At 64.9% G+C, this 55,690-nt stretch carries 53 protein-coding genes (2 of these 53 running past the window's edge); 20 read left to right on the top strand and 33 right to left on the bottom strand.

The genetic code is table 11. The features are described from left to right. The 5 genes from EPL01_RS15705 to EPL01_RS15685 all read right to left on the bottom strand — a co-directional run. A protein-coding gene (locus EPL01_RS15705) for a rhodanese-like domain-containing protein (protein WP_135826223.1) crosses the window boundary here: on the bottom strand, positions 1 to 298 show its 5' end (the start). 473 nt of this gene lie to the left of the window's left edge; the window shows 298 of its 771 coding nt (coding positions 1-298); the start codon lies at positions 296 to 298; the stop codon falls past the left edge of the window. A gap of 118 nt (positions 299 to 416) precedes the next feature. Further along, the gene (locus EPL01_RS15700) at positions 417 to 947 is read right to left on the bottom strand and encodes a DUF7504 family protein (RefSeq protein WP_135826222.1); all 531 of its coding nucleotides are present in this window, start codon (positions 945 to 947) and stop codon (positions 417 to 419) included. Next, on the bottom strand, positions 931 to 1,287 hold the full coding sequence (locus tag EPL01_RS15695; protein ID WP_135826221.1) for a hypothetical protein: 357 nt from the start codon (positions 1,285 to 1,287) through the stop codon (positions 931 to 933). The genes EPL01_RS15700 and EPL01_RS15695 overlap by 17 nt, the downstream gene beginning before the upstream one ends. Then, entirely contained in the window at positions 1,284 to 1,568 is a 285-nt protein-coding gene (locus EPL01_RS15690) for a hypothetical protein (RefSeq protein ID WP_135826220.1), read from the bottom strand. Before EPL01_RS15690 ends, EPL01_RS15695 begins: the two co-directional genes overlap by 4 nt. A gap of 133 nt (positions 1,569 to 1,701) precedes the next feature. Further along, a complete protein-coding gene (locus EPL01_RS15685; protein WP_135826219.1) occupies positions 1,702 to 2,229 on the bottom strand; it encodes a GNAT family N-acetyltransferase in 528 nt (175 codons plus the stop codon). A gap of 551 nt (positions 2,230 to 2,780) precedes the next feature. Here EPL01_RS15685 and EPL01_RS15680 point away from each other — a divergent pair. After that, complete coding sequence (locus tag EPL01_RS15680; protein ID WP_135826218.1) at positions 2,781 to 3,812, top strand: NAD(P)-dependent alcohol dehydrogenase; 1,032 nt, start codon at positions 2,781 to 2,783, stop codon at positions 3,810 to 3,812. Positions 3,813 to 3,828: 16 nt separating this feature from the next. Here the strand turns inward: EPL01_RS15680 and EPL01_RS15675 are convergent, their stop codons facing one another. The 3 genes from EPL01_RS15675 to acs all read right to left on the bottom strand — a co-directional run bounded on the left by EPL01_RS15675 (position 3,829) and on the right by acs (position 7,724). Next, positions 3,829 to 4,323 carry a hypothetical protein gene (locus tag EPL01_RS15675; protein WP_135826217.1) on the bottom strand — a complete coding sequence of 165 codons (495 nt, stop codon included), beginning with the start codon at positions 4,321 to 4,323 and terminating at the stop codon, positions 3,829 to 3,831. 165 nt (positions 4,324 to 4,488) lie between these two features. Further along, complete coding sequence (locus EPL01_RS15670; protein WP_135826216.1) at positions 4,489 to 5,616, bottom strand: phosphotransacetylase family protein; 1,128 nt, start codon at positions 5,614 to 5,616, stop codon at positions 4,489 to 4,491. Next, complete coding sequence (gene acs, locus EPL01_RS15665) at positions 5,613 to 7,724, bottom strand: acetate--CoA ligase alpha subunit (RefSeq protein WP_135826215.1); 2,112 nt, start codon at positions 7,722 to 7,724, stop codon at positions 5,613 to 5,615. The genes EPL01_RS15670 and acs overlap by 4 nt, the downstream gene beginning before the upstream one ends. Positions 7,725 to 8,013: 289 nt before the next feature. Here acs and EPL01_RS15660 point away from each other — a divergent pair, with 289 nt between their 5' ends. Continuing rightward, positions 8,014 to 9,552 carry a phosphoenolpyruvate carboxykinase (ATP) gene (locus EPL01_RS15660; RefSeq protein WP_135826214.1) on the top strand — a complete coding sequence of 513 codons (1,539 nt, stop codon included), beginning with the start codon at positions 8,014 to 8,016 and terminating at the stop codon, positions 9,550 to 9,552. A gap of 50 nt (positions 9,553 to 9,602) precedes the next feature. On the opposite strand, the gene EPL01_RS15655 is transcribed toward EPL01_RS15660, so the two are convergent. From EPL01_RS15655 to EPL01_RS15645, 3 genes are all read right to left on the bottom strand, one after another. After that, positions 9,603 to 9,821 carry a YgaP family membrane protein gene (locus EPL01_RS15655; protein ID WP_135826213.1) on the bottom strand — a complete coding sequence of 73 codons (219 nt, stop codon included), beginning with the start codon at positions 9,819 to 9,821 and terminating at the stop codon, positions 9,603 to 9,605. A gap of 433 nt (positions 9,822 to 10,254) precedes the next feature. Beyond that, positions 10,255 to 10,674 (bottom strand): GIY-YIG nuclease family protein, encoded by a 420-nt coding sequence (locus tag EPL01_RS15650; protein WP_135826212.1) that lies wholly within the window; start codon positions 10,672 to 10,674, stop codon positions 10,255 to 10,257. 33 nt (positions 10,675 to 10,707) lie between these two features. Continuing rightward, a complete protein-coding gene (locus EPL01_RS15645; protein WP_135826211.1) occupies positions 10,708 to 11,133 on the bottom strand; it encodes a DUF4149 domain-containing protein in 426 nt (141 codons plus the stop codon). Between the two features lie 160 nt (positions 11,134 to 11,293). On the opposite strand from EPL01_RS15645, the gene EPL01_RS15640 reads away from it, so the two are divergent. Next, the gene (locus EPL01_RS15640) at positions 11,294 to 11,917 is read left to right on the top strand and encodes a trimeric intracellular cation channel family protein (RefSeq protein ID WP_210424173.1); all 624 of its coding nucleotides are present in this window, start codon (positions 11,294 to 11,296) and stop codon (positions 11,915 to 11,917) included. A 43-nt stretch (positions 11,918 to 11,960) separates the two neighbouring features. Here EPL01_RS15640 and EPL01_RS15635 read toward each other — a convergent pair whose 3' ends face one another. From EPL01_RS15635 to EPL01_RS15620, 4 genes are all read right to left on the bottom strand, one after another. Then, positions 11,961 to 12,437 carry a YbaK/EbsC family protein gene (locus EPL01_RS15635; protein ID WP_135826324.1) on the bottom strand — a complete coding sequence of 159 codons (477 nt, stop codon included), beginning with the start codon at positions 12,435 to 12,437 and terminating at the stop codon, positions 11,961 to 11,963. A 271-nt stretch (positions 12,438 to 12,708) separates the two neighbouring features. Further along, the gene (locus EPL01_RS15630; RefSeq protein ID WP_135826209.1) at positions 12,709 to 14,301 is read right to left on the bottom strand and encodes an alpha,alpha-trehalose-phosphate synthase (UDP-forming); all 1,593 of its coding nucleotides are present in this window, start codon (positions 14,299 to 14,301) and stop codon (positions 12,709 to 12,711) included. A 123-nt stretch (positions 14,302 to 14,424) separates the two neighbouring features. Continuing rightward, positions 14,425 to 15,444: a carbohydrate kinase family protein gene (locus EPL01_RS15625; protein WP_135826208.1), complete on the bottom strand. Its 1,020-nt coding sequence runs from the start codon at positions 15,442 to 15,444 to the stop codon at positions 14,425 to 14,427. A gap of 564 nt (positions 15,445 to 16,008) precedes the next feature. After that, positions 16,009 to 16,791, bottom strand: a complete 783-nt coding sequence (locus EPL01_RS15620) for a sugar phosphate isomerase/epimerase family protein (RefSeq protein ID WP_135826207.1) — start codon at positions 16,789 to 16,791, stop codon at positions 16,009 to 16,011. Between the two features lie 202 nt (positions 16,792 to 16,993). Between EPL01_RS15620 and EPL01_RS15615 the strand changes: the two genes are divergently transcribed. The 3 genes from EPL01_RS15615 (at position 16,994) to EPL01_RS15605 (ending at position 24,116) form a co-directional block, all read left to right on the top strand. Next, positions 16,994 to 17,683, top strand: a complete 690-nt coding sequence (locus EPL01_RS15615) for a cupredoxin domain-containing protein (protein ID WP_135826206.1) — start codon at positions 16,994 to 16,996, stop codon at positions 17,681 to 17,683. Between the two features lie 80 nt (positions 17,684 to 17,763). Further along, positions 17,764 to 20,439, top strand: coding sequence for a COG1361 S-layer family protein (locus tag EPL01_RS15610; protein ID WP_135826205.1), 2,676 nt, complete (start codon positions 17,764 to 17,766; stop codon positions 20,437 to 20,439). Positions 20,440 to 21,164: 725 nt separating this feature from the next. Next, entirely contained in the window at positions 21,165 to 24,116 is a 2,952-nt protein-coding gene (locus tag EPL01_RS15605; RefSeq protein WP_135826204.1) for a hypothetical protein, read from the top strand. 40 nt (positions 24,117 to 24,156) lie between these two features. Here the strand turns inward: EPL01_RS15605 and EPL01_RS15600 are convergent, their stop codons facing one another. Further along, positions 24,157 to 26,685 (bottom strand): efflux RND transporter permease subunit, encoded by a 2,529-nt coding sequence (locus EPL01_RS15600; protein ID WP_135826203.1) that lies wholly within the window; start codon positions 26,683 to 26,685, stop codon positions 24,157 to 24,159. 543 nt (positions 26,686 to 27,228) lie between these two features. Further along, the gene (locus tag EPL01_RS15595) at positions 27,229 to 28,443 is read right to left on the bottom strand and encodes a Cdc6/Cdc18 family protein (protein ID WP_135826202.1); all 1,215 of its coding nucleotides are present in this window, start codon (positions 28,441 to 28,443) and stop codon (positions 27,229 to 27,231) included. Positions 28,444 to 29,088: 645 nt separating this feature from the next. On the opposite strand from EPL01_RS15595, the gene EPL01_RS15590 reads away from it, so the two are divergent. Further along, entirely contained in the window at positions 29,089 to 30,381 is a 1,293-nt protein-coding gene (locus EPL01_RS15590) for a glycoside hydrolase 5 family protein (RefSeq protein WP_135826201.1), read from the top strand. A gap of 28 nt (positions 30,382 to 30,409) precedes the next feature. Here EPL01_RS15590 and EPL01_RS15585 read toward each other — a convergent pair whose 3' ends face one another. Beyond that, positions 30,410 to 31,840, bottom strand: coding sequence for an aldehyde dehydrogenase family protein (locus EPL01_RS15585; RefSeq protein WP_135826200.1), 1,431 nt, complete (start codon positions 31,838 to 31,840; stop codon positions 30,410 to 30,412). A 201-nt stretch (positions 31,841 to 32,041) separates the two neighbouring features. On the opposite strand from EPL01_RS15585, the gene EPL01_RS15580 reads away from it, so the two are divergent. The 3 genes from EPL01_RS15580 (at position 32,042) to EPL01_RS15570 (ending at position 34,777) form a co-directional block, all read left to right on the top strand. Further along, on the top strand, positions 32,042 to 32,899 hold the full coding sequence (locus tag EPL01_RS15580) for a carbon-nitrogen hydrolase family protein (RefSeq protein WP_135826199.1): 858 nt from the start codon (positions 32,042 to 32,044) through the stop codon (positions 32,897 to 32,899). 500 nt (positions 32,900 to 33,399) lie between these two features. Continuing rightward, positions 33,400 to 33,933, top strand: coding sequence for a DNA starvation/stationary phase protection protein DpsA (gene dpsA / locus EPL01_RS15575; protein ID WP_135826198.1), 534 nt, complete (start codon positions 33,400 to 33,402; stop codon positions 33,931 to 33,933). 94 nt (positions 33,934 to 34,027) lie between these two features. Then, on the top strand, positions 34,028 to 34,777 hold the full coding sequence (locus tag EPL01_RS15570; protein ID WP_135826197.1) for a hypothetical protein: 750 nt from the start codon (positions 34,028 to 34,030) through the stop codon (positions 34,775 to 34,777). A gap of 8 nt (positions 34,778 to 34,785) precedes the next feature. Here the strand turns inward: EPL01_RS15570 and EPL01_RS15565 are convergent, their stop codons facing one another. Next, entirely contained in the window at positions 34,786 to 35,508 is a 723-nt protein-coding gene (locus tag EPL01_RS15565; RefSeq protein ID WP_135826196.1) for a DUF7504 family protein, read from the bottom strand. Between the two features lie 183 nt (positions 35,509 to 35,691). Between EPL01_RS15565 and EPL01_RS15560 the strand changes: the two genes are divergently transcribed. Next, entirely contained in the window at positions 35,692 to 36,789 is a 1,098-nt protein-coding gene (locus tag EPL01_RS15560; protein WP_135826195.1) for an NADH:flavin oxidoreductase/NADH oxidase, read from the top strand. Here the strand turns inward: EPL01_RS15560 and EPL01_RS15555 are convergent. Beyond that, positions 36,786 to 37,076: a hypothetical protein gene (locus tag EPL01_RS15555; protein ID WP_135826194.1), complete on the bottom strand. Its 291-nt coding sequence runs from the start codon at positions 37,074 to 37,076 to the stop codon at positions 36,786 to 36,788. The two genes, EPL01_RS15560 and EPL01_RS15555, sit on opposite strands and share 4 nt — an antisense overlap. Positions 37,077 to 37,180: 104 nt before the next feature. Here EPL01_RS15555 and EPL01_RS15550 point away from each other — a divergent pair, with 104 nt between their 5' ends. Then, a complete protein-coding gene (locus tag EPL01_RS15550; protein ID WP_135826193.1) occupies positions 37,181 to 38,413 on the top strand; it encodes a GNAT family N-acetyltransferase in 1,233 nt (410 codons plus the stop codon). A gap of 444 nt (positions 38,414 to 38,857) precedes the next feature. Beyond that, positions 38,858 to 39,793, top strand: coding sequence for a DUF7547 family protein (locus EPL01_RS15545; RefSeq protein WP_210424168.1), 936 nt, complete (start codon positions 38,858 to 38,860; stop codon positions 39,791 to 39,793). Here EPL01_RS15545 and EPL01_RS15540 read toward each other — a convergent pair whose 3' ends face one another. Then, positions 39,794 to 40,360 (bottom strand): metal-dependent hydrolase, encoded by a 567-nt coding sequence (locus tag EPL01_RS15540; protein WP_135826192.1) that lies wholly within the window; start codon positions 40,358 to 40,360, stop codon positions 39,794 to 39,796. Between the two features lie 104 nt (positions 40,361 to 40,464). Here EPL01_RS15540 and EPL01_RS15535 point away from each other — a divergent pair, with 104 nt between their 5' ends. From EPL01_RS15535 to EPL01_RS15525, 3 genes are all read left to right on the top strand, one after another. Further along, positions 40,465 to 40,689 carry a Sec-independent protein translocase subunit TatA/TatB gene (locus EPL01_RS15535; RefSeq protein WP_210424167.1) on the top strand — a complete coding sequence of 75 codons (225 nt, stop codon included), beginning with the start codon at positions 40,465 to 40,467 and terminating at the stop codon, positions 40,687 to 40,689. 224 nt (positions 40,690 to 40,913) lie between these two features. Continuing rightward, positions 40,914 to 41,678 (top strand): hypothetical protein, encoded by a 765-nt coding sequence (locus EPL01_RS15530; protein ID WP_135826190.1) that lies wholly within the window; start codon positions 40,914 to 40,916, stop codon positions 41,676 to 41,678. Positions 41,679 to 41,710: 32 nt separating this feature from the next. Continuing rightward, a complete protein-coding gene (locus EPL01_RS15525) occupies positions 41,711 to 42,124 on the top strand; it encodes a hypothetical protein (protein ID WP_135826189.1) in 414 nt (137 codons plus the stop codon). Positions 42,125 to 42,163: 39 nt separating this feature from the next. On the opposite strand, the gene EPL01_RS15520 is transcribed toward EPL01_RS15525, so the two are convergent. Genes EPL01_RS15520 through EPL01_RS15510 form a run of 3 tightly spaced genes read right to left on the bottom strand, consistent with a single transcriptional unit; the run spans position 42,164 to position 44,121 of the window. Beyond that, a complete protein-coding gene (locus EPL01_RS15520) occupies positions 42,164 to 42,544 on the bottom strand; it encodes an FAS1-like dehydratase domain-containing protein (RefSeq protein WP_135826188.1) in 381 nt (126 codons plus the stop codon). 52 nt (positions 42,545 to 42,596) lie between these two features. After that, positions 42,597 to 42,962, bottom strand: coding sequence for a Zn-ribbon domain-containing OB-fold protein (locus EPL01_RS15515; RefSeq protein WP_135826187.1), 366 nt, complete (start codon positions 42,960 to 42,962; stop codon positions 42,597 to 42,599). Between the two features lies 1 nt (position 42,963). Then, positions 42,964 to 44,121 carry a thiolase family protein gene (locus EPL01_RS15510; protein WP_135826186.1) on the bottom strand — a complete coding sequence of 386 codons (1,158 nt, stop codon included), beginning with the start codon at positions 44,119 to 44,121 and terminating at the stop codon, positions 42,964 to 42,966. A 715-nt stretch (positions 44,122 to 44,836) separates the two neighbouring features. Here EPL01_RS15510 and EPL01_RS15505 point away from each other — a divergent pair. Continuing rightward, entirely contained in the window at positions 44,837 to 45,211 is a 375-nt protein-coding gene (locus tag EPL01_RS15505; protein ID WP_210424166.1) for a ubiquitin-like small modifier protein 1, read from the top strand. Here EPL01_RS15505 and EPL01_RS15500 read toward each other — a convergent pair. Together EPL01_RS15500 and EPL01_RS15495 are read right to left on the bottom strand one after the other, a co-directional pair. Continuing rightward, positions 45,174 to 46,274: a sodium:calcium antiporter gene (locus EPL01_RS15500; RefSeq protein ID WP_135826185.1), complete on the bottom strand. Its 1,101-nt coding sequence runs from the start codon at positions 46,272 to 46,274 to the stop codon at positions 45,174 to 45,176. The two genes, EPL01_RS15505 and EPL01_RS15500, sit on opposite strands and share 38 nt — an antisense overlap. A 54-nt stretch (positions 46,275 to 46,328) precedes the next feature. Then, positions 46,329 to 47,999 carry an aldehyde ferredoxin oxidoreductase family protein gene (locus EPL01_RS15495; RefSeq protein ID WP_135826322.1) on the bottom strand — a complete coding sequence of 557 codons (1,671 nt, stop codon included), beginning with the start codon at positions 47,997 to 47,999 and terminating at the stop codon, positions 46,329 to 46,331. A 128-nt stretch (positions 48,000 to 48,127) separates the two neighbouring features. Here EPL01_RS15495 and yciH point away from each other — a divergent pair, with 128 nt between their 5' ends. Then, on the top strand, positions 48,128 to 48,433 hold the full coding sequence (gene yciH / locus EPL01_RS15490; protein WP_135826184.1) for a stress response translation initiation inhibitor YciH: 306 nt from the start codon (positions 48,128 to 48,130) through the stop codon (positions 48,431 to 48,433). Here the strand turns inward: yciH and EPL01_RS15485 are convergent. Further along, entirely contained in the window at positions 48,365 to 48,955 is a 591-nt protein-coding gene (locus EPL01_RS15485) for a hypothetical protein (protein ID WP_135826183.1), read from the bottom strand. The genes yciH and EPL01_RS15485 overlap by 69 nt on opposite strands. 160 nt (positions 48,956 to 49,115) lie before the next feature. Between EPL01_RS15485 and EPL01_RS15480 the strand changes: the two genes are divergently transcribed. Together EPL01_RS15480 and EPL01_RS15475 are read left to right on the top strand one after the other, a co-directional pair. Then, the gene (locus EPL01_RS15480; RefSeq protein WP_135826182.1) at positions 49,116 to 50,117 is read left to right on the top strand and encodes an asparaginase; all 1,002 of its coding nucleotides are present in this window, start codon (positions 49,116 to 49,118) and stop codon (positions 50,115 to 50,117) included. A gap of 340 nt (positions 50,118 to 50,457) precedes the next feature. Then, a complete protein-coding gene (locus EPL01_RS15475) occupies positions 50,458 to 51,090 on the top strand; it encodes a GNAT family N-acetyltransferase (RefSeq protein WP_135826181.1) in 633 nt (210 codons plus the stop codon). A gap of 19 nt (positions 51,091 to 51,109) precedes the next feature. Here EPL01_RS15475 and EPL01_RS15470 read toward each other — a convergent pair whose 3' ends face one another. The 6 genes from EPL01_RS15470 to EPL01_RS15445 form a co-directional block, all read right to left on the bottom strand. Beyond that, positions 51,110 to 52,762: an acetate--CoA ligase gene (locus EPL01_RS15470; protein WP_135826180.1), complete on the bottom strand. Its 1,653-nt coding sequence runs from the start codon at positions 52,760 to 52,762 to the stop codon at positions 51,110 to 51,112. A gap of 77 nt (positions 52,763 to 52,839) precedes the next feature. Continuing rightward, a complete protein-coding gene (locus EPL01_RS15465; protein ID WP_135826179.1) occupies positions 52,840 to 53,019 on the bottom strand; it encodes a hypothetical protein in 180 nt (59 codons plus the stop codon). Positions 53,020 to 53,091: 72 nt separating this feature from the next. Next, entirely contained in the window at positions 53,092 to 53,883 is a 792-nt protein-coding gene (locus EPL01_RS15460) for a 2-oxo acid dehydrogenase subunit E2 (protein ID WP_135826178.1), read from the bottom strand. A 167-nt stretch (positions 53,884 to 54,050) separates the two neighbouring features. Beyond that, entirely contained in the window at positions 54,051 to 54,275 is a 225-nt protein-coding gene (locus tag EPL01_RS15455; RefSeq protein ID WP_135826177.1) for a DUF8178 family membrane protein, read from the bottom strand. A gap of 108 nt (positions 54,276 to 54,383) precedes the next feature. Continuing rightward, positions 54,384 to 55,259, bottom strand: coding sequence for a hypothetical protein (locus tag EPL01_RS15450; protein ID WP_135826176.1), 876 nt, complete (start codon positions 55,257 to 55,259; stop codon positions 54,384 to 54,386). Between the two features lie 290 nt (positions 55,260 to 55,549). Continuing rightward, positions 55,550 to 55,690 carry the 3' end of a S8/S53 family peptidase gene (locus EPL01_RS15445; protein ID WP_135826175.1) on the bottom strand. 1,404 nt of this gene lie beyond the right edge of the window, so only the last 141 of its 1,545 coding nucleotides appear in the window; the start codon falls outside the window, past its right edge — the gene reads right to left on this strand; it ends in the stop codon at positions 55,550 to 55,552.

Here is a 55,690-nt window from a genome sequence, read left to right as displayed (position 1 = left end):
AGATGTGGGAGGTCTTGTACTGTTTCTTGCCGCGGGCGTCGGCCATCCGGGCCTCGCCGCGCTTGTACCAGTAGTGAGCCACGTCGATGGGTGCCAGCGGCACCTGCACGCCGTTCTCCTTGACCGTTCCGAACGAGGAGGTGTCGATGTCGCGCTTCTCGGGTTTGTCGTCGAACTCTGGGGGGTAGCCGTCGGTATTGCCGTCGCTCGGCGTGGGGACGCTTCCGCCGCCTCCGAGACACCCGGCTACGGCCGAGAGCGAAACCGCGCTACTCGCCAGAAAGGCTCGTCGTTTCATCTACGAGTAGCCTTATCAAATGACGGAGTATTAATTTTATCATAACTACTTACGCATACAGTTCGTGGAAAATCAGCGCCAGCACGGGATGAACCATCCGCCCGTGACAGGACACAAATCACTCGAACGAGACGGTGCGGTCGCAGAAGTTCCGGAACCGCGAGTACGTCTGGTCGGTGACGGCCTCTCGGACCGTGCAGTAGGCCCCGCAGGCCTCCTTGGCGCGGGCGCTCGACACTACTGACTCGAACAGGCGGAAGACCTGCTCCTCGCGGCCGTACATCAGCAGGACGTTCACGTTGTCGATGACGACCCATCCGCCGCGCATGACGTACTCCATCGCCTTCGAGAACCGGATGCTGATGCCGGTCAGGTCGCTGGGGTCCACCGCGTCGGTGGTCCACAGCGGGCCGTCGTACTCGACTTGCGACCCCGTGACCGGGATGACCCCGACTTTCTGGGGGTCGCCTCCTCGCCGCTGGACGATGGATTCGACCTTGTCGGGCGCGGCAGTCGCCGAGACGACCAGCAGGTTCTCGAACGCCTCGTCGGGCAGCACCGACAGCGGCGACCCCATCGAGGGGACCGAGACGAGCGCCTGCTCGCCGGGCGAGAGCGCGAACGACCCGCCGTCAGTCGTCCCCGGCATTCTCGAACCCCCCGGAGGAGTCGGTGACGGCGGTCGTCGTCTCGACCTCGCCACCGTCGAAGCGGACGAACGGCCGGGCGAACTGCCAGAGGCCGACCGCCGCGAGCGCGGCGGACACGAGGTCTAACACCGCCGAGGCGAGCGACATGCCGAGCGGAATCGCACAGACGTACGACACCGTCAGCGCGAGGAAGGCCCCACCCAGCAGGAGGAGTCCGCGCGTGTGCGCGACGTTCTGAGCGTAGGTCACGACGGGATAGACGAGCAGGGCGCTCGTGATGACCATCATCGTGGTCTGGGCGATGAAGACGAACGAGACGAGGTCGCTCATCGGGTTCATAGCTTCCTCCGTTCGGTCAGCAGGACGAGGACGTGCGCGGCGGACACCAGTGCGCCGATGGTCGCCACCGACGACATCACGAGGGCGAACGGGATTGGCGCGGGCATCTCGACCACCGCGCTGGCGTTCAGCGCGACGTAGCCCACCAGCACGACCGGCAGGGGTCGCAGGACCGCGCCGAACGGCGCACCCCGGAACCCGCGGGCCGCGATGACCGCAATCGGGACCGTGCCCGCCAGAACCAACGTGGTCGCCAGCGTGAGAAGCTGTTCGAGTTCCATCTGGCGCGGAATTTTCGCTCGCGGACTAAATAACCCGCTGTTGCTCTGAACCGATTCAGGGAATTCTTCTTAAGTCCTTAATATAGGAGATTATTTGTCTAAGGATTATAGGGAGGTTCTTCGCCAGCAGGGATTATAGCCACTCGTCTTCCAGCACGCCGAAGTACCGCACGTCCACGTGTTCGCCGTCGGTGAACGCCTCGTCGCGGTGGACGCCTTCCTTCTCGAAGCCCAACTTCTCCCAGATGCGCGCCGACGCCTCGTTGCTGGCGAGGACGCGGGCCACGACGCGGTGCATCCGGAGTTCGCGGAAGGCGTAGTCGGTCAGCACGCGCGAGGCCTCGGTGCCGTAGCCCCGGCCGTGGAACTCCGGCGCGAGCCAGAGGCCGATTTCGCAGTTGCCCGCCCGCTGGTCCAGGTCGTGGAGTCCGATGGTGCCGACGATTTCGTCGTCGTGACAAATTGCGAGGTTCACGTCCTCTCGGTTCGAAATCTGCTCCTCGAAGTACTCGCGCTCCTGCTCGGCGTTGAGCGGGAGTGCGGTGGTCAGGCCAGCGCGCACTTCGGGCAGGTTGATGCTATCGCGCAGGAACTCGATGTCGTCCTCCTCGACGGTCCGGAGCGTTATCTGGTCTCCTCGGAGGAATACTGCACCGGGCATACGCGGGAGTTCTTCGGGAATTGGTATAAGCGAGGGGGATGGTGTGAGGGGCCTTGTCAAGAGGCGGGGTCGGAGAGGCGCGACTGACCACCGGATGCGCTCGGTGGACCACGTGCGGGCCTCGGCGGACTGAAAGGGCGAGCGCGTCTCGGGGAAGGCGGACGACGTAAGCACCGCAGGGAGCGCCGAAGGCGCGACCGAGAAGCACAGCGAGTCCCCCGACCCGAGACGTGCGAGGGCTTTCGAGACCACAGTTGCTGTTCCTGTGTCATAATCGAAATAATCGGTGGAAGGCGACAGGAAGCTAGCTATTGCCGAAGCCTCGGAGTCACCGCACAGCACCGCAACCGCGGGCCACGTCCTCCCCAACCGCCTGCGGTCCTCGCCCGCTGCGGTCCTCGGCCCTCGCGCGGTTCGGCGCGGTCACAGGAGACCGCGCCAGCACGCGCCAACCGCAAAGGAAATCCGAGATAGCTCACATCGGAGTTGACCAAAATCCCTCCACCGCTCACGCACGAATCGCTTTACGCCTCGACGCCGAACCCGTTGCCATGCGCACCGCAGTCCTCACGGAACCCGGCCGACTCGAAGTCGAGGAGCGCCCCGAACCCGACCCAGCGCCCGACGAGGTCCTCGTCGCGGTCGGCGAAGTCGGCATCTGCGGCTCTGACCTCCACTACTACGAACACGGCCGAATCGGCGACTACGTGGTCGAGGAGCCCCTCGTTCTGGGCCACGAGAGCGCGGGCGAAGTCGCGGCGGTCGGCGACGCGGTGGACGGCCTCGAAGTCGGCGACAGAGTCGCGCTGGAACCCGGCGTCCCCTGCCGCCGGTGCGACTTCTGCAAGCGCGGCGAGTACAACCTCTGCCCGGACGTGACCTTCATGGCGACCCCGCCGGACGACGGCGCGTTCGCCGAGTACGTCGCGTGGCCCGCCGACTTCGCCTACCGCCTGCCCGAGTCGGTCTCGACCCGCGAGGGGGCGCTCTGCGAACCCCTCAGCGTCGGTATCCACGCCGCGCGCCGGGGCGAAGTCGGCGTCGGCGACTCGGTGCTAGTGACCGGCGCGGGACCAATCGGCCTGCTGGCGATGGCCGCCGCCCGCGCCGCGGGAGCCAGCGAGGTCTTCGTCTCTGACGTGGTCAAGGCCAAGCGCCAGCGAGCAGCAGCGCGCGGCGCGGACCTGACCATCGACCCCCGCGAGACCGACCTCGGAGAGGCGGTCGCCGCCAAAACGAACAGTTCGGGCGTGGACGTAGTAATCGAGGCCTCGGGCGCGAAGTCCGCCATCGCGGGGAGCCTCGACGCGGTCCGCCGAGGAGGCACCGTCGTCTTCGTCGGCCTCGCGCCGGAGGCCGAGGTCCCCCTCAACGTCCTCGACATCGTGGACAGCGAACTCGACGTTCGCGGGTCCTTCCGTTACCGGAACACCTACCCCGCCGCCGTGGACCTTCTCGCCGACGGCGCGGTGGACGTGGAAGGAATCGTGGACTTCGCGGCGGATTTGGACGAGGTGGACGACGCCTTCCGGCGCGCGATGGACGAGGAGACCGTGAAAGGAATGATAGCGGTCGGCGACTGACGGTCGGAGAGTAACTTCAGAACCGAGGCGGATTCTTCTCGGGTTGGCGATATATCTCGGTCGTTCGATGGTCGCAGGACTGGCATTCGAGCGTCTCGCGGATGTAGACGCCCGAATCGGCGTCCGAGGCCGAGTCGTTCCGGACCGGGCGCTTCTCGACTCGCTCCCGCGAGAACGCGGTCCCGCACTCCGAGCAGGCCGTGTCGTCGCGCACGGCGTAGTAGTTCACGCCGAATCCGAACAGGAGAACGCCGACCAGAACCGACCACGGCGGAAGCCCCGACCACTCCGCGGGGCCGAACACGAAGGCGTAGAACTGTCGGACGAGAACGAGGAGACCGACCGTCGCGGTCCCGGCGAAGACTCCGGTGTGGGGTCGCGCGTAGCGGTGGAGAAAACCGTAGAGCGATACCCACGGGCCGTAGTTCGGGAGCGCGACCTCGCCGGTCTCGTCCGGTTCGTCGAGTTCAGTTTCGTCGAGTTCGGGGGCTTCCAGTACGTTTCTACTCACGTCACCGACTGCCTCTGTACAACAACTACCACACTCGTTATTTATATTTTTTGTTTAATTATGTTCGATGGGAATATCCCTCGCGGGAACGGGCGGTGAGAAATAGCGAGGAATGGCGAGGGCGGTGAGAAATGAGAAGGGGCGGCGAGGAGCGTCGAGAGGCGGTTACTCGGACGATTCGTCGTCCGAATCGTCCGCGTCCGAGGAGTCGTCGCCCGACTCGGCTTCCGACTCGTCCGCGCCGACGATAGCTTCCACGTCGGCGTGGTCGTGGAGGAGGTCCCGCATCGTCTCGACCGTCTCGGCGTCGCGGGTGCGACCGCTCCGGACCACGTCCTCGGCGCGCTCGATGGTCGTGAGCGTGTCCGACTGGACCAGCAGGACGGGCACGCCCTTCTCCTCGGCCTTGCCGACGATGGCCCCCGGCGGGCGGAACCCGCCGGTCAGGATGAGGCACTTCACGCCCGGGGCTTCCAACGCGACGCGCTGGAGGTCAGGCCGGTCGCCCCCGGTGATGAGCGCGGCGTCTTTCGTCCGGCGGAGGTGCCTGAGCGCGGAATCGCCCGACATCGCGCCGACGAGGAACCGCTCCACGAAGGCGTCGCCCGGCGCGTCGTTCAACTGCTCGGCCGAGAGTTCCGCCGAGAGGTCATCGACGGTCACGCCAGCCAGCGACTGCTCGCGCGGGACGACTCCCAGTACGGGGACTCCTCGGCCTTCGAGGAAGGGGACGACTTCGGTTTCGAGGTCGTCGAAACTCGCGTCGGGCACGGCGTTGAACAGCACGCCGAGCAGGCGGTCGCCCACGTCGTCGGCGGCCGCCAGCAGGTCGTCCACGTCGCCGCCCTTCTCGTACTTCGAGATGAGCAGGACCTCGGCGTCGAGCAAGTCGGCGACCGCGGGGTCGGTGAGGTCCACGATGCCGCCCGTGGTCAGCTTTCCACCGCCTTCCACGACCATCAAGTCCTTTCCTTCGGCGAGTTCTTCGAAGCTCTCCCGCACTTGGTCGCGGATTTCGTCGGGATTCTCGCGGCCTCGAATCGCCTGCTCGATGAACGTCGGCGAGTAGACGATGGGTTCGAGGTTGTGCATCTCGGCGTCCAACTCCAGCAGGTCGCGGGCCAGCATCGGGTCGGCGTCCAGCGTCTTGCCGACGTTGGACTGGAGTCGGGTACCCTTGGGTTTCATGTAGCCGACCGACAGGCCGCGCTCGGCGGCCAGTTTGGCCAGCGCGAGCGCGACCGCGGTCTTGCCTGTACTCTCCTCGGTCGCGGTAACGAGTATGGTTTTCATAGTGTATCAGCGTCCACGGTCAGTCGCACGTCCACAGCCTGTACGCCGTCCGGCCCGGCCACGAGGGGGTTCACGTCGAGTTCCAGTATCGCGGGGAAGTCGGTCACGAGTTGCGAGAGGCGCTGAAGGCTCTCGACGATGGCCTCGCGGTCGGCGGGGTCCCGTCCTCTGGCTCCTCGCAAGAGGGGTGCCGACCTGATTCCCTCGACCATCTCGGTGGCCTCGCGTTCGCTGACCGGGGCGACCCGCGTCTCGGTGTCCTCCAGAATCTCCACGAAGATGCCGCCGAGGCCGAACAGCAGGAGTGGACCGAACTGCGGGTCGCGGTTCATCCCGATGATGGTCTCGGTGCCCGAATCGAGGTCCACCATCTCTTGGACTTGGACGCCCAGAATCGTCGCGTCTGGCTGGTAGTTCCGGGCGCGAGTCACGAGGTCCTCGTAGGCGTCGTAGACGTCCTCCGGCGGGACGCCGACCTTCACGCCGCCGATATCGGACTTGTGGAGGATGTCCGGCGAGACGATTTTCATGACGACCTCGCCCTCGATGTCTTGGGCGGCGGCGACGGCCTCCTCGGGGTCCTCGGCGATGGTCCCCTCGGGCGTCGGAATCCCGTAAGCGTCGAGCAGGCCCATCGCTTCCACGCCGAGGCGGTTGTCGCCGCGCTCCTCGACGCGCTCCAGAATCTCTCGGGCGCGCTCCCGGTCCACGTCGAACTCTTGGGGGGCCTCGTACTCGCGCTCGCTGATTTCCCGGTAGCGAGAGAGGGCGTCGAGGCTCCGGACCGCTCGCGCGGGGTCGAAGTAGTTCGGGATGCCGCCCTCGCGCAGTTGGTCTTTGGCCGACTCGGTGCGCTCGCCGCCCATCAGCACCGCGGCGACCGGCTTGCCGTGTTCGGCCTGCAGGTCGGTGATGACCTCGGCGAGGTCGTCGAAGTCGATGACCGCGGTCGGGGCCGAGAGGACCACCGCGCATCCGACGTTCTCGTCGGCCAGCGCGATGTCGAGCGCCCGCTCGAATCGCTCGATGTCGGCGTCCCCGATGGCGTCGATGGGGTTGTAGATGTTGGCCTCCTCGGGCATGGCCTCCGAGAGTTCGGAGAGTGTCTCCTCCGAGAAGGAGGCCAGCGAGAGGTTCGAGTCGCCCACCGCGTCGGTGGTCATCACGCCCGGACCGCCCGCGTTGGTCACGATGGCCACGTCGTCGGAGTCGGGCAGGGGTTGCCCCGAGAGAATCTGAGCGAAGTCGAACAGCTCTTGGACGTTCTCGACCCGGAGGACTCCGGCCTGCTCCAGTCCGGCCTCGTAGGCCTGTTCGCTCCCGGCGAGGGTGCCGGTGTGGGAAGAGACTGCCTGCGCGCCAGCCTCGGTTCGCCCGGACTTGACCATCACGATGGGGGTGTCGTCGGTCGCCCGGCGGGCCGAGTCGATGAACTCGCCGCCGTTCTCGACGCCCTCCAGATAGCCCAGAATCACGTCGGTGTCGGGGTCCTCGCCCCACGCCTCCACGAAGTCGGTCTCGTCCAGCACGGCCTTGTTGCCCAGCGAGACCACGTCCTTGAAGCCGATGCCCTCGTCGTTGGCCCAGTCCAGCACCGCGGTGATGAACGCGCCCGACTGGCTCATGAAGGAGATGGACCCCGCGAGCGCGTTCTCGGGGCCGAAGGTGGCGTTCATCCCGTTCGGGGTACTCATCACGCCGAGACTGTTCGGCCCGACGAGATTCAGGTCGTACTCTTCGGCGACCGCGGTGAGTTCGGCCTCGCGGCTCGCGCCCTCGCTCCCGGTCTCGCCGAACCCGGCGGTGATGACCACCACGTTCCGGACCCCGGACTCGCCGCACTGGCGGACCGCCTCGACCGCGATTTTGGGCGGCACGACGACTACTGCGAGGTTCACTTCGCCCGGCACCGCGGCGATGTCGGGGTAACACTCCAGACCCAGCACGTCGTCGTAGTTGGGGTTCACCGGGACGACTTCGCCCGCGAAGTCCGCCTGCAAGTTCCGCGTGATGGCCCGACCTATCGACCCTTCGCTCTCGGTCGCACCGATTACGGCGACTCGCTCGGGGGCGAATAGTCCCGACAAACCTCCCGTGTTCTCGTCCACGCTCGGAGGTTCGCCCGATTTCTGCTTAAAAGTGGTGTCCGGTTCTCCTCGAACGGGAACCGGTCGTCGGAGTCTGGAATCCGGCGAATCAGCGCCTGACGAATAATCCGAGATGGAGCGCGGTTGCTTTAGCTGGCAGATAACCCGAACCTACTCGGACACAATCGCCGCCATCCGCGAGTGAACGCAAATTATTTACTCGGGTTTGAAATTAAAAATCGCCGGAAGAGGGCGCAACACTCGGGTAAATGGTGCATAATTATACGTCCGCACGCTCTGTCTTCACTTGATGTCAGAATCCGGGAAGACAGTTCAATCGCTGGAGACAGCACTCCCTGACCCGGCCGAAGCGGACGACGTGATATACAATCCGTCGATGGACCGACTCCGCGAGTTCTCCGAGCATCTCGAAACGACGACGGAGTTCGGCTCTCCGTCCTACGTCAGCGAGGAGCGTTCGCGCAACGCCGACAAGACCAAGAACGCGGTGGACGACGACTTCGGCGCGGCCGACTACGACCGCATCGAAGGCGCTTTCGCCGAGGCCAGCGAGCGCGAGATGGTGTGCGTGGACCGCCAGATGGGCCGCCACGCGGACCACTCCTACGTCTGTCGCCTCTACGTCCCGAAGGAGTTCGGGCGCATCGCGCTGGCGTGGTCGAAGCTCTTCGAACCGGTCGAGGACGACGGCGACTCGACTCCGGACCCCGACTTCGTCACCGTGCAGGTGCCCGACGCCGACGAAATCGCCATCCGAATCCTCCCCGACGAGGGGCTGACCGCAGTCCTCGGGAGCGACTACACGGGCGAGGCCAAGAAGTCCTTCCTCCGGCTGTTCATGTACTACGCCAAGAAGAAGGGCGGACTCGGGCTTCACGCCGGAAGCAAGCGCGTCTGTCTCACGGACGACTCCGGTGAGGACGACCTGAAGACGGTCGGACAGGCCTTCCTCGGCCTCTCCGCGACGGGCAAGTCCACGCTGACCGCCCACGGCCTCTGGCTCGACGAGGAGTCGGGCGAGTCGGCCACCATGCTTCAGGACGACGTGTGCGCCCTGCTCCCCGACGGGACGGTCGCCGGGAGCGAGGGCCACGGTCTCTACGTCAAGACCATCGGCCTCGAAGAGGAGGAACAACCGGCGCTCTATCGCGCCGTGACCGACGAGTCGGCCGTGCTGGAGAACGTGGACGTGGCCGACGACGGTGCGGTGGACTTCGACAGCGACCGCTACACCTCCAACGGCCGCGCCGTCATCGAGCGCGACGAACTCTCCTCGGCGGGCGAGGACATCGACTTAGGGGGCGTGGACCAGGTGTTCTTCATCACGCGCAACCCCGTGATGCCGCCGGTCGCCAAACTCACGCCCGAGGAGGCCGCCGTGGCGTTCATGCTCGGCGAGTCCATCCAGACCAGCGCGGGCGACCCCTCGAAGGCGGGCGAGTCCATCCGCGTGGTCGGCACCAACCCCTTCATCATGGGTTCGAAGGGCGAGGAGGGCAACCGGTTCCGCGACCTCGTGGCCGACCTCGACGTGGACTGCTACGTGCTGAACACCGGCCACCTCGGCGAGGGCCAGAAGGACATCGGCGTCGAGGAGTCGGTGACCATCCTGCGCGAAATCGCCCGCGGGACGGTCGAGTGGAGCGACGACGAGGCCACCGGCCTGACGACGCCGAGCGAGGTCCCCGGCCTCGAAATCTCGGAGTTCGCAGTCGCCGACAACGTCGCAAATCTGGACGAGAAGCTGGCGAAGCTCCGGACCGAGCGCCGCACCCACCTCGACACGTTCGAGGACCTCGCGGACGACATCCGCGACGCGGTGTACTGACGCCGTACTCGACTTTCGCGCTCGATTTTGCGTGCTTCTCTCTGCGTTCTCTACTGTTTTTGCGAGCAGGTGTCGATGCCCAACAGCGCGTTCACCCCGCAGAACTGCGTGGCGGCGTTGAACAGGAGCGCCCCACCGGCGAGCGCGGCCGGTACGGCGAGTCCTCGATTCCCGGTGAAGAACGCGCCGAGCGCCACCGCGACCAGCGCGAGGCCGAGGACCGCGCGAGCGATTCGGTCGAGGCCGCCGACGTTCCGTTCGAGTACCATACCCGGGTCTGAGGACGCGAAGCAGTTAGTTCTACCCCGGAGCGCGACGGTCGAGGCGGGTTTGCAGGGTGCGCTCGGTGACATAAACCACCGGCGAACGCCCGACTGACCAACCGCCAGCGAACGCTCGGCCGACCAACCGCCAGCGAACGCTCGGCCGACCAACCGCCGTGGGGTGGATGAAGGGGCCGGTCGCTCGCGTTCACTTCAGTCGCCTCAGCGACCGCTATCGGCGCGGGGAGTGCGGAGAGCGCCGATATGTCGCTGAGCGACCGCGAGCGACCGGGGGCTTCAGGAAGTGTTCACAGTCCCTGTAGTTGTCGAGTCGGTAGCGATGCAAAGCGCCGAGTAGGAGCTTTAGAGGACGGCATCGCGTCGATACTGTTGTTCGTAGTGGTCACGGGGAGACGAGTGGCCGACCGAACGGTGAAACTCACTCGCTCACTCTCGCGTGCGCGCTCCTCACCAGACGCTCCAGCGCCTCACGCTCATCCGAGAACTTCAGATGCGAATCGCAGTCGCAGTCCGACGCGCCGAGGCCGCCAACTGACTCCGCAACCTCCGCTATCTCCCGACCGACTTCGCACTCCACGTCCTCGTCCGCCGATTTCACCACCTCGACCACTCGACTCGCTGGGTGCCCGAGGAGATAATCCACGTGCCAGTGGCGAGCGTCGCGCTCCCCGGCGGCGAGTTCGCGGTGGCGCTCGACCCGCGAGAACCCGCCGGTCCCGAACGCGCTCCCGGTGTAGGCGTACCACCCCGAAGAGAGGTCGCGCTCGCCCGCCGCGCCGAACTCGACGGTGGCGGGGTCGGCGAGTTCGATAAGCAACGTATAGGTTCCTTTAGCCATTGTTTTCATTTCTTTAGCAAATTCGTAGGCTCCTCAGACGTGCGAGAGGACCAGGGCCGCGCCGACGGCGAGCATCGTCACGCCGTTGAGCGCGACCGACTGCTTGTGGTACTGCGCGAAGGCGTCGTCGCCAGCGCGGTCCATCTTCGGAATCAGGACCCACCGCGCGTAGGCGTTCATCCCGATTCCGGCCGCGACCAGCGCCAGCAGGCCGACTCGCGCGGCGTCGAAGAAGGTCACGAGGCCCGCGACCAGCACGGCGAGGAGCGCGGCCGCGCCGAGTCCGACGCCGAGGAGGTAGTACTTCGGGAAGATGGCGTTGACGACTTGCCCCGCGTCGTCGCCCAACACGTCGAACGTCGTGGGCGCACCGACGAACGAGAAGAAGAGGATGGTTCCGAGCCAGATTCCGAGCGCGGCGTCGGTGACGGTCGAGAGAGCGGTCTGGACGAGGCTCATGGTCGGGGGTTAGGAGGGGTGGAAAATCAAGGATTCGACTCGTCGGACCGCTTCGTTGTTTCCGGTGACGGATGCGTAGCCCTCAAGACGCTCCCGTTCGTGGCAGAGAGTAGTGAATCCGGACCTCCTCGACACCCTACTGGTGGACCCGTTCACCGCGATGAACACGGTCGGGTTGGTCGCGTTCGCTCTCGTCGGCGCGACCAAGGCGATACGCGAGGAGTTCGACGTGTTCGGCGTCGCGGTCGTCGGACTGGTGACGGCGTTCGCGGGCGGAGCGACCCGCGACCTGATGGTGAATCGCGTCCCGCTGGCGCTCAGGTCACTGGGCGAAATCAGCCTCGGAATGCTCGGGGTGGTTCTGGCGGTCGGCCTGAGCGTCGTTCTCGACTCGCCGGACGACCACCCGGTCACGCTCGTCTCCGACGCGGTCGGACTCGCCGCGTTCGCCACGGCCGGGGCCATCGTGGCGACCGACGCTGGCGTCTCGGCCTTCGGCGTTGTCGCCGTCGCCACCATCAACGCGGTCGGCGGCGGTGCCTTCGCGGACATCCTCCTCGACCGCTCGCCGTTCATCCTGTTCGACGACTTCTACGCGAGTTGCGCAGTACTCGGCGGAAGCGCCTACTTGGTCGCGGCGACGCTCGGCGGGAGCGAGGGCACCGCCGCGGCGGTGTGTGCGGCCGTCACGGTGGGGACGCGGCTAGCGGCGGTCAGTTACGATTGGAGCCTCCCCACGGCGCAGACGCTCGGATTGGCCCGTGACGGAGTCGAGAAGCGTTAGGTGACGAGACGGGACGAGGGCCGAAATCGAAACCGACTCGCACTCACTCTGCCACGTCCGCAACCTCAGCACCCGACAACTCCCGAAGCGTCTCGGGGTCGATAGGAAAGACCGCCTCGGGCGTCCCCGCGGCGGCCCAGACCGTCTCGAACTCGGTGAGCGTCTCGTCCAGATACACCGGGACCGCGGCGTCGTGGCAGAACGGCGGGACGCCGCCGATGGACCACCCGAGCGCGGCCTTGATTTCCCCGGCGTTGGCCATCGATACGTCGTCCTCGTCGAGTCCCAGCAAGTCGGCCAACTTCGCTTCGCTCACGCGGTTCGCGCCGCTGGTCACCACCACGACGAGTCTGTCGTCGGCGCGCATGGCGATGCTACTGGCGATTTGGGCCACGCCGCACCCGATGGCCTCGGCGGCGTCCTCGGCGGTCTTGGTCCCCTCGGGGAACTCCTTCACTTCGACATCGAAGCCGTACTCCCTGCTCGCGCGGTCGGCGAACTCCGCGGCACGCTCGTGCATGACCGTGGCTTGGGTTGTCGTCCCACAAATACCTCCGGGCCGGTCGAGGAGGGTTGCACCGCTCACTCCCCATTTCCCTCCCCAGCCACCAGTCCCGCGACGACCGCGCCGCCCCACGTTCTGAGTCCCGTCCGCGTCTCTGTCGCCGGTTCTTTCGTTCTCCTGTCATTTCCCTCACCTCCGAGTATCGACGCGCAGAAATTTAGCTACTCGGAGAGTTGACAGTCGGCCGTGAGGTTCGGTCGGAGTCCGCAAGTTCGGCCGGGGCCGCTCAGACGTTCCCGCCGTCGGCCTCTGCGCTCTGTCCCTCGATTCCGCCGGTGCCGTCGCGCTCGCCGCTTCCGCTGTCGGTTTCTCCTTCTCCGCGCAGGTCCTCGACCGTCCCGAAGATGTCGTCCATCCAGGCGTCGAGGTCGTAGGCCGCGACGAGTTGGCGGAGTTGGCGCATCCGGCGCTTGCGGTCGGTCGGCGAGTCAGTCACGGCCTCGTGAATCGTCTCGGCGAACTCCTCGGTCGCGTAGGGGTTGATGGCGTAGGCGTAGTTCCCGAGGTCTTGGGCCGTGCCCGCGAACTTCGAGAGCAGGAGCGCGCCGTCGTTGTCCACCTGCGCCGCGACGTACTCCTTGGCGACGAGGTTCATCCCGTCGCGGACCGGACTCACCAGTCCGAGGTCGGCGTGCCGGTAGAGACCGTAGAGCGACTCGGGCGGGAGCATCTCGGTGACGCCGACGACCGGGGTCCAGTCGTCGGTTCCGAACCGCTCGTTGACGCGCTCGACCGTCTCCTCGACCTCGCGCTGGAGTTGCTGGTAGGCCGGAATCCGGCTTCTGCTCTCGCTTGCCTTCTGGACGTAGACGAACTCGCCGCGGTACTCGGGGCGGGTCTCCAGCAGATGCTCGACCGCCCGGATGCGCTCGGGGATGCCCTTGGTGTAGTCGAGGCGGTCCACCCCGATTGCGACCGTCGCGTCCTCGGCGATGCCCTGCGAGTCCCGAAAGTCGGCCCAGAAGTCGTCGGCCTCCTCGCTCCCCGCGAGTCGCTCGATGCGCTCGGCATCGACCCCCATCGGGAAGGACTCGACTGCCGTCTCGTGACCCGCGTGGTGGACCCGACCCGCGTCCCAGTCGATGGTCGCGCCCTCGATACAGGCGTCCACACACTCCAAGAAATTCGCGCAGTGGGGGTCCACGTGGAACCCCAGCAAGTCGTTGGCCAGTAGTCCCTCCAGCAGTTGGTGGGCCTGCGGGCAGACCTCGAAACTCTCCCACGAGGGCCACGGGATGTGCCAGAACTGCGCGATGGTGGTCTCGTCGCCGACCTGCGAGCGCACCATCGCCGGGGCGAGGCCGAAGTGGTAGTCCTGAAACCAGACCAGCGACCCCGAATCGGACTCCCTCGCGCACTCTGCCGCCGCGTCGGCGAAGCGCTCGTTGACCGACTCGTAGCGCTGCCAGAACCGCGGTTCGTAGGTGATGTTGCCCACGTCGCCGTGGCAGAGGGGCCACAGCACTTGGTTGCTGTAGCCGTAGTAGTACTCTTCGACCTCCTCGTCGTCTAACCAGACGCGCTGGAGGGTGTAGGAGGAGTCTTCCGGGGGGACCCGAACCCGGCCCTCCGCGTCGGAGACCTCGCGGTCGGCCTCCCCGTCGCCCCACGCGACCCACGTCCCCTCGGCGCGTTGCATCACCGGGTCGAGGCCCGCGGTCAGGCCGCCGACCGGGCGCTGGACCTCGATTTCGCGGTCGTCGGAATCTCCCCCGCCATCGCTGTCGGCGTAGGCGTGGCTGTACGGCTCTCGATTCGAGACGACCACCAACTCCTCGGTCGGAGTCTGGCGGTCGTCCGCGGAGTGGTTGCCTACCATTCAGCCCCCTCGGAGTTCGGTTTCGATTCTCGTGACTGCCCGACGGCTCCCGATAGAGAACGCATCGTTTCAGCGAATTACGGTTTTCGGGTCCTTTTCGCTTGTGGCTCCGCGGGGTTGATTTCACTCGCGGAAGGCCCGGACTTCCTCCAAGGTGGGCAGGGCCGCCATCGCGCCCGCCGCGGTGGTCGTGACCGCGGCGACGGCGTTGGCGAACCCGAGGACCTCCGAGAGCGAGACCTCGCCCTCCTCGGTTCTGCCCGCATCGCCGACCGCTCCGGCGAGCGCCGCGAGCGCCCCGGCGGTGAAGGCGTCGCCAGCACCCGTGGTGTCCTCCGGGTCAACGTCGTACCCCGAGTGTGAGGCCGCGCCAGCGTCCCACGGGGCCTCCTCGGTCGAGAACGCGAACGCGCCGGTTCCGCCGAGCGTCAGCAGAATGGTGTGGGGTCCGGCCTCGGTGACGCGCCGGGCGAGGTCCTCGGGCGAGTCGGCGTCGAATCCGGCGGCGTCGAGGTCCTCGGGCGTGGCCTTCACCACGTCGGCGAGCGCGAACATCTCGGCGGCGAGGTCCGAGAAGTCGCGGTCGGCGTTCTCCCAGAGTTCGGGCCGAGCGTTGGGGTCGAAGACCACCGTGCAGTCGCGCTCGGCGGCGCGCTCGGCGAGGTCCAGCGTGGCCGACCGACCGGGTTCCGCGGCGAGCATCACCCCGCCGACGGAGACCCACTCGACAGAGTCGAGGAGTCCGTCGGGGACCCCGCCGGGTTCGACGCGGGTGTCGGCGGTACCGTCGCGGTAGAAGGTAAACGAGCGGTCGGCCTCCTCGTCGTGGCTGACGAACGCCAGCGCGGTCTTGGCCGCGGGGTCGCGCTCCACGAACCTGTCGGGGACGCCGAACTCCCGCAAGGTTTCCGCGAGGTGGTCGCCGAAGGGGTCCTCGCCGACGCGCGTCCAGAACCACGGGGCGGCGTCGAGGTGAGCCAGCGCGACGGCCACGTTCGCCGGTGCGCCGCCAGCGCGCCGGGAGAAGGTCTCGACCTCGGCGAGGGGTCCGGCGCTGTCGGGGAGGAAGTCCACGAGCGCCTCTCCGGCCACGAGGATGTCGGGGTCGAACTCGGAGTCTGGATTGGGGTCAGGGTCGGTCACGTGGCTCACATTCGGCGGAATCGGGGAAAAGGGTTCGGCGGAATCGAGAGAAAAATCAGCCACAGGTTCGCGCTCGGTGGAATCTCTGAACCGGCGCGCGCTGGCGGACCCTCGTGGTCCGCCATCTCCGCGCGAGGGATGAGCATCACAGCGAAGCGAGAAGCGCAATCGGTTGGGGAGGGCGTGGCCCGCGGTTGCGGTGCGGGGCGGTAGACTCCTGTGTTCGAGCCTGAAGCTAGCTTCCTGTTTCTTCCAGTACTGTTTAGAGACGCGACAGAAACAGCGACTAAGACCTCGAAAGCCCTCGCGCGGTTCGCGGTCGCTCACCGAGATATTTCGCGCCTCTCCGCGCCGGAAGACAAACCGCGTCTTCCGAGCCTCGCCTCACTTCGTTCGGCGAGACACCGCCCGGCGCGAAATAGTGGCCCGCTGAGACGACCACGGGCCTGTCGGCCCGCGAACCCCGCTCGCCCTTTCAGTCCACCAGGGATGAGGATGGGGCCACCGAGCGAAGCGCGTGGGAATGGCGCTACTCTGAGCATCCGCCTTTCGTCCTCCGCTCCTTCACCCCTCGATTTCCTCCAAAACGTTATCCAGATACTCTTTACTGACCCCAATATACCCGTACTCCAAGGTAAAGACCTCCAGCGAGAGCGTCCCCGACCACCCCTCGGGAAGCGACCGCAGAATCGCCTCGAAGTCGATGGTGCCCGAGCCGAAGGGCAGATGTTCGTCCTGCGGTTTCCGCGTGTCGTTGAGGTGGAAGTGCGAAATCCGGTCCCCGTGGTCGGCGACGAACTCCGCCATCTCGGCCGAGTCGAGGCCGTCCACCCGGGCGTGGCCCGTGTCGAGGGTCATGGCTGCGTCGGTCTCCTCGAACAGGTCGGGGAAGTCCCGCGTCGAGCAGGCCCCGCTGGGGATGTTCTCGAAGCAGACCTCGAACTCCTCTGGCGTCCGGGCGTCGATTTCGCGGACCGACTCGAAGACCCGTTCGCGCAGGTGGTCGTCGTCCCACGCGGGCCGCCACGCCTTCGAGTCGGCGTGGGCCACGCCCTTCGTCGCACCCGCCGCGGCGGCGGTCTCGGCGGCCGCGACGACCTCTCGAATCGCTCCCTCGCGGACGTGTTCGTAGGCCGACCCCGCGTCGAGCGCGAACGGCAGGTGGACCATCAGGTCGAGGTCCCGCGCGTCGGCCTCCTCGCCGACGACCTCGGGGTCGAGCGCGCGCCGCTCGTGGTCGCCGTCCATGAGCAACTCGACGTAGTCGAACTCCAGTTCCGCGGCCACGTCGAAGGCCGTCTCGTAGTCCATCCCGAGTTGGGTGACGAAACCGGTGCTGGCGTCCATAGCGGTGGGACGACGGCGACGTGGTTAGTCGTTGGTGATTCGCCGGGCGTTCGCTCAGAGAAACGTTTTCAATTCTTAGAGACGATAGAACGTATTTTAAATATATCTCTACAGTTGTCTGCGGATAAATCGTCTCGACGGAATCGCTCGCAACCGGCCCGTGGACTCTTATCACTCCCGAACGAGGAACCGATAGAGGAGTATGACGGGGGAATCTTCGACTGCTGAGAGCGAGAATCCGACGGCCAGCGACGGCGAGAGGGTTAGCGAGCGCGAGGCGGCCGCCGACGAGGCCGACACGCGAACGAAAACATCCGAGAGAGACGCCGAGGAGGGCGTGACGCGCCGGGGGTTCGTCCGGAAAGCGGCCGGAGCGACGGCGGCCGCCGGGGCGGCGGGCGTCGTGGCGAGCGACGACGCCGCGGCCCAGACGACCACGTACCGGTTCGGCGGCGAAGTCGCCGCGTGGAACGGCCGCGAGCCGAGCGACATCGCGGACGCGGAGAACCCGACCATCGAGTTGCAGGCCGGACAGGAGTACGAGTTCTGGTTCGAGAACATCGACGGCGAACCGCACAACATGACGATTCAGGACGGGAACGGGAGCGCCGTCGTCCAGAGCAGTCTCATCAACAGTCAGGGCGGCACCGCGTCGGTGACGTTCACCGCGACCTCGCAGATGTCCCAGTACATCTGCACGATTCACCCGACCACGATGGTCGGCGACCTGAACGTGACCGGACAGGTCGAGGAGGGTGGCGGCGGCCCGTCGCTCCGAGTGCTGTTGCTGGCGAGCGCCGTCCTCCTCGCGTTCGTCTCGCCGCTGCTGTTCGCGCTGTTCCTCTTCTCGCGTCGGCAGGGACCCGGCGGCGGTGAAACGACTGCTGGATAGCAGTCAAGCCTTCGTTTCCGGGTTTCAACGACCGACGACCGAGTGGGGCGTTATTGTCCTCGGGAACGCAGTAGACTGGCATGAGAGCCACAGTCGCGTTCGTCGCGGCGCTCGTCGTCGTCGCGGGAGGCGGGGTCCCTGCGTTCGCGCTCGCCCAAGACGAGGGGACGGTCGTCGGTCGCCCCAACATCGAACTCTCGGCGACCGACAACCAGTTCGGCGCTGGCGAACAGGCGGTCCTCGACGTGTTCGTCTCTAACAGCGGCGACTTGGACCGCGGCGGCCCCTCCCAGTTCGAACAGCGCGTCACGACCGCGCGGAACCTCAGACTCGAAATCGACGAGTCGCGGATGGACGAGGACCTCGCCCGGAACGTCGAAGTCAAGACCGGGACGGTCTTCGCCGGGACCGTCCCCGAGGGCGCGTCCGGGCCGTTCGGGTTCAACCTCGAAATCTCCGACGCCATCGCGCCGGGCACCTACGAGATTCCGGTCGAGGTCACCTACGACTACACCAACTTCGTGCGCTACGGGCCGAACACCGCGCCGGAGTACGGCGATTCGTCGCGCTCGACCACGGCCTACGTCACCGTCGTCGTGGAGGACCGTCCGCGGTTCGAGATACAGACTCAAAACCTCACGCGCGTGACGGCGGGCGACACCACCACCTACCGGCTCAACGTGACCAACACCGGCACCCAACCCGCCGCGAACGCGCAGGTCCGGCTCTCGGCGGCCAACTCGTCGGTGTTCTTCGGCGGCGTGAACGACCGCCAACAGCGGACCAGCGTCTTCTTCGACCGCATCGAACCCGGCCAGACCCGCGCGTTCGAGATTACGGTCGGCGCGAGCGCCGACACCGCGCCCGGCACCTACCTCGGCGACGCCGTCGTGACCTACGAGAACCCGAACGGCGTCTCGGCGCGCTCCGAGCGACTCACGTTCGGAATCGCGGTCGGCACCGAGCAGAGCTTCGCGCTCAGACAGGTCGATAGCTCGCTCCGGGTCGGCGACACCGGCCTCGTCACCGGCAGAGTCGTCAACACGGGCGAGACCAACGTCTCGAACGCGGTCGTCCTCCTCGGGGGCAACGACTCGAACTTCAGGCCGCGAGCGACCGAGTTCGCGGTCGGCGACCTCGCGCCGGGCGAATCGACTAACTTCAGCTTCAAGGTCGGGACCGCCAACGACACCGAACCCGGCCCGAGGAGCGTCAGTTTCCGGGTCAGGTACCGCAACCCCTCTGGCGACACCCGGACCAGCGACCCCATCGACGCCCGGGTCGCGGTCGCCCGCGAGCAGACCTTCGGCCTGCGAGCGACCGCCGCCGGACTCACGGTCGGCGAACGGGGCAACATCTCCGGTACGGTCGTCAACACGGGGAGCCGAAACGTCTCGGACGCGGTGGTGGTCCTCCAGACCGAGGGCACCCGCCTCGAACCCAAGACCACCGAGTTCGCAATCGGCGACCTCGCGCCCGGCGCGTCCGCCCGGTTCGACTTCGAGGTCTCGGTCCCCAACGACACCGACCCCGGCGTCCGACAGGTCTCCTTCCGGGTTCGCTACCGGAACGCCGACGACGAAGTCCGGTTCAGCGACTCCCTCGACGCCAGCGTCCGCGTCGGCGGCGAGCGAACCTTCGCGGTCGGGAGCGTGGTCAGCGACCTCCAAGTCGGCGACAGCGGCACGGTCTCGGGCACGATTACCAACACGGGCGAGACGCCGGTCTCGAACGCGGTCGCGGTCTTCGGCACCGACGCCACCAACCTCCAGCCCAGAAGCCCGGAGTTCGCGCTCGGGACCGTCGCCCCCGGCGAGGAGGTCCCCTTCGAGTTCACCGTGGACGTGCCCAACTCCTCCGACCCCGGTCCTCGGCAGGTCTCCCTCCGGGTTCGCTACCGCAACCGCGACGGCGACCCGCGCGTCAGTTCTCCGCTCGACGCCCGCGTCCGAGTCGGCGAGGAGCAGGAGTTCTCCGTCGAGGGCGTCCGAGGAGACCTCCGAGTCGGTGACACCGGAGACGTAGCGGGCGAAATCGTCAACGCCGGAAATCGCACGGTCTCGAACGCGGTCGTCGTCCTGCGGACGAACAACCCGAACCTCGACCCGCGGGAGACCGAGTTCGCGGTCGGCCAGCTCGGACCCGGCGAGTCGGCTCCCTTCGAGTTCACCGTGGACGTGAACGGCGAGGCCGAGGCCGGACCCAGACAGATTTCCGTCCGGGTTCGCTACCGCAACCGGAACAACGACCTGCGAATCAGCAGTACGCTGGACGCCCGTGTGAGCGTCGCCGAGGAAATCGACGAGTTCCGGGTCGAACCGGTCAACGCGACGGTCTCCTCGGGCGGCTCGGAAGTCGTCGCCTTCCGCGTGACCAACACCGCCAACGAGACGCTCCGAGATGTGGAGGCCAAACTGTTCGCCAGCGACCCCCTGTCGAGCGACAACGACGAGGCGTTCGTCTCGCGCCTCGACCCCGACGAGTCGGCGACCCTCCGGTTCGAGGTCGGGGCCGCCGGTGGCGCAATCGCCAAGACCTACCCCGTCTCGGTCGATTTCACCTACGAGAACGAGCGCGGCGACACGGTGCTGTCGGACACCTACCGGGTGCCGATAGAGGTGACCGAGCGCCAGCGACGCGGGTTTTCGCTCCCTGCTGACGTGCCCGTCACGGGACTGGTCGTCGGAGGCGCGGCGATTGTCGCGCTGGCGCTCGCGTGGTGGAAGCGAGAGGTCATCGCGGGCCTGCTTCCCTGAGACGGCGAAGTTGCTTTAAATCTGTCGCGGTAACGACGCCGAAGAGCGGGTTCATAGCTACTTACCATCGTTAGCCCTCGACTGACGGCCTCCCCGGCGAGGGACCGCGCCACAATCGGTGGATAACGCCATATAAGCGACGAGGGGGACCTTACGAACTGAAGCCGAATCCGGACATTCGGTCGAACGTATATTTCAGTTGGATTATCCTAATTAGTCGCCCGGAGTATAGTTTCCGAGGTGATAGTTCTGCTGGCTTCATCGCGGGTGAAAGGCGGGGTAACACCGCGTTCTACGCACGTTTCGTCGCAGGACGGGAGTCGACCGGTTGAACGCGCTCGAATCTCGGCATGAACGAATCCCGATACTACTCTCGGCCTATCCTCAGTCTCACGGGAGGATATTCTTCGACTATGTGAGTAACCCTCGTTGCCGCACCTTCAGGCGTTCGTGGACTCGCCGTATTAGGGAATACCTAAGCAACCGGCCCGAAAACGGTCTGCGCTCTTTATCCGTCAATCCGGCGTCCGAATCTCCTGAGGTGAAACTCGTAGCAGTCAGGTGCGGAGATGACGATTTGACGGTTGACGACGAGAGGATGGGGGGTACCGCCAGTCGAACACTGATAGGGGTCTGGGAATTCCCGTATCAGCGAGACATAACGAAACATGATACGAACATTAGAGTCTAGAAAGAAAGTAAGCGCACTCGTATTCACAGCACTGATGGTGCTCTCGATGGTTGCGATGTCGGGGGCCGTGTTGGGTGCGGACGTACAGCGCGGGGGCAATCAGCCGACGTTCAATCCGGGGGTCGGCGGACCGAACGACGTCGTCGTCTCCGAACAGAAACCGGTCGTCTTCCAAGGTGAGGACAACGTCGACTTCGTCACGGAGAACGGCGAGCAGGTAAATCCGGCCAACCTCATCGGCGTCTCGGGTAACGCGGAGGGCATTCCGCTCGAATCGCCCATCCCCGAGGACCAAGAGCTAGGTCAGTACGCCATCGACGGCCGAGCCGCCAACATCGGCGTGACCGTCCAGACACCGCGCGTGACCGACCTCGAAGTCTTCAACACGCGCGGCGTCGACGTCGAGGGCTCGACCGTCCAGGAGGACGAGACCCTCCTCATCAGCGCCGAGTGGAACTTCCAGCGCGCAGAAGACCTGTCGCTCGAAGTCACCGACGAGGACGGTAACGAAATCACCGGCGACGTGCTCACGCAGGTCGATGACCTCTCGGAGCAACAGCGCCAGCGGCTTCAGGGACCGTACGCTGGGAACCCCGAGCTGGTCGAGAACCCCGGTCAGCGCGGCACCGAGACCGGCATCGAGTACCTGCAGGGGCTCGGCCAACTCAACGAGACCGAGGGCCAACCCACTGAGGACCTCGAAGCCGCCTACTGGGCCATCGACCTGAGCGACCAGGACGCCGGTGACTACACCATCACGGTCGAAGGCTGGGACGAACTCGACTCCGGGGCGGCGACTCGCTCGACGGTCATCTCGGTGACCGGTGACGACAACCCGGTCCTCGACCTCGACAACGACGAGGCGACGCGGGGCCAGAACGTCAAGTACACCGTCCGGGGCTCGACTGCCGGTGCGACGCACATCGTCACCATCGAGGACACCGACTTCCGGAACAACCAGGTCGACGAGCGCGTCTTCCGCGACGTGGAGGACGTCATCGACCGCGGTAGCTTCGACACCAACGACGACGGCAGAGACGACTTCGCGTGGGCGCAGGTCGAAATCGACGACGATACCGGCCTCGGCGTCGGTCAGCTCGACACCACGTACCTCGACGACACGAGCGTCGACGTGAACCTCTACGACGCCGACCAGAACGTCTCGGAGGTCGCGGCAGACCTCGGTGACACCGAGGACGACTTCTCGCTCGACGTCCGCGAAGGCGTCCTCAACATCGACAGTCCCGCAGGCACCTACATCGCCGGTCAGGAAGTCGACGTCCGCGGGACCGCCGCACCCGGCGTCGACGACGTCGCGGTGTACGTCCGCGACCAGGGCGACTGGGAACTCGTGGACATCAACGAGGACGGCGAGCTCAGCCAGAGCGACTTCATCAGCGTCGACGCCGACGGCGAGTGGGAGGAGCGCGACGTGCGCCTCTCGCAGGCTAACGACATCCTGAGCATCCCCGGTCGCTACCGCCTCGGCGTGGTCGAGGCCGTGGACGTGACCCAGAACGGCGAAGTCGCGGAGACGCTCACCACCTCCGAGTTCAGTAGCGCCACCAGCGAGCAGAGTTCCATCATCGTCACCGAGCCGACGCTCGGCGGCACTGGCGGTAACTCCTCGCTGGCCGCGGCGTTCGGAGACGCGCCACCGATGACGTTCCAGAACCAACAGCAGAACGACACGCAGGAACGGAACCCGACGTACGTCTTCCGCACGTACAACGAGCAGATCGCCGTCGAGGACGGCACCGTCGAAGTCACGGGCGTCGCGCCCGGCCTCGACGAAGTCCTCGTCGTGATGATCGACTCGCGCGGCCGGACCGTCACCGAGACGGTCAGCGTCGACGACAACGACATCTTCGAGGAGGACGACATCGAACTCGTCACCCGCGATGGCCGACAGCTCAACGAGGGCCAGATTCGCGGCATGGTCATCGGCCTCGGCCGCGACGCCGTCGTCGGTGACGGCGTCCTGCCGGGCGTCGACGACGCGGACATCGCGTCGCTCGAATCGTGGATTACGAGCTTCGGTGCTGGCCTGACCCAAGAGCAGGTCACCGAACGCATCACCGACGAGACGACCGACGAAGCCGGTAGCGACGACCTCATCCTGACTCAGAACTTCCGGTACGCCGACGCGGCGACCTCGGTCACGGCCATCGCGCCCCAGAACCAAGCTGGCCAGCCGACCGGAACGGCCTTCCGGACCGACGTCACTCCCATCGAGGTCGGTCAGACGATGACCATCCAGGGCGTGACTAACCGGCGGCCCGACGACAACACCATCACGGTCGAGGTCATCGACGGCCCGAGCGCCGCCGAGTTCGACTCGGCCGCGACCGACGAGTGGGGCCGCACCGGCGTCTGGTCGGTCAACCTGACCGCCGAGAACGTCGAACCCGGCACCTACACGCTCGAAGTGGACGACGGTGACAACACCGACATCGTCCAGTTCGAGGTCGTGCCGGAGGGCGAAGGACAGCAGGACGGTGCACAGAACGAGACTACGACGACTACGACCACGACGAACGAAACCGAAGCAGGAGGGAACGAGACGACGACCACGACCGCAGAGGGAAATGAAACTGGCGCGGCGGAGAACGGCGACGACGACGCAGGCAACGAGACGGACGCCGCCGCTAACCAGACCGACGAGGGACAGCTTCCGAACACGCTCGAAGTCCAGCGCGGCGACAACCCGCTGAACTACTCGGTCAGCGTCAACGGGAACATCGAACCCGGCGACGACACCGAGTCGAGCGACACCGTCGAGGGACAGACCGCCACGGGGCAACTCGGTGTCAACGACCAGAGCGACACGTGGCGGTTCGCAGGGCAGATCAGCGACGTGTCCGCGGAGGGCGACCTGAGCAACGCGACGTTCGTCCTCAACGGCGAGGAGGTCTCGCCGCAGGAGCTCGTCAACGCGACCGAAGGTAACTCCTCGGCGGTCGCGCCGCCCGCAGTCGGCGCGTAACGGCCAGACAGCCATCTGACCTTCGAGCGCCTCTTTTTTGTCACTCCGCCTCGCCAGCGGCCGCGCCGTTCGAGGTGCCCGAGGCGTCCGCTCGGGACTCGACGGCGAACAAGCGCGCCCAGACTGCCAGCACCGAGGGCAGGACGAGGACCGACGCGAGGTAGGAGTAGACCACGCTGAGCGCGGTCAGGAGACCGAACTGCCCGATTGCGGGGAACACCGCCAGCACGAGGACGCCGATGCCGAAGACGGTGGTGAGCATGCTCCCGGTCAGCGCGCCGCCGGTCCCGGTGATGGTCCGTCTGAGCGCGGGGAGGGTGTCGTACAGCTCTCGTTCATCAGTAAACCGGTGGACCACGTGGACCGAGTAGTCGATGCCGAGACCGATGGTGATGGCCAGCACCGTCGCGGTGAAGGCGTTGAGTGAGATGCCGACCAACCGCATCGTTCCCGCGAGCGCGGCCACCGTGACCACGATGGGCACGAGGTTGGCGATGCCGAGCGTGGGTCGGCCCGTGAAAACCCAGTAGACGAGGACGAGGAAGACGGCTGTCCCGGCGAGTGCGACCGCGAGGCTGACGATTGCCGACTCGAAGATGAGGTCCGAGATGGCCTGAAAGACCACGATGTTGCCCGTCGCGGTGGCGTCGTAGCGATACCGGTCCGCGACGGTGCGGGCGTCTGCGGTCACTTCCGCCGGGTCGGCGTCGGCCTCGACCGAGTAAATCACGCGGGCGCTCCGGCGGTCCTCCGCGAGGTACTGGCTGGCAACGGGCGCGTACTCCGAGTCGAAGACGGCGGCGTAGATTTCGTCCAGATTGTCGTCGGGGATACCGTTGCCGTCGCGGTCGTTGCGGGCGACGAGGCGGGCGAACTCGGGATTCGTCGCGGCGAGCGACCGGACGACGGTGACGATGCTCTGCTCGCTGGCGCGGCGGGCCGCTCCGGTCCCGGCCCCCGTTCGCTCCGTGATAAAGGTGTCCGGCGGGTCCGCGCCCGCCCGATGGATGGCTTCGAGCGCCACGTCGCGGGTCATCGGCCCCTCGACGTAGATGACCACCTCCTCGTCCTCGCCGGTCTCGAAGTTGTCTTCGAGGAAATTGATATCGCGGGTGACGGTGTATTCGTTGGGTCTGAACGGTTCCGGAAGTGTCCGAAGGTAGTCAGGAGTCTCCTCGGGCGGGAGAAACTGCTCGTCGCTGAAGGAGGTGTCCACCCCGGTCGCGTAGCCCGTCGCCCCGGCGGTGAAGGCGGCGGTGAGCAGGAGGAAAGCGAGGGGCACGCGCCCGGCGATGGCGACCCCGCCGGTCAGCGCACGGCCGAGGACCGAGTCCTCGGAGCCGAGCGGAGTCTGGCTGAAGGTGGGGATGGGGTACTTCTCGCGGGTGTAGTCCAGCAAGACCTTCGCGGAGGGGAGGAAGACGCCGAAGATGAGCGCGGTGAAGACGATGCCGACGCTGGCGACCACGCCGAAGTCGCGGATGGGGATGAGCTGGCTGGTGAGGTTCGACGCGAAGCCGATGACCGAGGTGGTCGTCACGATGAAGAAGGCCACGAGGAGCTGGTCGGTCGCGGTCCGCATCGAGTCGGCGACGCCGAATCCCTCGACGCGCTCCTCGCGGTAGCGGTTGACCGCGTGGATGCCGAAGTCGATGCCGACCGCGAGGAGAAGGGGCGGAACCGCGATGAGAATCTGGTTGAACGCGATGCCCGCGAAGCCCATGAAGCCGAACGTCCAGACGATTGCCATCACGAGCGCGACGATTCCGAGAAGCAAGTCCGCGAGGTCTCGATAGGCGACCACGAGGAAGACGACGATGAGAACCGCCGCGGCGGGCACGACGATGATGAGGGTGTCGCCGATGACGGTCCCGAACTCGGCGTCGATGATGCCCGAACCGAAGACGCGCACGTCGCCGCCGACCGACTCGGTGACTGACTGCATCTCGCGCTGGATGCCCGTCATGGGGTTGATGCCCGCTGCTTGCTGGTCGGCGGCGAGACCGGGAACGGCGTGTTCGACGATGGTAATCGAGGCGGAGGCCGCGGCCGACTGCGGGTTGAAGTCCTTACTCAGGAGGTTCCGGAAGGTGGGATTGCCACGGGCTGCGGCCCGGACCGCGGCGTCGATTCGATTGGGTGTCGCGCGTTCGACCGCCCGGAGTTGCTCCTCGGCGGTGGTGGCCTCGGGGTCGAGGGTCCGCGCGACGATGCTGGCGGGGCCGACTGCGCCGGTTATCCTGAGGCCCTCCCGGCGTTCGAGGCGGTACTGGACCGTGAGCATCCGGACGAGCGCGGGCTTCGAGAGGACGTTTTCCCCGGTGTGGATGAGTTGCGTCGTGGTCGTCCCCGGCCCGAAGGCGGGGTCGAACTCGCGGTTGACCGCCTCCAGCGCGTCCTGTTCGGGCACGTCCTCGGCGAAGCTCTCGGTGCCCGAGTCGGTCGAGACGTTGGTGAATCCGACCGCGAAGACCGCCGTCACGACGAGGAAGGCGGCGACGATTCTGCCCGGTCTGGTGACGATGCGGTCGTCCAGCCAGTCGATGACGCGCTGATAGTCGAGTGCCACGGTGTGTCCCCCAGTTTCCCCGAGTCCGTCTTTCGGCGACGGAGTTCAGACAGAGTAGCACGGCGAGGAGGTTATAGGCGAGGGTCGGACGAGAGCCGGGGTCGGACGACCCGACGAGTTCTGCGGTCGAGCATCGCTGAGTCCGAATAGGTAATAAATACAACCTCTTTAGAAATAATTAGTTGTCTTTAGCACACCTACATCGGTCTGTCAGGGGAGCGAAGGCCGAATCAGCCACGCGGTGCGGTCGCGGTGCTGTGCGATTGCGATACGGTTGCGGTGCTGTGCGATTGCGGTACGGTTGCGGTGCTGTGCGATTGCGATACGGTTGCGGTGCTGTGCGGTCCAGGCTAGCAGTTGTACCGCGAGCGAACGAAGTGAGCGACCGGACCAAGGAATCCCTCGACGGAGCAAGGGCGAGGCGGCAAGCCGCCTCGCCCAAAGCGACGGAGGGAGTGACGCAGGGTTTTCCCCACGTTTTTGCCAGCGAGGGAGCGTCTGAGCCCGCGGCTCAGACCGACCGAGTGCAGCAAAAAGTGGGTCCTATAGATAGCCCTTCACGCTCGCGTGGACCCCCATCGACTCGAAGGTCTCTTCGAGGGCGTCCAGCACCACCGCGAGGTCCTGCTGGAGGTCGTACTCCCGGTATTTCCCGCCCGCCGACCCCTCGTTGATTTCCGTGACGTTGAGGATGCCGAGCATGGCGAGGTCGTCCAGATGTTCACGGAGCCAGCGCGCCGTCAGCGAGTCCTTCCCGGCGGCGTCGGCCAGCGACTTGTAGCGCGTGTAGATTTCTCGGGAGCGAGCGGGCGTGTCGCCCTCGGCTTCGAGCGTGGCGAGGGCGTAGACGACGAGGCGCTCGTGGTCGTTGAGGTCCGCGATGCCGCGGGCGACCTGCTCGCGTTCGAGGAGTTGGCGGCCGCGCCGGACGTGCTCCTCGGCGACTTGCTGGTCGTTCTCCTCGCGGGCGAGGTCACCGGCCTTGAGCAGGAGGTCGAGGGCCTTTCGGGCGTCGCCGGACTCCTGCGCGCCGAACGCGGCGCACAGCGGCACCACGTCGTCGGTCAGCACGTCGTCTTTGAACGCGACTTCCTTGCGCTGTTCGAGGACCGCGCGGAGTTCGTTGGCGTCGTACGTCGAGAAGGAGATAGCGCGTTCGCAGAGCGACGAGCGGACTTTCGGAGAGAGCGAGTCGCGGAAGGTGAGGTCGTTAGAGATGCCGATGAGACCGATGCGGGCCTCGGTGAGATTCTCGTTCTCGCGCGCACGCGAGAGTTGATAAAGTATGGAGTCGTCCTTGAGGTGGTCGATTTCGTCCAGCACGATGAGGATGATGCCGCCGTAGTCGTCGAGTTCCTCCCACATGAGGTCGTAGACCTGCGAGCGCGAGTAGCCCGTCTCGCTGATGTGGTTCGAGGGATTTCGCATGGTGTTGACGAGGTTGCTGGCGACTCGGTACGACGAGTTCAGGCCGTCGCAGTTGATGATTTCCGTGCGAACGTCGAGGTCCTCGTACTGCTCGGCGTTGTCCTCGAGTTTGTTCAGGAGGAATCGCGTCGCGGCGGTCTTGCCCACACCGGCCTTGCCGTAGAGGAAAATATTGTCGGGCTGTTCGCCGTAGATGGCGGGCTGGAGCGCGCCGTGGTACTCCTCCAGTTCGTCGTCACGCCCGACCAGCGTGTCCGGCGTGTAATCGTCCAGTAACGCCTCACGATTAGTGTACGGAGAGTACTCGCGGACGAAGTCGAAAGAGCCCATGGTACTCGTGGCGGAGTAGCGGCCCGGCCTTGAAGCTGTCGAAACCACCCGTTCCGCTGATTCCGCTGATTCATCTGAATCGGTTATTTAAGAAACACCCCCACCCCATCGTTCCGCTGTATTTTCGTAGAGAAGGGTAGGGTGGGTAGTCCTCCGGAACGCTCTCTAGAAAGGGGAAGTTTCTTGTCCTAGTCGTAGAAACAGTATCCGCAAACTAGTCAGAGTAGTCTATTTCGTCTACTTCGGTGAAGGAATTAACTTCGCAACCTCTGTCGAGGAGTCCGGCGACTCGGTCCCACCCCACCGTCCGAGAACGATTCAGAGGAACTCCGGGGTGGGGGATTTTATAAATGAATCGAAACAAACGAAACAGCGGAAATGGTGGTTACGTGTACCACGGGGAGACGCCACGTTTGTCTGCCCGAACACGTCGCCCTTGTCCTCTGAACACGTCGCCCTTGTCTTCCGAACACGTCGCCCTCGTCCGCCCGAACGACTCGCCCGCGTTTGCCCGAGTGACCGATGTCTCGACGCAATCAACCGATGTCCGAGACGAAGCAACCCACCGATGTTCGAGACGACGTGACCAAACGTTCGAGACGAAGCGACCGAACGTTTTTACCTTGATATTTACTCCACTTCTCCGTGGACGACGAATCCCAATTCGGGGAAGCGTCCCGACCCCGAGGAGAGAGGAGCCAACCCCGAGGAGAGAGGAGCCAACCCCGAGGAGAGAGGGGCGCGGTGTACCTCCCGCAGAAGGACTGGAACGCCTACCAGATGTGGGCCGACTACCGCAATCACCTCGTCGAGCGCGACCTCGGGTACGCCGCGGACCTCGGCCTGAACAGCCTCCGGGTGTTCGCCTCCTACGAGTACTGGCGCGAGGAGGGACCGACCTTCTTCGCCCACGTCGAGCATTTCCTGACCGCCTGCGAGGCCCGCGGTATCCGACCGCTCGTCGTCCTGTTCGAGGCCCCGCCGAAGTCCCCGCCCACCGAGGAGAACCTCCACGCGACCGACCCGCGGAACGCCTTCGGCGTCCACTCCCCGTCTCGGTCCGAAGTCCTCCAACCGCGCAACTGGAAGGGGTACGCCCGCTCTCCCATCCACTTCGCGCGGCGGTGGGCGCAGGAGTACGCCGAAGACGACCGCCTCCTCGCCACCGAAATCATGAACGAACCCGGGAAGGTCCAGCCGCGCCGGGACTTCGTCCTCGACGCGCTCCGGGCGGTCCGCCAGCAAACCCCCGATGCGCTCCTCACGATGGGCACGAAAGACGTGCGCTTCGCCAAGTTCTACGACGATAGCGACGCACTCGACGGACTCCGCGGCCTCGACGCCTATCAGTTCCACATGAATCTCCCGAAGAACCCGACTGCGGCCCGGCGTTACGCGGAAACGCAGCGCGCGCTCGCCGACGAAATAGGGGGCACAGGGGACACAGGGGACACAGAATCGAGAAAACCCCTCTGGTGTACCGAGTGGCAGCGCACGCTCGAAGAACCGCCCTCGCGCTTCGCGCCCAACCTCGCCAGCCTCGCGCCGACGATGAACGACCTCCGCGAGGAGGGGACCATCGACGGCGACTTCTTCTGGAGTCTGATGCTCCGCCCGGCCTACCTCCGGAACCCACGCCAGAAGGGCCGGGTCAACGGCCTGTTCCACGCCGACGGCGCGGTCTACTCGAACCTCGACGCCGAGGCCGTCGCCGGGCGCTCGCCCGACCTGCCGGGACGACACTCTTTCCCCAAGTCGTGGCGCGCCCACCAGTTCCCGTATCCGGGGCTAAGTTCCGCCGTGAAGAAGCCAACCGACAGGGACTCGAAATCCGGCGGGATAGAAGCCAAGAGTCCCCCGAACGCGGGCGATTTCCGGGGCCTCCGCGAGTCGCTGGCCGAGCGAATCCGGCGGATACTCGGCTCGGATAAAGAGTAAAATCCGCCTCGCGCTTCTGTCCCGCGCTTCAGAGGATGATGCTCTTCTCGCGGACCATCTCCTCGATGGTCGTGTGAAGCCCCTGCCGACCGATGCCGGAGGCCTTGTTGCCGCCGAAGGGGATGTCGCCGAGGCCGTGGCTCGGAGCGCCGTTGATGCGGACCGCGCCAGCGTCCAACTTCTCGCCGAACCCCATCGCGCGGTCGTAATCCTTGGTGAACACCGCGGCGTCGAGCGCGAGTTCGCCCCGGTTCGCAATCTCGATGGCCTGCTCCTCGTCCTCGAAGGTCGTGACGGCCGCGACCGGCCCGAACTGCTCCTCGTGGACGATGCGGGCGTCGTGGGGGACGTTCGCCAGCAGGGTCGGCTCGAAGTGGATGCCGTCGCGCTCGCCGCCGCGGACGAGGTCCGCGCCCTTCTCGACGGCGTCCTCGACGAGTTCCTCGACCCACTCGGCCTGCCCCTCGTTGATGAGCGGCCCCATCGTGGTGTCCTCCTCGAAGAGGTCGCCGGGTTGCCAGCTATCCATCTCGGCTTCGAGGAGGTCCACCACGTCGTCGTGGACCTCCTCGTGGGCCAGCACTCGGCTCACCGCGGAACATCGCTGACCGGCGTACTTGAACGACCCCTTGGCGCACTGGCCCGCCACGTCGCCCAAGTCGGCGTCGGGGAAGACGACTGCGGGGGCGTTCCCGCCAAGCTCCATGTGGAGATTTACCATGCCGCTCTCCTTGGCGACGTGCTTGCCCGCGCCGCTCGACCCGGTCATCGAGATGGCGTTGATTCGGTCGTCGCCCGAGAGGACGTCGCCGATTTCGCTCGCGCGACCCGACACGAAGTTGAACGCGCCGTCGGGCATGTCGAGTTCGGAGACGACTTCCGACAGAATCGCGGCGCTGACGGGCGTGTCGCTGGCGGGCTTGAGGATGACCGAGTTCCCGGCGGCGATGGCGGGCGCGACCGACAGCGCCGTGGTCGAGACCGGGTAGTTGTAGGGCGTAATCGCCAGCACGGTGCCGATCGGCTCGTGCTTGACGATGGCCTTCCAGCCCTCGTGTCCGGCGGTCGTCCCCTCGCGGAACTCGCCCTTGAGCGCGCGAATCTCCTCCTTCGCGCGGCGGAACCGCTCGGCGGCCGACTCGACCTCGCCGCGGGCCGAGGAGATGGGCTTGCCCGCCTCGCGGACGATGACCTCGGCGAGTTCCTCCTTGCGCTCCAGGAGTCCGTCCGCAATCTGGTCCAACCACTCGGTGCGCTGGGGGATGGTCGTCTCGCGCATCTCGACCTGTGCGGCCTGCGCGGCGGCCAGCGCGTCGTCGGCCTGCTCGGGGCTCGCAGCGGCGACCTGCGCGAACGTCCCGCCGTCCGCGAGGTCGGTGACTTCGAGTACGTCGTCGGCGTCGAGCCATTCGCCGTCGATGTAGAGGCGTTCTCGACGCTGGAGCGGTTGTTGTGACATACCCACCACTTGGCGCTCCGTGGGTAAAATATTTACTCAAAATCGGATTAATGACGATAGCGATACTCGCGTCTCGCCGTCGGAGTTTCTGACCGGACCGCCGCGATTCCAGGCGGCTTCGCCGATGCCCCGATTCCAGACGGCTTCGCCCGTTACCCCGATTCCAGACCGCTTTTCTCCCGCGCTCGCCACCACCCGACCATGACGACGCCCGCTGGCTCTGATACGACGCCCGCTGGCTCTGATACGACGCCCGCTGGCTCCGACGCCTCGGATTCGTCCTCCCCGCCCACGATTGCGGCCTGCCAGATGGCCGTCGCCGACCTCGACGTGGACGCGAACCTCGCCGCAATCGAGGAGCGCGTGGCCGACCTGCCCTCCTCGGTGGACGTGGCGCTGTTCCCCGAGTACGCGCTGACCGGGTTCGTCGCCGACGAGCGACTCCGAGACGTCGCGCTCGCCCGCGACGGCGAGGTGCTGGCCCGCCTGCGCGACCTCGCCGCCGAGTCGGACACCGCGCTTCTGGTCGGGTTCGTGGAGGAAGCGCGGGAGGACGACTCGGTTGTCCACCAGTACAACGCCGCGGCGTACCTTCACCCTGACGGCGACGCGGCGGTCTACCGCAAGCGCCACCTCTGGGCGACCGAGCGCGAGGTCCTCGAACCGGGCGACGAGCGCGTCACGGTCGAGACGCCGGTCGGCACCGCGGGCCTGCTCACCTGCTACGACCTCAACTTCGTCGGCGAGAGCGCGGCCTTCGCCACGCCCGAGGTAGACGCGCTGTTCGTCGTCGGCGCGTGGCCCGCCGCCCACAGCCAGAACTGGAAGCTCCTCCTGCGCGCTCGCGCCCTCGACGGGGTTCGCTGGGTCGTCGGCGCGGGCCGGACCGGGGAGAAGACGGTCGGCGATTCGACCGAGTACGCGGGGCGCTCGCGGGTGGTCCGGCCGGACGGGAGCGTGCAGGCCGGGTTGAACCGGAGCGACCGGGATTTACTCGCGGAGTTGGACCCTGCGGTTTTGCGCGAGTGCCGTGAGTTTATCCCGGTTCTAGAGGATTGAGGGAATTGATATTATTTGTTTAGGAATTAAATAGTTATTCTTACTGTGTGTTCTAATTGCTCTACGAGTCTCGTGACGGAGTGGGATTGATTTGTCGGCGCTACTGGAGAAGCCGAGCAGTAGCTAGCTACTCCCGAAGCCTAGGCGTCTACCGCACCGCTACAGCGAACCACACCCTCCCCAACCGACTGCGTTGCTCGGCCTTCGGCCTGCGCTACTCATCCCTCGCACGCCGATGGCGCGGCACGGAGGCCGCGCCAGCGCGCGCCGGGCCGGAAAATCCACCACCTCGGCGGACTGAAAGGGCGAACCGCGCGAGGGCTTTCGAGGACATCGCGGTCCTGTTTACTCCTGCGGTTCCCGTCCGCTTCTGCGGTTCTCGCCTACCTCCTCGGTCCCATCCACTCCTACGATTCCCACACGAAACGTTCCGAAGGCCTCCAATCCGCGAGTAGGCTTAAGCGCCCGCCGATGGTACCCGGTGCAGGAGGAGAATTAGCATGAGTCAACAGCGACAGGTACGCCAGCAGGCGGGCACCGTCGAGGGCAACGCCGTCCGATTCGACTCCGAGAAGGCCCAGCAGGTCGTGGAGGCGCTGAACGCCGACCTCGCGGCGACGTACGTCCTCTATCACCAGCTCCGCAAGCACTACTGGACCGTCGCCGGAGCGCAGGCGCGTGACCTCGACCGGTTTTTCGGCGAGGCCGCAGGCAGGGCCGAGGAGCGCGCCGACGCGCTCGCCCGGCGAATCGGCGAAATCGGCGGCGTGCCCGTGAGCGGTCCGGCCGCGCTGGAGCGCCACAGTCCGGTCCCCTTCGAGGGCGAGGACGTCTACGACGTGCGGGCCTCGCTCGAAAGCGACCTCGAAGCCTACGGCGACCTCATCGAGAGCGTCAGCAGTCACATCCAACTGGCCGAGAGCCTCGGCGACCACGCCACGGGCCACCTGCTCCGCGAGCAGTTGGTTGACCTCGAATCCGACGCCCACGCCATCGACGGCTTTCTGGCCCACGACTCGCTGACGCTCTGGTAGTCCTCCCGAAATCTCGCTACCCCGGTCGATTCTCGCGGTTGATAATCCGCGAGAGGTTTATTACCACGTGACTTTTTCTAACGAATAACGCTCGATGGTGTCGAAAGCGTTCTTCACGGGTTCGAAATATCTCGTCGAGGAGAACGACGGGCGTCACGGCTACGTCCGCTACAACGGCGAGCGATTTCTCGAAGCGCTCTCGTCGGCGGGCCAGAAAGTCGTCCGCCTGCCCGTCGACGCCGACGCGGAGAAGTCGGCCTACCTCAAAGCCTTGGTCAGTCTCAACGAGAGCTATTTCGAGGCCCGCGAGTACGAGGACGACGCCAAGGGCAAGTACCTCAAGCACGACGAGAACGCCGAGCAACTCTTCCGCATCGAGACCGCCGAGCGGCTCGGCGACTGCGTGGGCGAACTCCGGACCCTGCTGTCGGCCCACGACGCCCTCCTCGAATCCGCACTCGAACAGGCCGAGAGCCAGCGAGACAGAAAGACCGTGCGCTCGACCCTGCTAGCCTGTACGAACCGGGCCGTCAGCGAGGGGTGGTTTCCCGTCTTCGAGTCGTACTACTACAGCCTCAGCCCCCGCGAACTCGTCGCGGAGGACCGCGAACGCCGGAAACAGCGCATCGAGGGCACCGAGGAGTCCCGCGGCATTCGGGAACTGCTCGGCAAGCCCCACTTCGACCGACTCGGCGAGCGCGACCTCCGCCGGATACGCAAAATCAATCGGGACTCGCCGGGGGGCGACCCGAAGGTCTGGAAGCGACTCCTCGAAGACTACCGGTGGTACGTCGGCCGCGAGCGCGACCGGACAGTCGCCGCGGGGAGCGGCGCGAAGGGGTGAAAAAGCGGCTACAGCGGCACCCAGTCGGTCGTGATTTTGGGGTCCTGCAGGTGCCAGCGTTGCTCTACCTCGCTGTCTGCGTGCCGGACCTCTACGACCGCGTCGAACAGCGTCTCCAACTCCTCGACCGTCTCGGACCCGTACTCGCTGGGCAGATGATAGTGGGCCATCCCGTCGAACTTCTCGACCGTCTCGGTGAGTCCGAGCAGGAACCGGCGTACGTCCCGGCCCTCGCGGTCGGCGACCAGCGGCGTAATCGAGTCGAAGCAGAGCCGTAGCTCTGCGGGCGAGAGACCGCCGGACTCGTCGTCGAACTCCTCGATGGTCTCCTCGACTGCGGTCCCGAGGTCCCGGAGGTCGTCGCTCTCGACCGCGTACTGGTGGAACTGCGGTCCGCTGGAGTCCCGAAATCCGGGCCCACCGAGCGAATCGACGTCGTCGCGGTCGGGTCTTCCCGAGTCAGACTCGCCGGACTCAGGCCCGCCACAGTCGGTCGCGGTCCCGCCCCGGACGTCGGCGTCCCAGTCGATAACCGCGGCGGCGTCGGTGTACGGCCCCGACTGGACCGATTTGAGCCTCGCGTGCGCTCTCGGCGGTCGGGTGTCTGTCGTTACGAACAGTCGATACCGAGGCCCGGCGCTCGACTCCCCCAAGAGTCGCTGACAGGCCGAATCCAGCGCGTCGGTGCCGACGAGTAGGATGTTACACCCGTTTCGCTTGAGGTCGGCCAACCGATGCCGAAATCGCGCTGTCGCTTTCGAACTCCCCCTTCGTTCCTCCCCACACATTGATTCACCAATAACGGCTAGAAGTGCAATAAGTATTTCGGAGGGTTGAAAAGCGACGGCTGAACCCTCGGCAAGAAACGTGGGCGAGCGGAGACCTTTCAGATTCCCCGCCCCGAGTGTGGGTCGATGAGCGACCATCTCTTCAGTCCGCTGTCGATTCGCGGAACCGAAGTCCGAAACCGCGTGATGGTGTCGCCGATGTGCCAGTACTCCTGCGACGGCGACGGTCTGGCCACCGACTGGCACGAGGTCCACCTCGGGAGTCGAGCCACCGGGGGCGCGGGCATCGTGATGACCGAGGCGACCGCGGTCGAACCCCGCGGCCGAATCTCGCCCGACGACCTCGGCATCTGGAGCGACGACCACGCCGAGGCGCTCGCGCCCATCGCCGACTTCATCGCCGAGCGCGGCGCGACCCCGGCAATCCAGTTGGCCCACGCCGGGCGGAAGGCCAGCAAGACGCCGCCGTGGGACGGCAGCGTTCCCCTCCAACCCGACGAGGGCGGCTGGGAGACCCTCGCGCCGAGCGCGGTTCCCTACCCCTTCGACGAAGACGAACCGCCCGTGACGAAGCAGATGACTGACGACGACATCGCCGCGGTCAAAGACGCCTTCGTCACCGGGGCCGAGCGCGCCCTCGACGCTGGCTTCGAGATTGCAGAGGTCCACGCCGCCCACGGGTATCTCCTCCACGAGTTCCTCTCGCCCGCGACGAACCGCCGCGAGGACGAGTACGGCGGCGACTTCGAGGGCCGAACCCGCCTCGTCCGCGAAATCGTCTCCGAGGTCCGAGCGGTCTGGCCCGACGACAAACCGGTGTTCGTCCGGGTCTCGGCGACCGACTGGCTCCCCGACCGCGAGTCGTGGACCGCCGAGGAGACCGCCCGACTCGCGCCCCTCCTCGCCGACGCTGGCGCGGACCTCATCGACGTGAGTGCCGGGGGAATCCACCCCGACCAGCAGATTCCCCAGACAGGACCCAACTATCAGGTGCGCTACGCCGAGCGCGTGGCCGAGGAGACCGACGCGCTCGTCGGCGCTGTCGGCGGGATTTCCGAACCCGCGCAGGCCGACGCGCTGATTCGGAACGAGCGCGCCGACCTCGCCATCGTCGGCCGGGAACACCTCCGAGACCCCTACTTCGCGCTCCACGCCGCCGAGGAGTTGGGTGCGGACGAGGACGTCGAGTGGCCGATTCAGTACCGGCGCGCAGTCGGAAACTAGCTCCGGGGCCTTTCGCTGGCCTCCCGCCTATCGACCAGCAGTTTGCGGACGATTGCGACGACGCCGACCAGAAACGCGAGGACGCCTCCGAGGACGACGAACAGGCCGATGAGGCGGGCGAACGGGTTGCCTGCGGTCCCGGAGACGAACTGGCCGAAGAGCATTCCGATCCACCCGACGACGAGGACGCCGTAGAGTTTCAGCAGTTCGTCGTGGGTCGCGTAGTCGAGCGCGTCGCGGGCAGAGATTCGGGGCGTATCCGTGGCGGATGCGTCTTCGGAGGACATACCTCGGAGTGACGCGCAGGCGACAAAATTCTTCGTGATTTAGGGTTGCGAACTCGTCACACACCTGAGCAACCTATTTGTCCGGCCCGAACGCGCCCTTCGGTATGGACTACCGCGAACTTCCGGACGACCGGAAGGAGGAGTTTCAGGAGTTCCTCCACTACGCTTTCAACCTCCAAGAGGGGCCGCAGGACGACTACGAGTGGGACCCCGACGAGCAACCCGGCGCGGACAGGGTCCTGCTCGACGGCGACGAGATGCTCTGCGTCTGCGCTCACCACTGGTTCCAGACCTCGCTCCGGGGCCAGCAGTTCGAGATGCCCGGCCTGTCGGCGGTGGCCTCGCCGCCGGACCACCGCCGGGAGGGCAACGTCACCCGCCTCCTCGCGGAGTCGCTGTCGGAGTACCGCGAGCGCGGGGCCTTTCTGACGGCGCTCTGGGCGTTCGAGCATCCCTTCTACGAGCGACAGGGCTGGGGACTGGCGACCAAGTGGACTCGCTACGAGTGCGACCCCGAGGCCCTCGCGTTCACTCGGGACTCTCCTCTCGCTGGCGGGGAGTTCCGCTCCGTGGAGGCCGACGAGTACGAGCGCCTCGCGGAAATTCTCGCCGCCGACAACGAGGGCTACGAACTCTCCATCGAGCGCACCGAGGAGTGGTGGCGCGAGCGCACCCTCGGCAGTTGGCGGACCGACCCCTACGCCTACGGCTGGGAGAGAGACGGCGAACTCCGGGGCTACGTCGTCTACCGCGTCGAAGGGGGCGACGAGGGCAAGCGCCTCGACGCCCACGAGTTCGTGGCTCCCGACCTCGAAGCCCGAATCAACCTCCTGCGCTTCCTCGCCAACCACGACTCGCAGGTCGAGCGCGTCCGCATCGACGGCCCGGTCGATACCGGCCTGCTGGACATGGCCGAGGACCCCGCCGACGTGGACTGCGAGGTCAAACCCGGCCCGATGGTCCGCCTCGTGGACGTGCCCGCCGGTTTCGAGGCCGTGGAGTACCCGACCGACCTCGACGCCGAGTTCACGCTCTCGGTCGCCGACCCGCTCGCCGACTGGAACGACGGCACCTTCCGGGTCACGGTCGAGGAGGGCCGCGCTACCTGCGAACCCGTGGCCGAAAGCTCCGCCACGACGACCGACGCGGACACGTCGCACAGCGCCGACGCGGACGTGTCCGCCGGTGTCGGCGCGCTCTCGCAGGTTTTCGTCGGCTACCACTCGGTCGCGGACGCCGAGGCGCTGGCCGACCTCGAAGTTCGGGACTCCTCGGCGCGCGACGCCCTCGCGGCGATGTTCCCCGAGCGCGACGTGTTCCTTCGAGAACGGTTCTGAGCTGGCGGGAAAGCGAGGCTCGGACATTTTTTAATTTTCTAAGAAAATATTTTCAATTGCTGAAAATTGCTAGAAATTGCTTCAGACCATCTGGCGCGCGCTGGCGCGGCCTCCTGTAGCCGCGCCGAACCGCGCGAGGTCTTCGTGAGCAAAGCGAACGAAGGTTCGGCAGACGCGGTTTGTCTGCCGGTGGATGACTGAACGACCGAACGAAGTGAGGAAGTGAAGGAAGAGGGTGGGGAGGTGTGAGGCCCGCGGTCGCGGGGCGGTGCGGAAAACTCCTCGGCTTCGGCAGTAGCTCGCTTCCTCTGGGCAGTCATCACCTCCCTTCTCGGCGTCCATTCCCGATTCACGACTCACTTCCGAAATCAGCCCTCGGAAAACCGTCCAACCCCACTCCCGAAAGCGCCCAAACTCTTTACCGCGCGACACGTAGGCCCTGCCATGAGAGACGACCGCGACGACCGGCGCGACTCCTCCAGAGACCCCGAGGAGTTGGACGAGCGCGTCGAGGAACTCGAAGCCCGCGTCCGCGAACTCCGCGACGAGTTGGGCAGACCGCCGGAGGGACCGCTGGGCCTGCCGCGCCCGCCGACGCCGCGCGAGGTCCTGTCGTTCACCGGCGAGTACGCCATCCCGACCGCCATCGCCGTGCTGGAGGCCAACATCCGGGCGCTGAAGGCGCTCGAACAGGTCATCCGCGTGCTGGACCCCGAGCGGAGCGTCGTGAACGAGGAGCGCGACCGACTCGAACGCCGCGCGAGCGACGCGAGCCGACTCACCCTCGACCGCCTCGAATCGGCGCTCGAGGACGTGGAGACGACGATTCGGGAGAGCGACCTGCCCCGCGAGGACGAGGCCCGGAGCATCCTCGACGACGCCCGGCGCATCAACCGCGAGATACGCGACCGGGTCGAGCGCGAGAGCCGAGAGGTCGCCGAGTCCCGCGAGCGAGAGCGAGACATCAACCGCGAGCGCACCGACTCGGACGGAGACGAGGCCGACCGCGACCGGACTGGCCGGAATCGAACTGACCGCGACCGCTCGGCGGGAGACTTGGACGAACCGACGACCATCGAAATCGCCGACGAGAGCGGGGACGGCGACACGGACGAAACCGAGGAGAACCGAGCGGACGACGCCGGAACGGAATCGCCCGACGAGGACGCCGACCGCGCCGAGGTGGACGTCGAGGCCGAACTCGAATCCATCAAGCAGGAACTCGAAGAGCGCCAGCGCGGCGACCCGAGCGTCGGCGCGGGCGAGGCGAGCGCAGACGACTCCGAGGGCGAGGAGGCGGAAGCGTCGGAGTCTGACGACTCGGAAGGCGATACTTCCAAATCAGACGACGCAGACGACCCCGCGGACAGCGACGAATAGCTACTCCGCGCCGATTTTTTCCGCGACCGACTCCTCGCCCCGGAGTCGGCGGTAGAGTCGCCGGGCGAGCGTCGGGCGAGCGTCGGGTCGGCCCGCGGACCACGCGAGGAGGGCGATGCCGACCCCCGCCGCGAGCATGGCGTAGTTGGCGGCGTCGTTGGTCGCGCGAACGAGGTCCAGCGAGTAGAGCGCGGGCGAGACGGGGTAAATCGGCATCACGCCCCACGGGTTGAGCAGGTCCGCGAGCAGGTGGGCCACGACCGCGAAACTCCCGAGGAAGAACGCCCAGAGCGCGCCCCTGATGGCTTCGCGGCGGGGCCGCTTGACGAGCGACGACGCCACGACCAGCACGCAGAGGGTGCCGACCGCGAGCGCGAACCAGAGCGTGTGAGTCACGCCCCGGTGGACCAGAACCTCGAACTGACCGTCCATGTCCGGAAAGAGGGCGTAGGAGAGGACGATACCGCCGCCGGAGAGGGCGTCCCGGACGTACCCCCGCGAGAGCAGGGCGTACCCGACCACGGCGTAGAGGGCGAGCGCCATCCCGTAGTGGCCCGGCGGAAACATACCGAGAACCGGCCGTGGATTCAATGTTAATCTATCGGTTTATCAGATGTTGACAGTCAGACACGCGAGAAGTTGATAGCGACTGGTCGCGTAGCAGTATCGTTATGAGTCTGACACCGCTGTTCGGACCCGTACCGGGCGGAATGGAAATGATGATTATCCTGCTGGTCGCCGTCCTGCTGTTCGGCGCGAACAAACTCCCGAAACTCGCGCGCTCGACCGGGCAAGCGATGGGCGAGTTCAAGAAAGGCCGCGAGGACATCGAGCGCGAGATCCGGGAGTCGGCCGAGAGCATCGAGCGGGGCGTTTCGGGTGATGACGACTTCTAGGACCAGACCGCGAACGTCTGAAATCCTGTTGTCTAAACATCTTTTTGGGAATGTGAGTCTATCCGTTAGTCGAAATAGCGAACTAACGTCTACCTTTCGAGTCGCTGGTTCCGGATTCGATTCCCTTGTATGAATTCTAGAGTCCGAATTATATATGTCGAGATAAAATATTATATAACATAAGGATAGAAATTATTCAAACAGGCCGGGTTATATCCGACTGCATGGCAGAAAAAAGCGAAGAAGGAAGTGCTGAAAAAAGAAGAAAAATTCTACGGATGATGGGCCTTACTGCCTCCGCAGGAGTTACCGGAAGTAACTTCTCTGGATTAGCAACAGCCGGAGGGTCAGCAGACAGAATTAGTGACTCAGACTCCCCCGATGTTGGAACAGAAATGAATCTCCCAGCAGGTGGTGGAGGCCTTTCAGACACAGAATGGGATACTACTAACTCAGAACAGGATTACCAGGTAACATACGATATCCTTGACGACTATATAAATCCGGGCGATCTGCCGATTGACGCGTGTTACCAGTATGATAATGGAAATGAAGTGTGTGTTTCGACGGCATCACAAATTCTGAAGGGGACGAGAGAGTGTAGTAGTGGAACAACTCCTGTACTTCACTCGATTAAAGTCACGATTCAAGATTATCAGGCTGGTTCCCTGAGTACTGATTTGAACATTTGGGTTGGAGTTGATGACGGTGGATGTCTTTGGGTTGGACAAGAAAATACTGGTGCCTGTGTTCAACTTCCAACACCTGCTTGTGACGCGGGGTATAAAAAAGATAATCTCGTGGACGAGCCTTCTCCTTGGGTCAATGCGCTTCAGGAAGTTGCAAATTGGCTTGAAAATAATCAAGAGGAGTTAGTGTATACGGGTGCCCTGCTCGGTGGATTCGCCTTGGCGGTTTTCCTGCTTCCGCTGAGTTCAATTGTATCTGGATTGCTCGTTGCGGCAGGACTCGCATCGTCCACATCGTAATAATTAAGCACATTAACCGGTGATTTTTTAACATGACTTTCCAGATTCGGGATAGAGCGATCGCAGCTCTTAGCTTGATTTCGCTCATATCCGGGACTACTATCGTAATTCTTCTTCTTGGCTCTAGTGATCTGTATAGTTCCGTACTTATTTCGATTCCTGCCGGAGTACCCTCGATACTGTATTTAGGATTCAAAGGTGTCGAGCAGTTCGACTATACACGGTATACGAACCGAAAGACGCAGAAACGCCGATTCGCCGAAGCGGTAGGGGCAACAACTGCTGGCGGTCTCATCGGCGTACCGGTAGGAATAGCAATTTTTCGAGGAATTTTTTCGGCCGTCGGAGGCGTGCCCTTTCTGGTCGCCGGTTCCGTGACGTTCGTGCTTGCTTCTATCGCAGGAATACTCGTGATTTTCAAAATTAACGAAGAATACCTATCGTAAAGGGATTCCAGCACTACGAATTATCCAACTACATTCGCCCTACTTCCAGACCAGTCCCTCGACGCTCCCGGTCATCACGTCCTCGTCGCTGTCGTTCCAGCAGGTGACGGACCCTTCGAGTTCGTAGTGGTCGTCGCGCACGGACACGGTGTCGATTTCCATCTCGCAGGTCAGCGTCTCGCCGGTGTAGACCGGTCGATGGAAATCGAACGCCATCGAGCGCCCGAGGACTTCGAGTTCGCCGCCGATTTTGGTCGGCATCGTGGCCGTGAGCAGGCCGTGGACCAGCAGTCGGCCCTCGTCGTCGGGTTCGAGGTGGCGAGATTGCTCGTCGCCCGAGAGGTCGGCGAACTGGCGGACTTCCTCGGGGGTAAACGAACGCTCGAAACGGTGTGTGTCGCCCTCGCGTGGTCGAGTCATTCGTTCTCCCTGTCGGGCGTCTCGACAAAAATGCGTCCGGTTCGAAAAAACTCTACGCCGATTCGAACCGATACCCGTCCCATTCCTGACTCTCGCGCTCCCGAATCCCGGCGTCGGGATTTCGCAACTCCTCGGCGTACACCGGCCGGACTTCGTCGCCGATTTCGACCTCGCTGTCCTCCGCGAGTTGACCGATTGCGCGCACTGAAGTCCCCTCGACTTCGAACTCCACGATTGCCAGCGAGTTCGGTTGCCGGACGCCCGGCGGGGGCGCGGTGTTCGTCGTCCACGTCACGACTTCACCAATCTCGTCGCTGAGGTCGATTTCCTCGGTCTGTTCCTCACCGCACTCCGGGCAGAGTTCGTGGCCCGGATAGGTCACGTGCCCGTTCGGGCATCGGTAGGCGTTCAGGGTCATCTCAGGGTTCCTCCATGATGGTGGTGGTCACGCAGTTGCCGAAGCCGCCGACGTTGCAGGCCAGTCCGACCTCGGCCTCGACCTGCCGGTCGCCCGCCTCGCCGAGCAACTGCTGGTGGATTTCGTAGGCCTGTGCGACGCCGCTCGCGCCGAGTGGGTGGCCCTTCGATTTGAGGCCGCCCGAGGTGTTGATGGGTAACTCGCCATCGCGCTCGGTGACGCCCTCCTCGACGGCCTTCCAGCCCTCGCCCTGCTCGAAGAAGCCGACGGCCTCGCTCTGGAGGAATTCGAGGATAGTGAACATGTCGTGGAGTTCCGCCACGTCCACGTCGTCGGGTTCGCGGTCGGCCATCTCGTAGGCCGTGTCGGAACTCTCGACCGCCGCGCCCATGACGGTCGGGTCGTCGCGCTCGTGGACGACGTGGGTGTCGGTCGCGCCGCCGATGCCCGAAATCACGGTGTACTCGTCCTCGGGGACGAGTTCTTGAGCGACCGATTCCGAACAGAAGAGGAGTCCGGCGCTCCCGTCGGTAATCGGACAGAAGTCGTAGAGGCGCAGGGGGTCGGCCACGATGGGCGACTCCATCACGGTCTCCAAATCGACCTCCTTGCGGAACTGGGCGTGGGGGTTGTCGAGGCCGTTCTCGTGGTTCTTGACGGCGACTTTCGCCAGACTCTCGCGCGGGGCGTCGTACTCGTGGAGGTATCTGCGGGCCGTGAGACCGGCGAAACTGGGGAGCGTGACGCCGTGCTTGTACTCGACGGGGTGCGTGAGCGAAGCGATGACGTCGGTGGCTTCCGCCGTCGTGCGGTGGGTCATCTTCTCGCCGCCGACGAGCAGGGTCATCTCCGAGGCCCCGGAGGCGACCGACTGCCACGCGGCGTAGATTCCGGCCCCGCCGGAGGCGGAGGTCTGGTCAACGCGCTGTGTGTAGGCTGGCATCGCGCCGAGGTCGTGGGCCAGCGCGTTGCAGACGCCGGTCTGACCCTCGAACTCGCCGCTGGCCATGTTCGAGACGTAGAGGTGGTCCACCTCGTCGGGGGCCACGCCCGCGTCGTCGAGGCACTCGCGCCCGGCTTGGGCGAGGAGTCCGCGCAACCACTCCTCGCGCTCGCCGAACTTGGTCATCGAGGCTCCGATGATTGCGACTCGGTCCATGCCTGTGAGAATGTGGAGTGCTGGTTTATAAGTCGGGGATGCGGGGAAACTGGCGTCGATTCGATAGCGATTTTGGATTTGTGCGGGAAGTGGACTGCATTGGTTCGGCGCTAGCCGTAGTGGTGAACGTTTATTGAAGCCCTCGCCCGCTCGCGGTCGCTCGGCGACATATCTGACGGACGTAGTTGCGACAGATAGGGGTCGCCGAGACGACCACGGGCCTGACGGCCCGCGAGCGGCCGACCCCTTCATCCCACCCGGCGGTTAGTCCACCGAGCGCGCTCTGTGGATTGCTCAGTCGAGCATCCCGGTTGTTCGGTCGTCCGAGCGCAGGGGCTTGCGCCGTAGAGAAATGTTCTGGATTCTTTAACATAGGATATTATTTCTTTAGAAAATATCATTATTTTCCTGCCGGTGCGCCGCGGAACAGCCAACGGCGACGACAGGTCGAACAGACTACCACGGGTGGATGAAGGGGCCGCCCGGTCGCGTTTACGTGGTCGTCTCGGCGGGCACTATTTCCGCGCCGATGCGGTGCGGTGAGGCGCGGAAATATCCCGGCGAGCGACCGCGACCGGGCGGGGGCTTCAAGAAACGTTCTCCCTTCCAGCTCTCCCGGTTCTGCTGTCGGTTTCTCGAAATCCAGTCGCTCTCTAATCCCCTAACCAGCGATGGATACTAACCCCTGCCGAGAAAATCCACACGCAAGAAACCGATGTCAGCGCGGAACAACTCCGACGACCCAATCTCCGTCGAACTCAAGTTCTACGCCACCTTCCGCGAGGAGGTCGGCCAGAAATCTCTCACGCGCGAACTCCCCGCGCAATCCACGCTCGCGGAGGCAATCGCCGACGTCGCCGAGGAGTACCCGTCGCTCGAAGGCAGACTCCTCGGTGACGACGGGGAAATCCGCGACAGCGTCCGGGCGCTGAAGAACGGCCGCGAGAGCGCCGAGGCCGACACGGTTCTGGAGGACGGCGACGACGTGAGTTTCGTGAATCCGATTCACGGGGGTAGTGATTCATCAGTTCCGGTGTCAGAGAGACCGCGATTCACAGCAGAATGTAGGCCGACCCGACCACGTAGATGACGAGGATGAGGTAGCTCTCCGTGCCGATACTCGTCCCGAAGTCTTCCGTTTCGCGCCGGACCAACATGATGAGTAGCACGCTACTCATCATGGTGGTCATTCCCACCAGAAAGAGTACTTCGAGAGTCACGTGCGCGTAAATCGAATCGACGGAATAGGCGAAATCGGCGAGCGCTAACATGAGCGTATCGAACACGTTGCCGCCGATGATGTCCCCGATTGCCAGTGCTACCGCGCCGCGTCTGACGGCCGCGACGGACGTCACCAGTTCGGGAAGTGACGACGCAATCGCCATCCCAGTCATTCCCACCAGCATCGGGGATAGCGCTGTTTCGGTCATCACCTGTTGCCCGCCGTAGGAGAGCAGCCAGCCAGCGCCGCCCACGAGGGCGGCAATCAAGAGATACTCGCCGACGAGCGCTGGCGTGCGGGTGGAATCAGAAGCCGTCTCTCCGGACTCGCCAGCGGTCGTCTCCTCGGACTCGCCAGAGACCGTCACTCCGGACTCGCCAGCGGTCGTCTCCCCGGACTCGCCAGAGACCGTCACTCCGGTCTTCTGACCGCGTAACCGACGGGAATACCACTTCGGTTCGACTTCAGACGTCTGGACCATCCGGAATCCGAGAATCACGGCGACGACGAGCGCGAGCGACGCGAGGTGAACGTCGAAGAGAACGAACGTGTTCGGGGCGAGCATCGCAAGCAAGGCGAGCGTCAGCAGGAACAGCAAGACGGCCAGTTGCATGAGACTCGCCGCCATCGTCACCTCTTCGCTCAGCGGGCCGCGTCGCATGGCGGCGTCCGCGATGGCGATGAACGCCGTCTGCGCGGCGATTCCGCCGACGGCGTTGCTCACCGACAGGGTCGCTTGGCCGCCGAGCGCGGTGTCAAACGAGATAATCACGCCGGGCAGTGAGGTGCTAGCACCTAACAGTATCATCCCGCCGATGGTCTGCCCGATACCGATGGCGTCGGCCAGTTCCTCCGAGACGCGACTGAACCGCGAACCGAGGAGCAAGACCACCGCGACACCGGAGACGAAGAGTCCGACTGGGTACCACATCACCGAATCACGACTAACGGCACGACAGCCAGACGGAAAGGAGAAACGACCGTCTCAGTCCGCGCTCGCCGCGCCGTCGCCGCCCGAAATCCGGCTCTCGGGCACCGTTCCGTCCTGATTCCAGCCGCGTTCCTCGTAGTACTCGTCGAGCGCCTGCTCGAAGTCCGGCAGGTCGTAGGGCAGGTCGTCGTCGCTCCGGTCGAACCCGCGCTGGTTGTTGAAGTGGCGCTCCAGTTCCACGATGCGACCGCCGATTTCGAGGAGTTCCTCCCACTCCGCGCCGAACAACTCCTCGATGCGCTCCTCGGTGGCGTAGTCGCTGGAGAACGCGCAGAGGACGCCGCTGTCCTTGAACGCCGCCGAGTTCTCGGACTCGACGAGGAAGGGAGCCTTACCCTCCAAGCCCTCCGGGTCGAGTTCGCCCGAGTACTCCGCGCCGAGAATCTCCGAGTACATGTGGTCAGCGCCGCTGTTCGAGGTCGCGTACGAGAGGCCCTGTCCGTTGATGGCCCGGCCGTCGTGGGCCGCGAATTCGAGGCCCTTCGAGGTCCAGTTCTCGACGCCCAACTCGTCGTGGCACCGGTCCACGCCCTCCGCCAGCAGGTCGCCGACGCCCTCTCTGCGGCCGATTTTCTCGACCAGTTCGTGGACCAACTCGGCGTTGCCGAACTCGTCTTCGCTCTTGAGGTACGCCGAGACGGTGACGCCCGCCGAGATGGTGTCCAGACCCAACTCGTCGCACAACTCGTTGGACTTCATCACGTCCACGATGTCGCCGACGCCCGCGTTCGACCCGAACGAGAAGACGGTCTCGAACTCCGGCCCTTCCGTCTCCAAGCCGGTTTCTTCGTCCCGAGTCGGCAGCTTACAGCCGAACGCGCACTGCGAGCAGGTGCCGCGCTTGTACTTTTTCTCCTCGACCGCGTCGCCGCCGATTTTGTCCGCGTCCTCGAAGGAGAACTCGGTGAAGTATCGCGTCGGGAGCGAGAAGTTGTCGTTGATGAACTCCGTGCCGCCGGTCGTGCCCTGTCGCTTCATCGAGTCGTCGCTCTGGGCGGCGTCGCGGTGGACCTCCATCTGCACGTCGGGAATCTCGACCTCGGGCGCGGAGTCGCCGTCGAAGCTCATCGTCTTCAGGTTCTTTGCGCCCATGACCGCGCCGAGGCCGCCCCGGCCGAAGGCTCGCGTGTCCGAGGTCATCACGCAGGCGTACCGGACCTCGTTCTCGCCCGCCGGTCCCGCCGTGACGAGGTGTTCGGACCCCAAATCGCGCACGCCCTCGACGTACTCGCTGGTCGCCGAGACTTCGGCCCCTTCGAGTTGCGGGACCTCCTCGAACTCGACGCCCGAATCAGTCACGTGGACCGCCAGCAGTTCGTCGCTCTCGCCGACGATTTCGACCGCGACGTGGCCCGTCTCGACGAAGTTCCGCGAGAGGAACCCGCCCGCGTTGGTCGAGCGAATCCCGCCCGTGAGCGGGGAAATCGCGGTGGCGTTCATCCGCCCCGTGAAGCTCATCTGGGACTGCTGGAGCGGTCCCGACGAGAAGTAGAGTCGGTTCTCGGGGCCGAGCGGGTCGGCGTCGAACGGGATTCGGTCGTGAGCCAACTTCGTGGCGACGCCGCGGCCGCCGACGAAGGACTGCAACACGTCGTCTATGTTCTCCTCGCGCGCCTCACGTTCTGTCAGGTCGATGGTGAGGAGCGTTCCCTTTCCGTGGAGCATCGTTCGGGTAGTACTACACAGCATATCACGTAAATTCGTGGGTATCGGAAACCGGTCGCCGGGTTTCGGTCGCGCGCCGACTTGCCACTCGGAGAAGGCTGAAAGGTCCGCAAGCCCTACCCGAACTCATGGGGGAAGACAAAGACATCAGCGACGTTTCGGGGCTTCCGGACGAACTGGGAATCGACGAGGACCTCGGGCGCGCGGAGCAGCGACTCACCATCCGCACCGAGGAGCGAACCTACGGCAAGGCCGTCACCATCGTCGAGGGGTTCGACAACTCGTCGGTGGACATCGGCGACCTCGCCTCGACGCTCAAGAGCAACCTCGCCACGGGCGGGACGGTCGAGGAGGGCCGCATCGAACTACAGGGCGACCACCGAGAGCGCGCGGCCGACCTGCTCCGCGACGAGGGATTTCAGGTCGAAGGGTAGGTCGGAGTCGGAAGGGAGGTCGGATGGTCGTTCGAAGTTAGAGGGAAAGTCGAAGTCGGAAGGGAAGTCGAAGTCCGAAGGCCGCCCGACCTCCTCGGGCAGATACGGGTCGGAGACGTACGGATGGAGGTACTCGGCCCACAGCAGGTCCAGCGGTGTCTGCCAGCCGAGCGCGTGACTCAGCGCGTCGTCCCACGCGACCAGCAGGCCGAGAAACAGCGCGCTCCGGGCCAGTAGCGTCGTGCGCCACCAGAAGGGCCGGACCATCGCAATCGCGGTCGCCGCGCCGAGCAGGACCAGCACGCCCAGCGCGCCCACCACGGGGTAGTATGGCCACGTCAGCGCGAACGCGAACACCGACAGGAGGGTCATCCCGATGACGACCCACGGCCCGGTCTCGGTGTCGCTGTCCGCGTAGACTACCCAACAGACGAGAAGTATCAGCAGAACGCCGAGATAGAAGTGATGCGGCCCGAACACCGCCCCGTCGGGTTCCGCCTCGCTCGGAAAGCTTCGGAACACAGGACACCTACGACGGACGAGAATAAATAAATTCCCGAGGAGATTTGACTCCTCTCGCGCGCTAGACAACTATATAATACTAGTTCAAACGCGACGAATCGTCTCCTCTCTCGTCCTGTCATCCCGTAACTTCTTGGCGGAGACGGCCCCAGTTTGGGCCATGCTCCCGCGAGTTCACGTCGTTGCGACCGGCGGCACCATCGCCAGCACGCCCGACGAGGAGGGCGCGGCCCCCAGCCTCGACGGCGCGGACCTCCTCGAATCGGTACCGGAACTCTCCTCGCACGCCGACCTGAGCGTCGAGTCCGTCTCGCAGGTTCCGGGGTTCGATATGGACTTCGAGACGATGGCCGACGTCGCCGAGCGCGCCCGCGCCGCGGCGGAAGACGACGAGGCCGACGCAATCGTCGTGACCCACGGCACCGACACGATGGCCGAGACGGCCTACTTCCTCGATTTGACCTGCTCGCTCCCCGTCCCCGTGGTCGTCACGGGCGCACAGCGCCGACTGGACGAACCCAGTTCCGACGCGCCCGCGAACCTGTTGGCGGCGGTCCGGTCGGCCACCCACTCGCGCGTCGAGGAGGGCGTCTTCCTCGCGTTCGACGACGAACTCCACGCCGCCCGAGACGTGCGGAAGGTCCACACGCACAAGCTCGCCGCCTTCTCCTCGCCCAACGACGGCCCGGTCGCCACGCTGACCCGCGACGGCCTTCGCTTCCACCGCGAACCAGAGAGCGAGTCGGTGTACCTCCCGGTCTCGGGCGAGGACGAGCCAGTCGAGGCACCCGACGCCCGCGTCGAGATGGTGGTCTCCGCGGCCGGGGTGGACGGCGCGCAGGTCGAGCGCGCGGTCGAGGCGGACGCCGACGGCCTCGTAATCGCGGGCACCGGCCTCGGGAACGCGACCGGCGAGTTGGGCGAGGCCGTCGCGGACGCAGTCGAGGACGGCGTCCCAGTCGTGCTGACCTCGCGGTGTGGTGCGGGGTCCACGGGGGCGGTCTACGGCACGTCGGGCGGCGGCAAGACTCTGCAAGACGCGGGCGCGATTCCCGGCGGCGACCTCGCGCCGTGGAAGGCCCGGGTCAAGCTGGCGCTCGCGCTCGACGCGGTGGACGACGGCGAGGACGTGGCGGAGTACTTCGTGGAACCGGTGGAGTAGGAATAGAAAAACGTTGTCTCTTGGAGTTTTATTCCTTTATAGTTTGAAAACGTTTGTGTAGACACGGTTCGAGTTGTTAGGCGGCGAGTCCGAGACTCTCGGACTCGCCGCCCTCGACACTTCCGTTTGCGGTCTCGTCCGCGGCTCTGTCGGAAATCCAGAAACCGCAAAGGAGAGAACGTCATCTGGACGTGCGTAGCTCTCGATGAGAACCTCTCTTAGAACGCTGTTCAGAAACTCAGTTCCTACTACGCCTAAAATACTCTTGAGCCTTGTGGTGTTATTGGACGCCATCGTCAGAGCTTGTCCCCCGTGGGTTCTGCGTATAAGCGGGATTACGATGGTACGCGACTTCTTCCCCGAGCGAATCGAGACGGACCGACTCGTCCTCGAACGCGTCTCCCACGAGAACGTGGAGCCGTTCGAGGTCTACGAGTTGGTGGACCGAGACGAGTGGCAGAACGACGTGACCGAACACATGCCGTGGTTCCGCTTCCGGCGACTCGACCAAGTTGCCGAGTTCATCGACAAGGCCGAACAGCAGTGGGCCGACCGTGACACCGCCCGATACCTACTACGGTCGAAGGAGGACGACGGCGAACTCGTCGGGACGACGGCCTACGGTCCGGAGTGGGAACAGCGGCGGGCCGGTTCCGGCATCGTCCTCTCGAAGCGGTACTGGGGTCGGGAGTACGGACTGGAACGGGCGTCGGCCTTCGTCGAGTTGACCTTCGAGACGTACGACTTGGACGTGTTCTACACCTCCTGCGCGGCGGACAACGAACCCTCACGGCGGATGATAGAGAAGTACGTCGAGAAGTACGGCGGCCGCTACGAAGGGCTACTGCGACAGCACGGGTCGCGCCGACCGAACGGCGAAGTCACCGACCAGCACCGGTTCACTATCACGCAGGAGGAGTACGAGGAGGCGACCGCGGAGATGGAGACGCTGGAGTTCGACCTCGATTGGTAGTTCCTCTGTCTCTGACCTCCTACTCCCCGAACTTCTGCTGTTCCTGCTCCCGAAGCTCTATCCGGCGAATCTTCCCGCTCGAAGTCGTCGGCAGTTCCTCGACGTACTCGATGCGGCGCGGGTACTTGTACGGGGCCGTCTCCTCCTTCATGTAGTTCTGCAACTCGTCGGTCAACTCGTCGCTCCCCTCGTAGTCGTCGGCGAGGACGACGTAGGCCTTGACGACGTTGCCGCGCTCGTCGTGGGGGCTGGCGACCGCCGCGGCCTCGGCGACCGCGTCGTGGCCGACCAGCGCGTCCTCGACCTCGAAGGGGCCGATGCGGTAGCCCGACGAGATGATGATGTCGTCCGCGCGGCCCTCGAAGAAGAAGTAGCCGTCCTCGTCCATCCGGGCGAGGTCGCCGGTCCGGTAGTAGTCGCCGTGGAAGGTCTCTTCGTCCAAGTCGGGCTTCTCGTAGTAGCCGTCGAAGATGGCGGGCGAGTCTACTGGCACGGCAATCTCGCCGGTCTCGCCGGGTTCGACTTCCTCCTCGTCCTGCGTATCGAGGAGGGTCACGTCGATGCCGGGCACGGGCTTGCCCATGCTTCCGGGCTTCACGTCGATGCCGGGGTAGTTGGTGACGAGTGCGACGGTCTCGGTCTGGCCGTAGCCGTCACGCGGTGTGACGCCGAAGGCCTCGTCGAACTCCTGAATCGGCTCGCGGTTAAGGGGTTCGCCCGCCGAGACCGCCTCCGTGAGTGCGAGGTCGTAGTCCGAGAGGTCCTCGACCTGCGTGAACATCCGGTACTGGGTCGGGACCGCGCAGAGGCGCGTGACGCCCTCCTCTTCCATCAGGTCGAGGAAGGTCTCGGCCTCGAAGTCGCCGTCGTAGATGAACTGGGTGGCCCCGGTCGTCAGGCCCACGCCGACCGGACTCCAGAACCACTTGGCCCACCCGGTGCCGGTGGTCGCCCACAGCAGTTCGTCGGAGAAGTCGGTGTCCTGCGTGACGCCCCACCAGTAGGGAGCGTTGATGAGTTCGAAGCACCGGAGCCAGCGGTGGCGATGGAGGACGGGCTTGGGTTGGCCCGTGGTCCCGCTGGTGTAGTTGATAGACATCGGGTCGTCCGAGGAGAGGTCCGGCCCCTCGTGGTCGGTGTCCTGCCCCTCGATGAGGTCCGCGAAGGCGTGCCAGTCGTCGCGCTCGGCGGTCTCGTCGTCCGCGCTCTCGTCGGCGTCCAGCACGATAACGCGCGAAATCGGCGTCTCGTCCAAAATCGGCTCGACCATCTCGGTCAGCTCCTCGTGGACGACGACCGTCTCGGCCTCGCAGTCGTTCGCCCGGAAGGTCAGGTCCTTGGGCTTGAGCATGGCCGAGCAGGGCACGAGTATCGCGCCGCGGGTCAGCGCACCCAACTGGATGGCGAAGGCGTCGGGGTGGCGCGGGAACAGGTGCATCACCCGGTCGCCCTCGCCGACGCCGAGGTCCGCGAGCGCGTTTGCGAACCGGTTGGTGTCGTCGCGGATGTCGGCGTAGGTGCGCTCGACCTCGGTGCCCTCGTCGTCGCGGAATCGGACCGCGAGGCGGTCGCCGAAGCTCTCGGCGTGGTCCTCGATTACCGCCGGGAGGTTGTAGTCGTCGGGAATCGCCCACTCGAACTCCTCGCGTTCGCGCTCGTAGTCCAGAGCCATATCGGGAACACTCGTCGGACGAGCATTTGATTTTATCGACGGTTCCCGAGTCGCGGGAGTAAGTCGGAACAGAAATCTCAGACCGCTCGCCCGCGCCGCGAGAGGCCGATGAGGAGCGCCCCGCCAGCGAGGACGAGGACCGCCACGGACAGCAATACCGTCGTGTAGGCGAGGTCGAGGAGTACCGGCGCGAACAGAATCAGCGCCCCGAGGAGAATCAATCCGGCCCCGCCCCAGAGTTGCGTGCTGTCGTCCATGCACGTCGTCACGACGCCCGGCCACTTAGCTCCGGTGCCGAAAAATCGGCTCGCCCGGGGGCGAGCGGTCGCTCACTCCTCGAACGGGGCGTCCAGACCGGTCCCGGCTTCGAGAAGTTCGCCGAGGCGCTGGACGAACCGCGCGGCTTGGCCGCCGTCCAAGATGTCGTGGTCGAACGTGACGGTGAGGCTCAACAACTCCCGAGACTGGAGTTCACCGTCGACGAAGCGCGGTTTGGTGCCGATGCCGCCGACGGTGAGCTGGAGGGTGTAGTTCGTGGGACTGATGGCCCACCCGCTCCCGGTGCCGAACATCCCGACCGAGGTGACCGCGACGGTGCCAGCGAGGTCCTTCCACCGCGACGGAAACAACTGCGGGAGTCGCCAGATTTGCCTGCGGACGAAGCCGGGAAGGCGGCGGGCGAGCTTGGCGATTCCGGCATCTGAGTGAGCCGAGGAGTCCGCCTGAGCGCGCCGAATCTCGTCGTGAATCGACCGGACCGTCCGCCGGTTCGCCGCCCGGACGACGTGTGGGACGCCGATTCGCTCGCCAGCGACTTCCCGTTCCACGAGGACGTTCACGTCCACGTCATCGAACTCGTGAATCCGCCCGCGCCAGTCGTGGTACCGGTTGACCTGCGGCTGTTCCTCGATGGCAGTCGCCAGACAGGAGACGACGAAGGCCGTGAACGAGAGGTCCGTTCCGGTGTTCTCCTCGATGTCACGGATTCGTTCTCTGGCATCTGTAACGTCGATTTCGACGAGTCCGTGGACGTTGCTCCGGTGGCCCGCCGTCCGCATGTAGTCTGCTGTCAGCTGCTGTTGGGGAGACACGCGCTCGGGTCCGGGACCTCGATTGCTCATGGAGTCACGTGGACGGCGCGACCCAAAACCGTACTCACCGACCGAAGTATCGGTTGCGAAGGAGGACTAGAAAAGAAATACAATTCCTAAAGAAATAGGATTGTTTTTATAGCAATGAATTAGATGTCTCAGCTCCGTCGCTATTCGACACACGTGCCACGTCGCGCTCACACCGGCCGCTCGTCGCCCGCGGTGCCGACGAGGAGCGCGCCGCCCGCGAGTCCGAGGACCGCGACCGCGGCCGACGCCTGCGTGAACGCGCCGAGCGCGGCCGGGACGAACAGGAGCGCGCCCGCGGCGACCAGCAGGGCGATGCCGACCCGGAGTTGGCGTTCGTTCGAGACCATGCGTTTGGGTACGGCGGCCGACCGCTGGGGTTCTCTCGCGGACATGTTCGACAGAACGATAAATAGAGGTATTTAAACCGAGATGACAGAGACAGACCGTGACGGAAACGGCTCTCTTGGTTAGAACAGAATTTGATAACCGCGTGTCGATTGTTACGTCTGGTCCCAAGCGTCAGGATCGTTACTCAATGGAATCGTCTGCGTACTAATAATTGTCTCGTCGACATCGTGAGTGCGAACAGTAGCAGTTCCATTCTCGGGCGGTGACGCGCTCGGGATTCTGGCGAGTAGTAGGTGGTTGAATTCGGCGTTCAGTCCACCTCCGAAGTTCTGTTGGCGGATACGAACCCTAAGTTCGTTCCCGCCAGTCTCGATAGTTTGCGGGAACAGGTAGTAACCGCTGTTCGGCATCGTCGCCTGAACCGCCAGAATATATGAACTGCCGAAAGACGTTTCCTGCAGAAACTTCGTGTAGGTACTGTCGTCGGGAACAAACTTGCTTGCGAGGTCTGCGTTCGTAAGTAGTGCCCCGCCGGGAATACCCAGTTCCGTGTTCAACCGTTCGTTGGATGGTCCGACGTTTATCGACTCGACTAGCGTCTCATTTGTAGGTAAAAACGTCGTTATCGTCCGCAACAGATCATCCGTGTACGCGCCACCTACGTCCACTACCGTAATTTCTATTGCGTCTGCGTAGTCCGCTGGGATTTTAACGAGGCCTGTCGATATCCCTGACTCCGACCCAGATTCGTTCGTCTCTTCGATATGGAGAGTCATCTGAGTTGTCTTCCCGATCCGATTGAAGAAATCGAATTCGATTCGATACTTCGGTGATGGAACTGCTGTTTGCACCACTACTAAGGCCTCGTTCGCAAAATCTGTTCTCGCTACGAATCGGTTGATTTGCGTCACGTCCTGCTCGGAAACGCTATCACCGACGTTCGTCACGCTGAGCCTACGAGCCTCGTCCTCACTTCGGAGAACTCGGGATGAATACGAGGTTCCGACATCCCGGACGCTTTCGTCCATGACTCGCTCTTGATGATTAAATGTGATAGTACGTCGGTTGATGCGGTTCGTTGTCGTTTCCATCTGCGATTTTTCGTGAGTTGTTTCGTTTGTCTGGGTGTGTCGCTTGCTGGTAGATTCCTGTTCAGACGGCGAGTCGTTGGTCGCACACCCAGCTAGCAATCCTATAGTACACGGTACTCCTTTCAACAACGTACGTCTGGTGGAGGGCATAGCTTTCGAGTATTCTGATAACCAGTAAAATTTTCTGGTCAAAAGGTGGGTAGTGGTGAGGCTATTCGACTCGAAGCTTACGTAGTGTCCGGGTCACCGTTCGTTTGATCCCACGCGTAGTAGGCGTCAATGAGTTGTCCTCGTTTGGCGGCCTCGTCCGGACAAACAGTGTAGCTGTTCATATCTTCGAAGATTTGTAGGGAGGACGTGTAGCTGTA

Source organism: Halorussus ruber (genome assembly GCF_004765785.1).
GTDB lineage: Archaea > Halobacteriota > Halobacteria > Halobacteriales > Haladaptataceae > Halorussus > Halorussus ruber.
Note: the sequence above shows the minus strand (reverse complement) of the source record. Positions and strands in the feature narration are given on the sequence as shown.

What these genes read in the sequence shown, in the direction of transcription:
- EPL01_RS15700 (WP_135826222.1), bottom strand. Translation starts at nt 947, where the DNA reads ATGCCGGGGACGACTGACGGCGGGTCGTTCGCGCTCTCGCCCGGCGAG.
- EPL01_RS15695 (WP_135826221.1), bottom strand. Translation starts at nt 1,287, where the DNA reads ATGAACCCGATGAGCGACCTCGTCTCGTTCGTCTTCATCGCCCAGACC.
- EPL01_RS15690 (WP_135826220.1), bottom strand. Translation starts at nt 1,568, where the DNA reads ATGGAACTCGAACAGCTTCTCACGCTGGCGACCACGTTGGTTCTGGCG.
- EPL01_RS15685 (WP_135826219.1), bottom strand. Translation starts at nt 2,229, where the DNA reads ATGCCCGGTGCAGTATTCCTCCGAGGAGACCAGATAACGCTCCGGACC.
- EPL01_RS15680 (WP_135826218.1), top strand. Translation starts at nt 2,781, where the DNA reads ATGCGCACCGCAGTCCTCACGGAACCCGGCCGACTCGAAGTCGAGGAG.
- EPL01_RS15670 (WP_135826216.1), bottom strand. Translation starts at nt 5,616, where the DNA reads ATGAAAACCATACTCGTTACCGCGACCGAGGAGAGTACAGGCAAGACC.
- EPL01_RS15660 (WP_135826214.1), top strand. Translation starts at nt 8,014, where the DNA reads ATGTCAGAATCCGGGAAGACAGTTCAATCGCTGGAGACAGCACTCCCT.
- EPL01_RS15655 (WP_135826213.1), bottom strand. Translation starts at nt 9,821, where the DNA reads ATGGTACTCGAACGGAACGTCGGCGGCCTCGACCGAATCGCTCGCGCG.
- EPL01_RS15650 (WP_135826212.1), bottom strand. Translation starts at nt 10,674, where the DNA reads ATGGCTAAAGGAACCTATACGTTGCTTATCGAACTCGCCGACCCCGCC.
- EPL01_RS15645 (WP_135826211.1), bottom strand. Translation starts at nt 11,133, where the DNA reads ATGAGCCTCGTCCAGACCGCTCTCTCGACCGTCACCGACGCCGCGCTC.
- EPL01_RS15640 (WP_210424173.1), top strand. Translation starts at nt 11,294, where the DNA reads ATGAACACGGTCGGGTTGGTCGCGTTCGCTCTCGTCGGCGCGACCAAG.
- EPL01_RS15635 (WP_135826324.1), bottom strand. Translation starts at nt 12,437, where the DNA reads ATGCACGAGCGTGCCGCGGAGTTCGCCGACCGCGCGAGCAGGGAGTAC.
- EPL01_RS15630 (WP_135826209.1), bottom strand. Translation starts at nt 14,301, where the DNA reads ATGGTAGGCAACCACTCCGCGGACGACCGCCAGACTCCGACCGAGGAG.
- EPL01_RS15620 (WP_135826207.1), bottom strand. Translation starts at nt 16,791, where the DNA reads ATGGACGCCAGCACCGGTTTCGTCACCCAACTCGGGATGGACTACGAG.
- EPL01_RS15615 (WP_135826206.1), top strand. Translation starts at nt 16,994, where the DNA reads ATGACGGGGGAATCTTCGACTGCTGAGAGCGAGAATCCGACGGCCAGC.
- EPL01_RS15610 (WP_135826205.1), top strand. Translation starts at nt 17,764, where the DNA reads ATGAGAGCCACAGTCGCGTTCGTCGCGGCGCTCGTCGTCGTCGCGGGA.
- EPL01_RS15605 (WP_135826204.1), top strand. Translation starts at nt 21,165, where the DNA reads ATGGTGCTCTCGATGGTTGCGATGTCGGGGGCCGTGTTGGGTGCGGAC.
- EPL01_RS15595 (WP_135826202.1), bottom strand. Translation starts at nt 28,443, where the DNA reads ATGGGCTCTTTCGACTTCGTCCGCGAGTACTCTCCGTACACTAATCGT.
- EPL01_RS15585 (WP_135826200.1), bottom strand. Translation starts at nt 31,840, where the DNA reads ATGTCACAACAACCGCTCCAGCGTCGAGAACGCCTCTACATCGACGGC.
- EPL01_RS15580 (WP_135826199.1), top strand. Translation starts at nt 32,042, where the DNA reads ATGACGACGCCCGCTGGCTCTGATACGACGCCCGCTGGCTCTGATACG.
- dpsA (WP_135826198.1), top strand. Translation starts at nt 33,400, where the DNA reads ATGAGTCAACAGCGACAGGTACGCCAGCAGGCGGGCACCGTCGAGGGC.
- EPL01_RS15570 (WP_135826197.1), top strand. Translation starts at nt 34,028, where the DNA reads ATGGTGTCGAAAGCGTTCTTCACGGGTTCGAAATATCTCGTCGAGGAG.
- EPL01_RS15560 (WP_135826195.1), top strand. Translation starts at nt 35,692, where the DNA reads ATGAGCGACCATCTCTTCAGTCCGCTGTCGATTCGCGGAACCGAAGTC.
- EPL01_RS15555 (WP_135826194.1), bottom strand. Translation starts at nt 37,076, where the DNA reads ATGTCCTCCGAAGACGCATCCGCCACGGATACGCCCCGAATCTCTGCC.
- EPL01_RS15550 (WP_135826193.1), top strand. Translation starts at nt 37,181, where the DNA reads ATGGACTACCGCGAACTTCCGGACGACCGGAAGGAGGAGTTTCAGGAG.
- EPL01_RS15545 (WP_210424168.1), top strand. Translation starts at nt 38,858, where the DNA reads ATGAGAGACGACCGCGACGACCGGCGCGACTCCTCCAGAGACCCCGAG.
- EPL01_RS15540 (WP_135826192.1), bottom strand. Translation starts at nt 40,360, where the DNA reads ATGTTTCCGCCGGGCCACTACGGGATGGCGCTCGCCCTCTACGCCGTG.
- EPL01_RS15535 (WP_210424167.1), top strand. Translation starts at nt 40,465, where the DNA reads ATGAGTCTGACACCGCTGTTCGGACCCGTACCGGGCGGAATGGAAATG.
- EPL01_RS15530 (WP_135826190.1), top strand. Translation starts at nt 40,914, where the DNA reads ATGGCAGAAAAAAGCGAAGAAGGAAGTGCTGAAAAAAGAAGAAAAATT.
- EPL01_RS15525 (WP_135826189.1), top strand. Translation starts at nt 41,711, where the DNA reads ATGACTTTCCAGATTCGGGATAGAGCGATCGCAGCTCTTAGCTTGATT.
- EPL01_RS15520 (WP_135826188.1), bottom strand. Translation starts at nt 42,544, where the DNA reads ATGACTCGACCACGCGAGGGCGACACACACCGTTTCGAGCGTTCGTTT.
- EPL01_RS15515 (WP_135826187.1), bottom strand. Translation starts at nt 42,962, where the DNA reads ATGACCCTGAACGCCTACCGATGCCCGAACGGGCACGTGACCTATCCG.
- EPL01_RS15510 (WP_135826186.1), bottom strand. Translation starts at nt 44,121, where the DNA reads ATGGACCGAGTCGCAATCATCGGAGCCTCGATGACCAAGTTCGGCGAG.
- EPL01_RS15505 (WP_210424166.1), top strand. Translation starts at nt 44,837, where the DNA reads ATGTCAGCGCGGAACAACTCCGACGACCCAATCTCCGTCGAACTCAAG.
- EPL01_RS15500 (WP_135826185.1), bottom strand. Translation starts at nt 46,274, where the DNA reads ATGTGGTACCCAGTCGGACTCTTCGTCTCCGGTGTCGCGGTGGTCTTG.
- EPL01_RS15495 (WP_135826322.1), bottom strand. Translation starts at nt 47,999, where the DNA reads ATGCTCCACGGAAAGGGAACGCTCCTCACCATCGACCTGACAGAACGT.
- yciH (WP_135826184.1), top strand. Translation starts at nt 48,128, where the DNA reads ATGGGGGAAGACAAAGACATCAGCGACGTTTCGGGGCTTCCGGACGAA.
- EPL01_RS15480 (WP_135826182.1), top strand. Translation starts at nt 49,116, where the DNA reads ATGCTCCCGCGAGTTCACGTCGTTGCGACCGGCGGCACCATCGCCAGC.
- EPL01_RS15475 (WP_135826181.1), top strand. Translation starts at nt 50,458, where the DNA reads ATGGTACGCGACTTCTTCCCCGAGCGAATCGAGACGGACCGACTCGTC.
- EPL01_RS15470 (WP_135826180.1), bottom strand. Translation starts at nt 52,762, where the DNA reads ATGGCTCTGGACTACGAGCGCGAACGCGAGGAGTTCGAGTGGGCGATT.
- EPL01_RS15465 (WP_135826179.1), bottom strand. Translation starts at nt 53,019, where the DNA reads ATGGACGACAGCACGCAACTCTGGGGCGGGGCCGGATTGATTCTCCTC.
- EPL01_RS15460 (WP_135826178.1), bottom strand. Translation starts at nt 53,883, where the DNA reads ATGAGCAATCGAGGTCCCGGACCCGAGCGCGTGTCTCCCCAACAGCAG.
- EPL01_RS15455 (WP_135826177.1), bottom strand. Translation starts at nt 54,275, where the DNA reads ATGTCCGCGAGAGAACCCCAGCGGTCGGCCGCCGTACCCAAACGCATG.
- EPL01_RS15450 (WP_135826176.1), bottom strand. Translation starts at nt 55,259, where the DNA reads ATGGACGAAAGCGTCCGGGATGTCGGAACCTCGTATTCATCCCGAGTT.